Source organism: Streptococcus mitis, from assembly GCF_000722695.1.
Taxonomy (GTDB): Bacteria; Bacillota; Bacilli; order Lactobacillales; family Streptococcaceae; genus Streptococcus; species Streptococcus mitis_O.
The window spans coordinates 1-57,671 of sequence record NZ_JPFU01000016.1 but is presented as its reverse complement, the minus strand read 5'-3'; the positions used below and the strand labels follow the sequence as shown (position 1 = coordinate 57,671).

The 57,671-nt window shown below is 38.8% G+C and carries 54 protein-coding genes, 2 pseudogenes and 1 riboswitch (1 of these 57 running past the window's edge); of the genes and pseudogenes, 43 read left to right on the top strand and 13 right to left on the bottom strand.

The annotated features are described in order from the left end of the window. Positions 1-680, bottom strand: the 5' end (the start) of a protein-coding gene (locus SK629_RS10790; RefSeq protein ID WP_042901875.1) for a YfhO family protein. Its footprint begins 1,864 nt before the window's first position; the window shows 680 of its 2,544 coding nt (coding positions 1-680); the start codon lies at positions 678-680; its stop codon lies beyond the left edge, outside the window. A 61-nt stretch (positions 681-741) separates the two neighbouring features. After that, a complete protein-coding gene (locus SK629_RS10785; RefSeq protein WP_042901874.1) occupies positions 742-2,364 on the bottom strand; it encodes an ATP-binding cassette domain-containing protein in 1,623 nt (540 codons plus the stop codon). Between the two features lie 205 nt (positions 2,365-2,569). Between SK629_RS10785 and trpS the strand changes: the two genes are divergently transcribed. Both trpS and guaB read left to right on the top strand, forming a co-directional pair. Continuing rightward, on the top strand, positions 2,570-3,595 hold the full coding sequence (gene trpS, locus SK629_RS10780; RefSeq protein WP_042901873.1) for a tryptophan--tRNA ligase: 1,026 nt from the start codon (positions 2,570-2,572) through the stop codon (positions 3,593-3,595). Between the two features lie 151 nt (positions 3,596-3,746). After that, a complete protein-coding gene (guaB, locus tag SK629_RS10775; RefSeq protein WP_042901872.1) occupies positions 3,747-5,225 on the top strand; it encodes an IMP dehydrogenase in 1,479 nt (492 codons plus the stop codon). Positions 5,226-5,274: 49 nt separating this feature from the next. Here the strand turns inward: guaB and recF are convergent, their stop codons facing one another. Together recF and yaaA are read right to left on the bottom strand one after the other, a co-directional pair. Continuing rightward, positions 5,275-6,372 (bottom strand): DNA replication/repair protein RecF, encoded by a 1,098-nt coding sequence (recF, locus tag SK629_RS10770; protein ID WP_042901871.1) that lies wholly within the window; start codon positions 6,370-6,372, stop codon positions 5,275-5,277. A 2-nt stretch (positions 6,373-6,374) separates the two neighbouring features. Continuing rightward, positions 6,375-6,743 carry a S4 domain-containing protein YaaA gene (gene yaaA, locus SK629_RS10765; protein ID WP_042901870.1) on the bottom strand — a complete coding sequence of 123 codons (369 nt, stop codon included), beginning with the start codon at positions 6,741-6,743 and terminating at the stop codon, positions 6,375-6,377. 158 nt (positions 6,744-6,901) lie between these two features. On the opposite strand from yaaA, the gene yfmF reads away from it, so the two are divergent. The 10 genes from yfmF to pcsB all read left to right on the top strand — a co-directional run bounded on the left by yfmF (position 6,902) and on the right by pcsB (position 15,941). After that, on the top strand, positions 6,902-8,152 hold the full coding sequence (gene yfmF / locus SK629_RS10760; RefSeq protein WP_042901869.1) for an EF-P 5-aminopentanol modification-associated protein YfmF: 1,251 nt from the start codon (positions 6,902-6,904) through the stop codon (positions 8,150-8,152). After that, entirely contained in the window at positions 8,149-9,432 is a 1,284-nt protein-coding gene (gene yfmH / locus SK629_RS10755) for an EF-P 5-aminopentanol modification-associated protein YfmH (RefSeq protein ID WP_042901868.1), read from the top strand. The genes yfmF and yfmH overlap by 4 nt, the downstream gene beginning before the upstream one ends. 41 nt (positions 9,433-9,473) lie before the next feature. Then, the gene (gene rodZ, locus SK629_RS10750) at positions 9,474-10,301 is read left to right on the top strand and encodes a cytoskeleton protein RodZ (RefSeq protein WP_042901867.1); all 828 of its coding nucleotides are present in this window, start codon (positions 9,474-9,476) and stop codon (positions 10,299-10,301) included. 10 nt (positions 10,302-10,311) lie between these two features. Beyond that, the gene (gene pgsA, locus SK629_RS10745; RefSeq protein ID WP_042901866.1) at positions 10,312-10,857 is read left to right on the top strand and encodes a CDP-diacylglycerol--glycerol-3-phosphate 3-phosphatidyltransferase; all 546 of its coding nucleotides are present in this window, start codon (positions 10,312-10,314) and stop codon (positions 10,855-10,857) included. Continuing rightward, the gene (locus SK629_RS10740) at positions 10,854-11,681 is read left to right on the top strand and encodes an energy-coupling factor ABC transporter ATP-binding protein (RefSeq protein WP_042901865.1); all 828 of its coding nucleotides are present in this window, start codon (positions 10,854-10,856) and stop codon (positions 11,679-11,681) included. Before pgsA ends, SK629_RS10740 begins: the two co-directional genes overlap by 4 nt. After that, positions 11,666-12,505, top strand: a complete 840-nt coding sequence (locus SK629_RS10735) for an energy-coupling factor transporter ATPase (RefSeq protein WP_042901864.1) — start codon at positions 11,666-11,668, stop codon at positions 12,503-12,505. Before SK629_RS10740 ends, SK629_RS10735 begins: the two co-directional genes overlap by 16 nt. After that, on the top strand, positions 12,498-13,292 hold the full coding sequence (locus tag SK629_RS10730; protein ID WP_042901863.1) for an energy-coupling factor transporter transmembrane component T family protein: 795 nt from the start codon (positions 12,498-12,500) through the stop codon (positions 13,290-13,292). Before SK629_RS10735 ends, SK629_RS10730 begins: the two co-directional genes overlap by 8 nt. A gap of 58 nt (positions 13,293-13,350) precedes the next feature. Then, positions 13,351-14,169 carry a rod shape-determining protein MreC gene (gene mreC, locus SK629_RS10725; protein ID WP_042901862.1) on the top strand — a complete coding sequence of 273 codons (819 nt, stop codon included), beginning with the start codon at positions 13,351-13,353 and terminating at the stop codon, positions 14,167-14,169. Beyond that, entirely contained in the window at positions 14,169-14,663 is a 495-nt protein-coding gene (mreD, locus tag SK629_RS10720) for a rod shape-determining protein MreD (RefSeq protein WP_042901861.1), read from the top strand. The genes mreC and mreD overlap by 1 nt, the downstream gene beginning before the upstream one ends. A 93-nt stretch (positions 14,664-14,756) precedes the next feature. Next, positions 14,757-15,941, top strand: a complete 1,185-nt coding sequence (gene pcsB, locus SK629_RS10715; RefSeq protein ID WP_042901860.1) for a peptidoglycan hydrolase PcsB — start codon at positions 14,757-14,759, stop codon at positions 15,939-15,941. Positions 15,942-16,260: 319 nt separating this feature from the next. Here the strand turns inward: pcsB and SK629_RS10710 are convergent, their stop codons facing one another. Beyond that, the gene (locus SK629_RS10710; protein ID WP_042901859.1) at positions 16,261-17,427 is read right to left on the bottom strand and encodes an IS30 family transposase; all 1,167 of its coding nucleotides are present in this window, start codon (positions 17,425-17,427) and stop codon (positions 16,261-16,263) included. A gap of 282 nt (positions 17,428-17,709) precedes the next feature. Between SK629_RS10710 and rpsB the strand changes: the two genes are divergently transcribed. Then, positions 17,710-18,489: a 30S ribosomal protein S2 gene (gene rpsB, locus SK629_RS10705; RefSeq protein WP_000268459.1), complete on the top strand. Its 780-nt coding sequence runs from the start codon at positions 17,710-17,712 to the stop codon at positions 18,487-18,489. Positions 18,490-18,567: 78 nt separating this feature from the next. Then, positions 18,568-19,608, top strand: coding sequence for a translation elongation factor Ts (tsf, locus tag SK629_RS10700; RefSeq protein WP_033682512.1), 1,041 nt, complete (start codon positions 18,568-18,570; stop codon positions 19,606-19,608). A 285-nt stretch (positions 19,609-19,893) separates the two neighbouring features. Here the strand turns inward: tsf and cysK are convergent, their stop codons facing one another. Then, complete coding sequence (gene cysK, locus SK629_RS10695; protein ID WP_042901858.1) at positions 19,894-20,820, bottom strand: cysteine synthase A; 927 nt, start codon at positions 20,818-20,820, stop codon at positions 19,894-19,896. A gap of 281 nt (positions 20,821-21,101) precedes the next feature. After that, positions 21,102-21,737 carry a YigZ family protein gene (locus SK629_RS10690; protein WP_042901857.1) on the bottom strand — a complete coding sequence of 212 codons (636 nt, stop codon included), beginning with the start codon at positions 21,735-21,737 and terminating at the stop codon, positions 21,102-21,104. A gap of 56 nt (positions 21,738-21,793) precedes the next feature. Between SK629_RS10690 and SK629_RS10685 the strand changes: the two genes are divergently transcribed. The 17 genes from SK629_RS10685 to SK629_RS10605 all read left to right on the top strand — a co-directional run bounded on the left by SK629_RS10685 (position 21,794) and on the right by SK629_RS10605 (position 38,733). Beyond that, positions 21,794-23,092, top strand: coding sequence for a DEAD/DEAH box helicase (locus SK629_RS10685; protein WP_042901856.1), 1,299 nt, complete (start codon positions 21,794-21,796; stop codon positions 23,090-23,092). After that, entirely contained in the window at positions 23,089-23,751 is a 663-nt protein-coding gene (locus SK629_RS10680; protein WP_042901855.1) for a ComF family protein, read from the top strand. The genes SK629_RS10685 and SK629_RS10680 overlap by 4 nt, the downstream gene beginning before the upstream one ends. 79 nt (positions 23,752-23,830) lie before the next feature. Continuing rightward, the gene (gene hpf / locus SK629_RS10675; protein WP_004255322.1) at positions 23,831-24,379 is read left to right on the top strand and encodes a ribosome hibernation-promoting factor, HPF/YfiA family; all 549 of its coding nucleotides are present in this window, start codon (positions 23,831-23,833) and stop codon (positions 24,377-24,379) included. Positions 24,380-24,514: 135 nt separating this feature from the next. Then, positions 24,515-26,488 (top strand): DHH family phosphoesterase, encoded by a 1,974-nt coding sequence (locus SK629_RS10670; protein ID WP_042901854.1) that lies wholly within the window; start codon positions 24,515-24,517, stop codon positions 26,486-26,488. After that, positions 26,485-26,937 carry a 50S ribosomal protein L9 gene (rplI, locus tag SK629_RS10665; protein WP_000864214.1) on the top strand — a complete coding sequence of 151 codons (453 nt, stop codon included), beginning with the start codon at positions 26,485-26,487 and terminating at the stop codon, positions 26,935-26,937. The genes SK629_RS10670 and rplI overlap by 4 nt, the downstream gene beginning before the upstream one ends. A gap of 43 nt (positions 26,938-26,980) precedes the next feature. Continuing rightward, entirely contained in the window at positions 26,981-28,339 is a 1,359-nt protein-coding gene (gene dnaB / locus SK629_RS10660; protein WP_042901853.1) for a replicative DNA helicase, read from the top strand. Further along, positions 28,336-28,602: a Veg family protein gene (locus tag SK629_RS10655; protein ID WP_000128619.1), complete on the top strand. Its 267-nt coding sequence runs from the start codon at positions 28,336-28,338 to the stop codon at positions 28,600-28,602. Before dnaB ends, SK629_RS10655 begins: the two co-directional genes overlap by 4 nt. 193 nt (positions 28,603-28,795) lie before the next feature. After that, positions 28,796-29,914, top strand: coding sequence for a choline binding-anchored murein hydrolase CbpD (gene cbpD / locus SK629_RS10650; protein WP_042901852.1), 1,119 nt, complete (start codon positions 28,796-28,798; stop codon positions 29,912-29,914). Positions 29,915-29,995: 81 nt separating this feature from the next. Beyond that, a riboswitch (TPP riboswitch) is annotated at positions 29,996-30,098 on the top strand. A 69-nt stretch (positions 30,099-30,167) separates the two neighbouring features. After that, a complete protein-coding gene (locus tag SK629_RS10645; protein ID WP_042901884.1) occupies positions 30,168-30,458 on the top strand; it encodes a thiamine-binding protein in 291 nt (96 codons plus the stop codon). Then, positions 30,421-31,179 (top strand): ABC transporter permease, encoded by a 759-nt coding sequence (locus SK629_RS10640; RefSeq protein ID WP_200872350.1) that lies wholly within the window; start codon positions 30,421-30,423, stop codon positions 31,177-31,179. Before SK629_RS10645 ends, SK629_RS10640 begins: the two co-directional genes overlap by 38 nt. 37 nt (positions 31,180-31,216) lie before the next feature. Then, positions 31,217-32,224 carry an ABC transporter substrate-binding protein gene (locus tag SK629_RS10635; protein ID WP_042901882.1) on the top strand — a complete coding sequence of 336 codons (1,008 nt, stop codon included), beginning with the start codon at positions 31,217-31,219 and terminating at the stop codon, positions 32,222-32,224. Further along, positions 32,224-32,952, top strand: coding sequence for an ABC transporter ATP-binding protein (locus SK629_RS10630; protein ID WP_042901851.1), 729 nt, complete (start codon positions 32,224-32,226; stop codon positions 32,950-32,952). Before SK629_RS10635 ends, SK629_RS10630 begins: the two co-directional genes overlap by 1 nt. Before the next feature lie 118 nt (positions 32,953-33,070). Continuing rightward, positions 33,071-33,529, top strand: a complete 459-nt coding sequence (locus tag SK629_RS10625; protein WP_042901850.1) for a CtsR family transcriptional regulator — start codon at positions 33,071-33,073, stop codon at positions 33,527-33,529. Position 33,530: 1 nt separating this feature from the next. Next, complete coding sequence (locus SK629_RS10620) at positions 33,531-35,963, top strand: ATP-dependent Clp protease ATP-binding subunit (protein ID WP_042901849.1); 2,433 nt, start codon at positions 33,531-33,533, stop codon at positions 35,961-35,963. Between the two features lie 147 nt (positions 35,964-36,110). Next, positions 36,111-37,169 carry an AAA family ATPase gene (locus tag SK629_RS10615; RefSeq protein WP_042901848.1) on the top strand — a complete coding sequence of 353 codons (1,059 nt, stop codon included), beginning with the start codon at positions 36,111-36,113 and terminating at the stop codon, positions 37,167-37,169. Between the two features lie 9 nt (positions 37,170-37,178). Then, on the top strand, positions 37,179-37,958 hold the full coding sequence (gene pnuC, locus SK629_RS10610) for a nicotinamide riboside transporter PnuC (RefSeq protein ID WP_042901847.1): 780 nt from the start codon (positions 37,179-37,181) through the stop codon (positions 37,956-37,958). 1 nt (position 37,959) lies between these two features. Further along, positions 37,960-38,733 (top strand): NUDIX domain-containing protein, encoded by a 774-nt coding sequence (locus tag SK629_RS10605; RefSeq protein WP_080710314.1) that lies wholly within the window; start codon positions 37,960-37,962, stop codon positions 38,731-38,733. A 73-nt stretch (positions 38,734-38,806) separates the two neighbouring features. Here the strand turns inward: SK629_RS10605 and SK629_RS10600 are convergent, their stop codons facing one another. Continuing rightward, positions 38,807-39,037, bottom strand: a complete 231-nt coding sequence (locus SK629_RS10600) for a hypothetical protein (protein WP_042901846.1) — start codon at positions 39,035-39,037, stop codon at positions 38,807-38,809. 304 nt (positions 39,038-39,341) lie between these two features. Between SK629_RS10600 and SK629_RS10595 the strand changes: the two genes are divergently transcribed. Next, complete coding sequence (locus tag SK629_RS10595; RefSeq protein ID WP_042901845.1) at positions 39,342-40,013, top strand: hypothetical protein; 672 nt, start codon at positions 39,342-39,344, stop codon at positions 40,011-40,013. Positions 40,014-40,083: 70 nt separating this feature from the next. On the opposite strand, the pseudogene SK629_RS10590 reads toward SK629_RS10595, so the two are convergent. Beyond that, positions 40,084-40,365, bottom strand: a pseudogene (locus SK629_RS10590) (tRNA-dihydrouridine synthase); the annotation flags it as partial. A gap of 574 nt (positions 40,366-40,939) precedes the next feature. On the opposite strand from SK629_RS10590, the gene SK629_RS10585 reads away from it, so the two are divergent. The 6 genes from SK629_RS10585 (at position 40,940) to SK629_RS10555 (ending at position 47,695) form a co-directional block, all read left to right on the top strand. Then, complete coding sequence (locus SK629_RS10585) at positions 40,940-42,247, top strand: sensor histidine kinase (RefSeq protein ID WP_235219635.1); 1,308 nt, start codon at positions 40,940-40,942, stop codon at positions 42,245-42,247. After that, a complete protein-coding gene (locus tag SK629_RS10580; protein WP_033689555.1) occupies positions 42,225-42,830 on the top strand; it encodes a response regulator transcription factor in 606 nt (201 codons plus the stop codon). Before SK629_RS10585 ends, SK629_RS10580 begins: the two co-directional genes overlap by 23 nt. A 167-nt stretch (positions 42,831-42,997) precedes the next feature. Next, positions 42,998-43,969, top strand: coding sequence for an AvrD family protein (locus tag SK629_RS10570; protein WP_152639391.1), 972 nt, complete (start codon positions 42,998-43,000; stop codon positions 43,967-43,969). Beyond that, positions 43,969-44,745 carry an AAA family ATPase gene (locus tag SK629_RS10565; RefSeq protein ID WP_042901842.1) on the top strand — a complete coding sequence of 259 codons (777 nt, stop codon included), beginning with the start codon at positions 43,969-43,971 and terminating at the stop codon, positions 44,743-44,745. Before SK629_RS10570 ends, SK629_RS10565 begins: the two co-directional genes overlap by 1 nt. A gap of 8 nt (positions 44,746-44,753) precedes the next feature. Next, the gene (locus SK629_RS10560) at positions 44,754-45,431 is read left to right on the top strand and encodes an ABC transporter ATP-binding protein (protein ID WP_000614114.1); all 678 of its coding nucleotides are present in this window, start codon (positions 44,754-44,756) and stop codon (positions 45,429-45,431) included. Continuing rightward, positions 45,428-47,695 carry an ABC transporter permease gene (locus tag SK629_RS10555; protein ID WP_042901841.1) on the top strand — a complete coding sequence of 756 codons (2,268 nt, stop codon included), beginning with the start codon at positions 45,428-45,430 and terminating at the stop codon, positions 47,693-47,695. Before SK629_RS10560 ends, SK629_RS10555 begins: the two co-directional genes overlap by 4 nt. Positions 47,696-47,951: 256 nt before the next feature. Here SK629_RS10555 and SK629_RS10550 read toward each other — a convergent pair whose 3' ends face one another. Genes SK629_RS10550 through hslO form a run of 3 tightly spaced genes read right to left on the bottom strand, consistent with a single transcriptional unit; the run spans position 47,952 to position 50,338 of the window. Beyond that, positions 47,952-48,497 (bottom strand): cysteine hydrolase family protein, encoded by a 546-nt coding sequence (locus SK629_RS10550; RefSeq protein WP_042901840.1) that lies wholly within the window; start codon positions 48,495-48,497, stop codon positions 47,952-47,954. A gap of 1 nt (position 48,498) precedes the next feature. Then, positions 48,499-49,479, bottom strand: coding sequence for a tRNA dihydrouridine synthase DusB (dusB, locus tag SK629_RS10545; protein ID WP_000183317.1), 981 nt, complete (start codon positions 49,477-49,479; stop codon positions 48,499-48,501). Beyond that, complete coding sequence (hslO, locus tag SK629_RS10540) at positions 49,466-50,338, bottom strand: Hsp33 family molecular chaperone HslO (protein WP_042901839.1); 873 nt, start codon at positions 50,336-50,338, stop codon at positions 49,466-49,468. The genes dusB and hslO overlap by 14 nt, the downstream gene beginning before the upstream one ends. A 164-nt stretch (positions 50,339-50,502) precedes the next feature. Between hslO and SK629_RS10535 the strand changes: the two genes are divergently transcribed. From SK629_RS10535 to SK629_RS10510, 5 genes and pseudogenes are all read left to right on the top strand, one after another. After that, entirely contained in the window at positions 50,503-51,930 is a 1,428-nt protein-coding gene (locus SK629_RS10535) for a helix-turn-helix domain-containing protein (protein WP_042901838.1), read from the top strand. Between the two features lie 159 nt (positions 51,931-52,089). Continuing rightward, positions 52,090-53,597, top strand: a pseudogene (gene glpK, locus SK629_RS10530) (glycerol kinase GlpK). Between the two features lie 194 nt (positions 53,598-53,791). Beyond that, positions 53,792-55,618, top strand: a complete 1,827-nt coding sequence (gene glpO, locus SK629_RS10520; RefSeq protein ID WP_042901837.1) for a type 1 glycerol-3-phosphate oxidase — start codon at positions 53,792-53,794, stop codon at positions 55,616-55,618. A 69-nt stretch (positions 55,619-55,687) separates the two neighbouring features. After that, positions 55,688-56,392, top strand: a complete 705-nt coding sequence (locus SK629_RS10515; protein ID WP_042901836.1) for an MIP/aquaporin family protein — start codon at positions 55,688-55,690, stop codon at positions 56,390-56,392. A 189-nt stretch (positions 56,393-56,581) separates the two neighbouring features. Continuing rightward, positions 56,582-56,785 carry a hypothetical protein gene (locus tag SK629_RS10510; RefSeq protein ID WP_042901835.1) on the top strand — a complete coding sequence of 68 codons (204 nt, stop codon included), beginning with the start codon at positions 56,582-56,584 and terminating at the stop codon, positions 56,783-56,785. Positions 56,786-56,871: 86 nt separating this feature from the next. On the opposite strand, the gene SK629_RS10505 is transcribed toward SK629_RS10510, so the two are convergent. Then, positions 56,872-57,480, bottom strand: coding sequence for a hypothetical protein (locus SK629_RS10505; protein ID WP_050492387.1), 609 nt, complete (start codon positions 57,478-57,480; stop codon positions 56,872-56,874). Positions 57,481-57,671 lie beyond the last annotated feature (191 nt).

The window sequence follows — 57,671 nt, the reverse complement described above, 5'->3', positions numbered from 1 at the left end:
TCAAGAAAAGATGATTTTCGAGTTTTAAAGTTCCAAGAAATTTGACAGAGATACCAGAAAATAAGAAACAATGCTGTCATATAGCCAAAATAATAGTTTTGAATAAATAAGATTGACAAACTTGTAAAGTATAATAGGAATTTCTTTTCAGTTATAAGTAGGTGTAAACCAGTTATAATTAAAGGAATCAAGATAAAAACATCTAGCCAGGTTTTTATCTCTAACTGACTAACGGTAAAGCTCATCAGAGAATAGGAAGTAGATAAAGCTAGTTTTAAAGATTTCGGAATATTTTTAAATAATTTATTTAAACTAAAGAAGGTTGACAGATCAATCAATCCAAATTTTAAGAGAGTTGTCAGATAGACAGCATCGGGCATATTCGTTAGATCAAAAAAGTAAACTAGAGGTGAAAGGAAACTTCCCAAGTAATAACTAGATAGGGCATAGAAGTTTAGTCCTAGGCCACTTGTAAAGGTGTAAAACAGACTCCCATTTCCATGTAGGATGTTCCTTAGAGCTATATCAAAAATAACGTATTGATGAAAGCCATCTCCTAATAGTGGCGACTTGTCACTATTCCAGTAGATACCTTGAGATAGATATACTCCTATCATAATGATTATGGGAATGATGAAAGAAACAAAATAGGTCCAATATGTTTTAAAAAATAATTTCATGTTACCTCATAAAATGTTAGAAAACTCAGCTGGTTAACCCAACTGAGTTTTGAAGTTTTATTTAGTCTTTCCAAAGTTCTTTAACTTTTGCTTGTACTTCTGCATTTTCTAGGAATTCATCATAGGTTTCATCGATACGATCGATGACGCCATTTTTAGACAAGACAATGATATGGTTAGCTAGAGTTTGAATAAACTCGTGGTCATGGCTGGCAAAGATGATTGATTCTTTAAAGTTTTTCAATCCATCGTTCAAACTTGAGATAGATTCCAAATCCAAGTGATTGGTTGGATCATCGAGGACAAGCACATTTGATTTCAAGAGCATGAGTTTTGAAAGCATGACACGAACTTTTTCTCCCCCTGACAAGACGTTTACAGGTTTGTTAACCTCATCTCCAGAGAAGAGCATACGGCCTAGGAAGCCACGTAGGAAAGTATTGTCATCTTCTTCTTTACTTGCGAATTGACGCAACCAATCAAGGATTGACTCTCCCCCTGCAAAATCGGCCGAGTTATCTTTTGGCAAGTAAGAACGGCTAGTAGTAACTCCCCACTTGACAGTTCCTTCATAGTCAATGTCTCCCATGATTGCATGAATTAATGCAGTTGTTTGGATATCATTTTGTCCAATAAGAGCTGTCTTATCACCTGGACGCAAGATGAAACTGATATTATCTAAAATAGTCTCACCATCAATCTTTACAGTTAGATTTTCTACTGTCAAGAGATCATTACCAATTTCACGCTCTGCTTTAAAGTTGATAAATGGATATTTACGACTAGATGGCACAATTTCTTCTAGTTCAATCTTATCAAGCATTTTCTTACGTGATGTTGCTTGTCTTGATTTGGAAGCATTGGCAGAGAAACGAGCAACGAACTCTTGCAATTGCTTAATTTTTTCCTCTGCTTTGGCATTACGGTCTGCTAGCAATTTAGCAGCAAGCTCAGAAGATTCCTTCCAGAAGTCGTAGTTTCCGACATAGAGTTTGATTTTTCCAAAGTCAAGGTCGGCCATGTGAGTACATACTTTGTTTAAGAAGTGACGGTCGTGGGATACTACGATAACTGTGTTATCAAAGTCAATCAAGAAGTCTTCTAACCAAGTAATAGATTGGATATCCAAACCGTTAGTTGGCTCATCCAATAGAAGAACATCTGGTTTACCAAAAAGTGCTTTGGCGAGGAGAACTTTTACTTTCTCACCATTAGCCAATTCGCTCATATTTTGGTAGTGCAATTCTTCTGGAATGTTTAGGTTTTGAAGTAGTTGAGAGGCTTCACTTTCTGCTTCCCAGCCCCCAAGCTCGGCAAACTCTCCTTCGAGTTCGGCAGCACGCACTCCATCCTCGTCTGAGAAATCTTCCTTCATGTAGATGGCATCTTTCTCTTTCATGATGCTATAAAGTTTTTCATTTCCCATGATAACGACATCAATGGCACGTTCATCTTCATAGTCAAAGTGATTTTGACGAAGAACAGAGAGACGTTCATCTGGACCAAGAGAGATGTGACCAGTAGTAGGTTCGATATCTCCAGCTAAAATTTTTAAAAAGGTTGATTTTCCGGCACCATTAGCACCGATTAATCCATAAGTATTTCCTTCTGTAAATTTGATATTGACATCATCAAAAAGTTTGCGATCACTAAAACGTAGTGAAACATCAGATACTGTAAGCAATGTTTTTCTCCTATATGTGTAATATATTTATTCTACTAGAAAATATAGAAATATTCAAATTTTTATCTGTCAATTTTGTGTAAATTATATTTACAATTCCCTTTACACAAAAACATAAATAGCAAGGTCGATTTATTTTGATAAATTGCGGTTATTTCATTAAAAAAATGCTATAATTGAAGGGACTATATCGAAGGAGAACAAAATGACTAAACCCATTATTTTAACAGGAGACCGTCCAACAGGGAAGTTGCATATTGGACATTATGTTGGAAGTCTCAAAAATCGAGTATTATTACAGAAAGAGGATAAGTATGATATGTTTGTGTTCTTGGCTGACCAACAAGCCTTGACAGATCACGCCAAAGATCCTCAAACCATTGTAGAGTCTATCGGAAATGTGGCTTTGGATTACCTTGCAGTTGGATTGGATCCGAATAAATCAACTATCTTTATTCAAAGCCAGATTCCAGAGCTGGCTGAACTATCTATGTACTATATGAATCTGGTTTCATTAGCACGTCTGGAGCGAAATCCAACTGTCAAGACAGAGATTGCTCAAAAAGGATTTGGAGAAAGCATTCCAACAGGATTTTTGGTTTATCCAATTGCACAAGCAGCTGACATCACAGCCTTTAAGGCCAATTATGTTCCTGTTGGGACAGATCAGAAACCAATGATTGAGCAGACTCGTGAAATTGTTCGTTCTTTTAACAATGCATATAACTGTGATGTTTTGGTGGAACCAGAAGGTATTTATCCAGAAAATGAGAGAGCAGGGCGTTTGCCTGGTTTAGATGGAAATGCTAAAATGTCTAAATCACTTAATAACGGTATTTATTTAGCTGATGATGCGGATACTATGCGTAAAAAAGTAATGAGTATGTATACAGATCCAGATCATATCCGTGTTGAGGATCCAGGTAAAATTGAAGGAAATATGGTTTTCCATTATCTAGATGTTTTTGGTCGTCCAGAAGATGCTCAAGAAATTGCTGACATGAAAGAACATTATCAACGAGGTGGTCTTGGTGATGTGAAGACCAAACGTTATCTACTTGAAATATTAGAACGTGAACTTGGTCCTATTCGTGAGCGCCGTATCGAATTTGCTAAAGATATGGGAGAAGTTTATAATATGCTTCAAAAAGGTAGTGAAAGAGCGCGAGACGTTGCAGGTCAAACTCTATCTGAGGTTAAAGGAGCAATGGGACTTCATTACTTTAACTAAGTTTATTTTACAAGAAACTATCATTTCTATCAGAAAGAAAAGATAGTTTTTTATTTACCCCTGTAACATTTGACAAATTTTTATAGAATGGTATGATAGATACAATATAAAAAGAGTCAAGCTCAAAAAGAAAGAAAAGAGGAAACTTCGAATGTCTAATTGGGACACTAAATTTTTGAAAAAAGGTTTTACCTTTGATGATGTATTGCTTATTCCAGCTGAAAGTCATGTGTTGCCTAACGATGCAGATTTAACAACTAAATTGGCAGATAATTTGACTTTAAATATCCCAATTATTACCGCTGCCATGGACACAGTTACAGAGAGTCAAATGGCCATTGCTATTGCTCGTGCAGGCGGTCTCGGAGTTATCCATAAAAACATGTCAATTGCTCAACAAGCAGAAGAGGTTCGTAAGGTAAAACGTTCTGAAAATGGAGTTATTATTGATCCCTTCTTCTTGACGCCTGAACATACAATTGCTGAAGCAGATGAGCTTATGGGACGTTACCGTATCAGTGGTGTTCCAGTTGTTGAAACACTTGAAAATCGTAAATTAGTTGGTATTTTGACAAACCGAGATCTTCGTTTTATTTCAGACTATAACCAACCAATCTCAAATCATATGACTAGTGAAAATCTTGTTACTGCTCCTGTGGGTACAGATCTTGCAACAGCTGAGAGTATTCTTCAAGAACACCGTATTGAAAAACTTCCTTTGGTAGATGAAGAAGGTCGTCTTTCTGGTTTGATTACTATCAAAGATATTGAAAAAGTTATTGAGTTTCCAAATGCTGCTAAAGATGAGTTTGGTCGTCTTCTAGTTGCAGGTGCAGTAGGTGTTACTTCAGATACCTTTGAACGTGCAGAGGCACTTTTTGAGGCAGGGGCGGATGCGATTGTTATTGATACTGCACATGGTCATTCTGCAGGTGTCTTGCGTAAAATTGCTGAGATTCGTGCTCACTTTCCAGATCGTACTTTGATTGCTGGAAATATTGCTACTGCTGAGGGAGCGCGTGCCCTTTACGAAGCAGGTGTAGATGTTGTAAAGGTTGGTATTGGCCCAGGTTCTATCTGTACTACTCGTGTGATTGCTGGTGTTGGTGTTCCACAAGTAACAGCTATCTATGATGCTGCAACTGTTGCGCGTGAATATGGAAAAACGATCATTGCTGACGGTGGAATCAAGTATTCTGGAGATATTGTAAAAGCCCTTGCTGCAGGTGGAAATGCAGTTATGCTTGGATCAATGTTTGCTGGAACTGATGAAGCTCCAGGCGAAACTGAAATTTTCCAAGGACGTAAGTTTAAGACTTACCGTGGTATGGGATCAATCGCTGCTATGAAGAAAGGTTCAAGCGATCGTTACTTCCAAGGTTCTGTCAATGAAGCAAACAAACTTGTTCCAGAAGGAATTGAAGGTCGTGTTGCTTATAAAGGTGCGGCAGCTGATATTGTCTTCCAAATGATTGGAGGTATTCGCTCTGGTATGGGTTATTGTGGTGCAGCTAACCTTAAAGAGTTGCATGATAATGCTCAATTTATTGAAATGTCTGGTGCTGGTTTGAAAGAAAGTCATCCTCATGATGTACAAATTACTAATGAGGCACCAAATTATTCTATGTAAAAGAAATAAAAAGAACTCCCGTGAAAATAGGAGTTCTTTTACAATATTGTCAAGTTTTATTTACAATAACTTTACCATCTTGAATAGTGAAAATACTTAGATTTTCTGGTAGATTTTGAAGATGATCTATGCTTGTTGTTGTGATAAAGGTTTGGATTGAATGAGAAATCGTTTCTAATAATTTTAGTTGTCTAGTGTTGTCAAGTTCGCTCATAACATCGTCAAGCAGTAATATCGGGGATTCTGTAGTAATACTTTCCATTAGCTCGATTTCTGCTAATTTTATAGAGAGGACGAGACTACGATGTTGGCCTTGACTTCCGAAACTAGCATCCATTCTATTTATACAAAAAGAAATGTCATCCCGATGAGGACCAACACCAGTGTTCTTTTTAAATAAATCTCTGGACCTACTTTTTTCTAAAGCAAATTTGAAAGATTCGGATAAGTCTTCTTTGTCAGTTATATTGACAGAAGGTTGATAGGATATTGACAACTCTTCAATCTGATTAGAGAGTTCAAAATGTTTCTTACGCCCACATGATTCTAATTTTTTTATGAAATCTAAGCGGTGATTCATTACACGACATCCATAATCAACTAGTTGATCATCCAACACAGAAAGGAATGTTTCATCTATTTTTTGAGCTGATTTTAGATAAGTGTTTCTTTGTTTTAGGATGTGGTTATAATTGGTTAAGTCAGATAAATAGATTGGCTTAATTTGTCCAAGTTCCATATCAATAAATTTTCGTCGAACTGAAGGTGCTCCTTTAATTAGTTGTAAATCTTCAGGAGCAAATAAGACAACATTCATGTGTCCTACGTAATCTGAAAGTCGTGCCTGTTTTAAGTGATTAACTTTTGTTACACGTCCTTTTTGTGTTAGTTCAATTTCGAGAGGAATGGATCCTGTTTTTTTCTGAATAAGACCTGAAAGATGAAGTTGTTCCTCATCAAAATGAATGAGATTTTTATCTGTTCGAGTTCGATGACTACGCGTTAAGGCTAAAAAATAGATAGCCTCTAGCATATTTGTTTTTCCTTGTGCATTGCGTCCTAAAAAGACATTCAATTTAGGATTAAATTCTATTTTCGTCTCTTTGTAGTTACGAAAAGTCTTGAGAGATAGGTTTTGTAGCCACATGATTATCTACCAGGGAATCGCGGAGCTTGTTTGTTTTTAGGTGCTGAAGTAGGTTTCGATTTGTCTTTTTTAACTCCCTTATTCATCTCCTTTACAAGTTTAGCGATCCGTTCTTTTTCAACTTTATCAGCTTGGTATTCCTCTTGCTCCTCAGAAGTAGGTTGTGTCAACAAGATGTCAATATTCATGTCAGGGATGTCAACTTTATCACCAATACGAAGTTTTTTACCACGACGACTTTCTAACTCCCCATTAAAGTAAACAGAATGTTCAGAGAGAAAGGATTTGATAGCTCCTCCGCTATGTGTAATTCCAAGTTCTTTGAGCAGTGCTTGTAGGGTAATAAATTCTTCAAATAATTTGTATTCCATAATTCACCTCAATCTTTGGTATTATACCATATTTTCCTAAAAATGGTGATAGAAACAGGGAGAAATGTAAGCGATTTTTATTTCAAAACTGTTACAGGGAACAAGAAAATTTCAGGTTTTCGTGATATAATAGAAGTCTGTATATAAGGAGGTAAATCATGGAGTTAGTGCATGGAATTTCAACACATTTTATCCAATCAAAGAAGTTTAAAACGAACAAAATTACCGTGCGTTTTACAGCTCCATTATCTCTTGATACGATTGCAGGTCGCATGTTGAGTGCGAGTATGCTAGAAACAGCTAACCAGATGTATCCCACTTCTCAAGATTTGAGAAGATACTTGGCCAGTCTATACGGTACAGATATGTCAACCAATTGTTTCAGAAGAGGGCGAAGTCATATTGTAGAATTGACATTCACTTATGTTCGTGATGAGTTTTTAAGTAGGAAAAATGTGTTAACTTCACAGGTTTTGGAACTAGTAAAAGAAACTCTTTTTTCACCCGTAGTAGTTGATAATGGCTTTGATTCGGCCTTATTTGAAATTGAGAAAAAACAATTGCTAGCAAGTTTAGCAGCTGATATGGATGATTCTTTTTATTTTGCACATAAAGAATTAGATAAATTATTTTTTCATGACGAATGTCTCCAATTGGAATATAGTGATTTACGAAATCGTATTTTAGCTGAAACTCCACAAAGTTCTTATTCTTGTTTCCAAGAATTTTTGGACAAAGATCGAATAGATTTCTTTTTCCTAGGTGATTTTAATGAGGTTGAAATTCAAAATGTATTAGAATCATTTGGCTTTAAAGCTCGAAAAGGAGATGTGAAGGTTCAGTATTGTCAACCTTATTCCAATATCCTTCAGGAAGGTATGGTTCGGAAAAGTGTGGGACAATCCATTTTGGAATTAGGTTATCATTGCCCTTCTGAATATGGTGATGAGCAACATTTACCCATGATTGTAATGAATGGTTTACTTGGTGGATTTGCTCACTCTAAACTATTTACAAATGTCCGTGAAAATGCTGGATTGGCTTATACTATTTCAAGTCAGCTCGATTTGTTTAGTGGATTCTTGAGGATGTATGCTGGTATCGATCGAGAAAATCGGAACCAGGCTCGTAAAATGATGAATAATCAACTGCTTGATTTAAAAAAAGGTTATTTTACAGAGCTTGAGCTAGAGCAGACCAAGGAAATGATTCGTCGATCTTTGTTACTTTCTCAAGATAATCAAGGTTCATTGATTGAACGTGCTTATCAAAATGCCTTACTTGGAAAATCTTCAGCAGACTTTAAAGGTTGGATTGCAAAACTCGAGCAAGTTGACAAAGATGCTATTTGTAGAGCAGCTAATAATGTGAAACTACAAGCGATTTACTTTATGGAAGGAATAGAATGACAAAGGTTGTTTTTGAAGAAAAATACTATCCAGCTGTAAAAGAAATGATTTATCAAACTCGTTTGTCAAATGGATTGACAGTTGCTCTTTTGCCTAAAAAGGAATTTAAAGAGGTTTACGGTAGTGTAACTGTACAGTTTGGTTCGGTAGATATGCTTGTCACAGAAGTTGACGGAGATGTAAAACAATATCCTGCGGGAATTGCTCATTTTCTTGAACATAAATTATTTGAGAGAGAAGATTCTAGCGATTTGATGTCGGCTTTTACGAGTCTAGGTGCAGATAGCAATGCCTTTACAAGCTTTACAAAAACAAACTATCTTTTTTCATCGACGGATTATCTCTTAGAGAATTTAGATTTACTTGATGAATTGGTAACATCGGCACATTTTACTGAAGATTCCATTCTGAGAGAGCAGGATATTATTCAGCAAGAACGAGAAATGTATCAAGATGATCCAGATTCGTGTTTGTTCTTTTCGACTTTAGCGAATTTGTATCCTGGCACACCTTTAGCAACTGATATAGTTGGAAGTGAGAAATCGATTTCCCAAATAAATCTAACTAATTTGCAAGAAAACTTTACAAGGTTTTACAAACCTGTAAATATGTCTCTGTTTTTAGTTGGTAATTTTGATGTGGAGCAAGTACAGGACTATTGTGAAAGAAAAGAACGGAAAGATTCAGATGTTCAGGAAGTAGCAAGAGAAAAGTTGCTTTTACAAGATGTGAAGCCAACAGACAGTATGAGAATGGAAGTATCTTCTCCCAAACTAGCGATTGGGATTAGAGGTAAGCGAGAAGTTGCTGAGGCGGATTGCTATCGACATCATATTTTATTAAAATTATTGTTTGCAATGATGTTTGGTTGGACTTCGGATCGTTTTCAAAAGTTATATGAATCAGGTAAAATAGATGCTTCCTTATCTCTTGAAATTGAAGTAACAAGTCGCTTTCATTTTGTTATATTGACAATGGACACAAAAGAGCCAGTTGCTTTATCTCATCAGTTTAGGAAGGCTATTCGTAATTTCACAAAGGATTTAGATATTACAGAGGATCATTTAGATATTATAAAAAGAGAGATGTTTGGAGAATTTTTCAGTAGCATGAACTCTCTTGAATTTATTGCAACACAATATGATGCTTTTGAACGTAGTGAGACAATTTTTGATTTGCCAAAGATTTTACAGGAAATTACTTTAGAGGATGTCCTTGATGCTGGACATCATTTAATAGATGATGGTGACATAGTTGATTTTACAATATTCCCATCGTAGCAACCTATCATAATAGACACTAGAAAGAAGGGATGACAAGTATGAGGAAAAAAACAATTGGTGAGGTTTTACGTTTAGCTAGAACCAACCAAGGGTTGACTTTAGAAGAATTACATAAAAAAACAGAAATTCAGTTGGATATGTTGGAGGCAATGGAAGCTGATGATTTTGATCAACTTCCTAGTCCATTTTATACTCGTTCTTTTTTGCGAAAGTATGCTTGGGCAGTTGAGCTAGATGAGAGAATTATCTTGGATGCTTACGATTCTAGGAGCATGATTACTTATGAGGAAGTAGATGTTGATGAAGACGAGTTGACAGGTAGGAGACGTTCAAGTAAGAAAAATAAGACATCATTTTTACCTTTATTTTATTTTGTACTCTTTGCACTATCGATTGTCATTTTTGTGACCTATTATGTTTGGAATTATCTCCAGACTCAACCGGAGCGTTTATCTGCCTCTAGTTATAGTGTAGTCCAAGCAACAAGTACGACTAGTTCTGTGACTCCATCTTCAAGCAGCAGCTCATCTAGTAGTTCTTCTAGTATAGAATCGGCTATAAGTGTGTCAGGTGAAGGAAATTATGTAGAAATCGCTTATAAAACAAGTAAGGAAACTGCAAAATTGCAATTATCAGTGTCAGATGCTAGAAGTTGGGTTAGTGTTTCAGAAAGTGATCTTGAGGGTGGTGTGACTTTATCACCGGATAATAAAAGTGCGGAAACAACCGTTTCAATTAAAAATCCTGTAATGATTACGTTAGGTGTTGTCAAAGGTGTCGCTTTAACAGTAGATAATCAGACTGTTGATTTATCGAAATTAACAGCTCAGACTGGACAAATCACTGTAACCTTTACTAAAAATTAAGGAAAAACGAATGAAAAAAGAACAAATTCCAAATCTTTTAACAATAGGTCGAATTCTCTTTATACCTATTTTTATCTCTATTTTAACGATAGGAAATTCGATAGAGAGTCATATAGTGGCAGCTATTATCTTTGCTATTGCCAGTATTACAGACTATTTAGATGGATATTTAGCTCGTAAATGGAATGTGGTTAGTAATTTTGGTAAATTTGCAGATCCAATGGCGGATAAGCTACTAGTTATGTCGGCTTTTATTATGTTGATTGAGCTAGGGATGGCTCCAGCTTGGATTGTTGCAGTAATCATCTGTCGTGAGTTGGCTGTGACAGGTTTAAGGCTTTTATTGGTTGAAACTGGTGGGAAAGTTTTAGCAGCAGCAATGCCTGGAAAAATTAAAACTTTCAGTCAGATGTTTGCCATTATTTTCTTGCTATTACATTGGACTTTGCTTGGTCAAGTTCTACTTTATGTAGCTTTGTTTTTCACTATCTACTCTGGCTATGATTATTTCAAGGGTAGTGCCTATGTATTTAAAGGGACATTTGGTTCGAAATGAAATCAATAATTGATGTAAAAAATCTTTCTTTTCGTTATAAAGAAAATCAGAAATACTACGATGTGAAGGATATTACGTTTCACGTAAAACGTGGAGAATGGCTTTCGATTGTAGGGCATAATGGTAGTGGTAAATCAACGACTGTCCGGTTAATTGATGGCTTATTGGAAGCGGAATCTGGAGAGATTGTAATAGATAGCCAACGTTTGACTGAGGAAAATATTTGGAATATACGTCGTCAAATTGGTATGGTTTTTCAAAATCCAGACAATCAATTTGTTGGAGCGACTGTTGAAGATGATGTTGCCTTTGGTTTGGAAAATCAGGGTCTTTCTCGTCAAGAAATGAAAAAGAGAGTGGAAGAAGCTCTGGATTTAGTTGGCATGTTGGACTTTAAAAAGAGAGAGCCAGCGCGTCTATCAGGTGGCCAAAAGCAACGTGTTGCTATTGCAGGTGTTGTAGCCCTAAGACCAGCTATTTTAATCTTAGATGAAGCAACGAGTATGTTAGATCCTGAGGGTCGTAGAGAACTTATTGAGACAGTAAGAGGAATTCGAAAAGACTATGATATGACGGTCATTTCCATTACACATGATTTGGAAGAAGTTGCCATGAGTGATCGCGTATTGGTCATGAAAAGAGGGGAAATTGAATCAACTAGTAGTCCAAGGGAACTTTTCTCTCGAAATGATTTAGATCAAATTGGATTAGACGCTCCTTTTTCCAATCAATTAAAAAATTCTTTAAGCAAGAATGGCTATGATTTGCCTGAAAATTATTTGACAGAAAGTGAGCTAGAGGATAAGCTATGGGAATTGCTCTAGAAAATGTGAGTTTTACATATCAAGAAGGTACTCCCTTAGCTTCAACGGCTTTGTTGGATGTTTCTTTGACGATTGAAGATGGTTCTTATACGGCTTTAATTGGCCACACAGGTAGCGGTAAATCAACTATTTTACAACTCTTAAATGGTTTATTGGTACCAAGTCAAGGGAGTGTGCGAGTTTTTGATACTTTAATCACCTCGACTTCTAAAAATAAAGATATTCGTCAAATTAGAAAACAGGTTGGCTTGGTATTTCAGTTTGCCGAAAATCAGATTTTTGAAGAAACGGTTTTGAAAGACGTTGCTTTTGGACCGCAAAATTTTGGAGTTTCTGAAGAAGATGCGGAGAAGATTGCGCGTGAGAAACTGGCTTTGGTTGGAATTGAGGAATCACTTTTTGATCGCAGTCCGTTTGAGCTGTCAGGTGGACAAATGAGACGTGTCGCCATTGCAGGCATACTTGCCATGGAGCCAGCAATATTAGTCTTAGATGAGCCCACAGCAGGCCTAGATCCTCTAGGGAGAAAAGAGTTGATGACCTTGTTCAAAAAACTCCACCAGTCAGGGATGACGATTGTTTTGGTAACGCATTTGATGGATGATGTGGCTGAATATGCAAATCAAGTCTATGTGATGGAAAAGGGACGTTTAGTGAAGGGTGGTAAACCGAGTGATGTCTTTCAAGATGTTGTCTTTATGGAAGAAGTGCAGTTGGGAGTACCTAAAATTACAGCCTTTTGTAAACGATTGGCTGATAGAGGCGTGTCATTTAAACGATTACCGATTAAGATAGAGGAATTCAAGGAGTCGCTAAATGGATAGTATGATTTTGGGGCGTTATATCCCAGGAGATTCGATTGTTCACCGATTGGATCCACGTAGCAAATTGCTTGCTATGATGCTACTGATTTTAATCGTTTTTTGGGCTAATAATCTCTTGACGAATCTGATTCTTTTTATAGCGACAGGGATATTTATTGCCTTGTCAGGAGTATCTCTTTCATTTTTTATTCAGGGCTTGAAGTCTATGTTTTTCTTGATTGCCTTCACAACCATTTTTCAACTGTTTTTCATTTCTAATGGGAATGTTTTATTTGAGTTTTCGTTTGTGAGAATTACAGATTATGCTTTGCAACAAGCTGGAATTATTTTTTGTCGCTTTGTATTGATTATTTTCTTTTCAACTTTGTTAACCTTAACGACCATGCCCTTAAGTTTGGCATCAGCTGTCGAAGCTTTGTTAGCGCCTTTAAAGCGTGTGAAAGTTCCAGTTCATGAAATTGGTTTAATGCTATCTATGAGTTTGCGTTTTGTTCCGACCTTAATGGATGATACGACGCGGATTATGAATGCACAGAAAGCGCGTGGGGTGGATTTTGGTGAAGGAAGTATTGTCCAAAAGGTGAAGGCTATGATTCCCATTTTGATTCCTCTTTTTGCGACAAGTTTAAAACGTGCAGATTCCTTGGCTATCGCCATGGAAGCGCGTGGTTATCAGGGTGGAAAAGGCAGAAGTCAATACCGACAATTGGAATGGACTCGAAAGGATACGCTGACTATTCTTGTTGTTCTCGTACTTGGTTGTTGCTTATTTTTCTTAAAATCTTAGTAGCTTTCAGGAATTGATAAAAAATTACTGTAACAGTTTTTGATATAAAGGTAGGGATATGAACCGTTTTAAAAAATCAAAATATGTCATTATTATTTTTGTCACCGTTCTGCTTGTGTCAGCTCTCTTAGCGACGACTTATTCAAGCACAATTGTAACAAAGTTAGGAGATGGAATCTCATTGGTTGATAGGGTTGTACAAAAACCTTTTCAGTGGTTTGATTCTGTCAAATCAGATTTGGCTCATTTGACACGAACATATAATGAAAATGAAAGTTTGAAGAAACAGATTTACCAATTAGAAGTTAAATCAAATGAGGCGGAAAGTTTAAAGACAGAAAATGAACAATTGCGCCAATTGCTTGATATGAAGTCCAAGTTGCAAGCCACAAAAACTTTAGCAGCAGATGTTATTATGCGTTCTCCGGTATCTTGGAAGCAGGAGTTGATCCTGGATGCAGGCAAATCAAAAGGGGTTTCTGAGAACATGTTAGCCATTGCAAATGGTGGCTTGATTGGGAGTGTTTCAAAAGTAGAGGAGAACTCTACTATGGTTAACCTTCTGACAAATACGGAAAATGCTGATAAGATTTCTGTTAAAATTCAACATGGTTCTACAACAATTTATGGGATTATTGTTGGCTATGACAAGGAAAATGAGGTTCTTAAAATTAGCCAATTAAATAGTAATAGCGATATTAGTGCAGGCGATAAGGTGACAACGGGTGGATTAGGAAACTTTAATGTTGCTGATATTCCAGTTGGTGAAGTGGTTGCTACAACGCATAGTACGGACTATTTGACACGAGAAGTGACTGTTAAATTGAGTGCAGATACTCATAATGTGGATGTGATAGAATTAGTGGGGAATTCATAATGAGACAGTTGAAGCGGGTTGGAGTGTTTTTATTGCTTCCTTTCTTTGTTCTAATTGATGCCCATATTAGTCAACTTCTGGGCTCATTTTTCCCCCATGTACAGTTGGCTAGTCATTTTCTTTTTCTATTTCTCTTATTTGAGACGATAGAAGTATCAGAGTATCTCTATTTAGCCTATTGTTTTCTAGTGGGTTTGGTCTATGACATTTACTTTTTCCACTTGATAGGGATTGCGACTTTGTTATTCGTCTTGTTGGGGGTATTTCTCCATAAATTTAATAGTGTTATTTTATTGAATCGTTGGACGAGAATGTTGGCAATTATTGTCATGACTTTTCTATTTGAGATGGGGGTATATATACTTGCAATAGTGGTAGGTCTAACTGTGGATAGTATGTCTTTGTTCATAGTCTATAGTTTAGTACCATCAATGACTTTAAATCTTATATGGATGATTGTTTTTCAGTTTATTTTTGAAAAATACTATCTATGAGAAAGAAATACAAATGTAATAAAGGCGTAATATTTATTATGTCTTTTTTTGGTATACTAGTATTGTCTCAAATAGAAGGAGTATCTACGTAATATGAAGAAAAAAATCTTAGCGTCACTTTTACTAAGTACAGTAATGGTTTCTCAAGTTGCTGTTTTAACAACTGCGCATGCAGAAACTACTGATGACAAAATTGCTGCTCAAGATAATAAAATTAGTAATTTAACAGCACAACAACAAGAAGCTCAAAAACAAGTTGATCAAATTCAGGAGCAAGTATCTGCTATTCAAACAGAGCAATCAAACTTGCAATCTGAAAATGATAGACTACAAGCTGAATCTAAAAAGCTTGAGGGTGAAATTACAGAACTTTCTAAGAATATTGTATCTCGTAATGATTCGTTGCAAAAACAAGCTCGTAGTGCTCAAACAAATGGAGCTGCAACAAGTTACATAAATACGATTGTAAACTCGAAATCAATTACAGAAGCTATTTCACGTGTTGCTGCAATGAGCGAAATCGTATCTGCAAACAATAAGATGTTGGAACAACAGAAAGCAGATAAAAAAGCTATTTCTGAAAAACAAGTAGCAAATAATGATGCAATCAATACAGTTATTGCAAATCAACAAAAATTAGCTGATGATGCTCAAACATTAACTACAAAACAAGCAGAATTGAAAGCTGCAGAATTGAATCTTGCTGCTGAAAAGGCTACAGCAGAGGATGAAAAAGCAAGTTTACTTGAGAAAAAAGCTGCAGCGGAAGCAGAAGCTAAAGCAGCTGCAGAAGCAGAAGCTGCTTATAAAGCTAAACAAGCAAGTCAAGAACAAACAGTTGTTGCTTCTGGAAATACAACCTTTACAGCAGAAGTTCAAGCAGTCTCTGAATCATCTTCAAGCTACACTCCTGCACTAGTGAAACATCATCCAACATATAGCACAAATGCGTCAAGTTATCCAACTGGTGAGTGTACATGGGGAGCTAAGACATTGGCACCTTGGGCTGGAGACTACTGGGGTAATGGAGCACAGTGGGCTACAAGTGCAGCTGCAGCAGGATTCCGTACAGGATCTACACCTCAAGTTGGTGCTATTGCATGTTGGAATGATGGTGGATATGGACACGTAGCCGTGGTTACAGCGGTTTCATCATCAACAAGTATCCAGGTCTCTGAATCAAACTATGGTGGAAACCGTACAATCGGAAATAAACGTGGATGGTTCAATCCTACTACGACTTCAGAAGGTTTTGTAACATATATCTATCCAAACTAATGAATGAAACGAAGAGGCTCGATGTGAGTCTCTTTTGTGTTGTGTATAGTGAAGCTACTTTAAAAATCGGTAAATTCCCAAACTAACTTCCACCGCTAGTAGAAGTGGAAGTTAGTCTGATAAAAATCCTAAAAACCAGTGGAAATCCGTGTCAGGGTAAGTTCCACTGGTTTTAATCATGCTTGATTTTATTGCTTTTTTAACCAAACTGAATCGAAAAAAGAGCGCACAAAATCCTCTCATCTGAAAGCGTTTCAGATTAAGTTCCGCTATGGTGGAAGTTAGTGTGAGACGTTTGAATGGGGTTGAAGGTTAGTTTTTAGATTTTATGTTGGAGTAATTTAGAAGACTGACAGACGTCTTCTGCAGGTATTTTAGAAATACCTAGAAGCTTAGGAATCTCTTCTCCATAGGTAAAGGCAAAGAGCTCATAGGCTGACTTTCCATTCAAAGCAGCACGTTTGACACTGTTGACATGAGAGCAGACGAGATTGATGTCCTCTTGAGTTAAGTTGTCAAAAGAAGTTCCCTTAGGTAGAATGTCACGAATCAGCGTGTGATTTTTCTCAATTCTCCCTTTCTGGTCAGAGCGATTAGGGTCACAAAAGAAGAGTTTACTCTCTCCTCGCACATCCATTTCGATATCATCAACTCTGGCAAACTCTCCACCATTATCGGTAAGAATGACAGGGAAGAGTTGGAAGAAATCTTTGTCCGCTTGGTGAAGAGTGTTTTTGATGTCATAGAGGTGTTTGGTAACCTCAAGGGCAGTTTTATTATCCAGAAGTCTAGCGAAGATAAAGTTACAGAAAGACAGGTTGAAGGTAAGTAGGATTTTACCTCCCATCCTGCCCATAACTGTGTCCATTTCCAGCCAAGAGTCTAGTTGATTAAGGACTAAATAGTTTTGGAAATCCTCATAGGAACGGCCTTTTTTAGCTTCTTTAGGGATGGAAGGTAGCTTACTTTTCCGTCTTTCTTTGAATTTAACGGCTCTGGCTAGATCAATAGGAGCGATAGATAGGTATCCTTTTCGGATGTGTCGATAGACAGTTGAGGAGCTGACATCAAGGTTATGAGTTTTGAGGATATGATAGATGTGTTGTCCCTTTTTAACCCCATCAGAAATGACTTTGTCCATGTCCCAGAAGGTCTTGGAATTGAGGGGAGTTCCTTCACGAGACTCGCCAAGAGTTTGTTCGTATTGTTTTTGAGCTTGTTTAGCAAGGTAGAAAATCTTCTTATAGCCACAATTTTGTCTTCTTTTAGGGCATCCATTACAGACAAAGGGAGCCTTATCGAGTAAAGGGCAGGGAAGGTTATCACACGTAGACTCTCGGACTTGTCTGTTTCGTTTGACTTCTTTGGAGACAGTGGTCGGGTCTTTTAGAATGGACTGTCCAATAGCTTTGAAGGTTTCACCGTGCTCTAAGCCTAATTGGATATCATTACGGTCTGAAAGGGTAAGGTGTTTATGTTTTGTCATAGTGAGCCTCATTTCTAACTCAAACGTCTCACACTTAATTCCACCATAAAAATCCGTTTTAGACTAATTTCCACTTTGGTCAGGCAAGTGGAAGTTACTTTGAGAAGTTATCTACTTTAAAAATCTACTAAAATAGCTTGAAAATATTGGAAAAGTATGGTAGAATGAAAAATGTCGTGTGAACGATAATACTCATTCTTGATGAATTGTGAAGCAGTTGCCCTTGGGTCGTTTTGCGAGTTGAAGTCAAGAAGAGGAAAAAAACAAAAAGGAGAAATACTCATGGCAGTAATTTCAATGAAACAACTTCTTGAGGCTGGTGTACACTTTGGTCACCAAACTCGTCGCTGGAACCCTAAGATGGCTAAGTACATCTTTACAGAGCGTAACGGAATCCACGTTATCGACTTGCAACAAACTGTAAAATACGCTGACCAAGCATACGACTTCATGCGTGATGCAGCAGCTAACGATGCAGTTGTATTGTTCGTTGGTACTAAGAAACAAGCAGCTGATGCAGTTGCTGAAGAAGCAGTACGTTCAGGTCAATACTTCATCAACCACCGTTGGTTGGGTGGAACTCTTACAAACTGGGGAACAATCCAAAAACGTATTGCTCGTTTGAAAGAAATCAAACGTATGGAAGAAGATGGAACTTTCGAAGTTCTTCCTAAGAAAGAAGTTGCACTTCTTAACAAACAACGTGCACGTCTTGAAAAATTCTTGGGTGGTATCGAAGATATGCCTCGTATCCCAGATGTTATGTACGTAGTTGACCCACATAAAGAGCAAATCGCTGTTAAAGAAGCTAAAAAATTGGGAATCCCAGTTGTAGCGATGGTTGATACAAATACTGATCCAGATGATATCGATGTAATCATCCCAGCTAACGATGACGCTATCCGCGCTGTTAAATTGATTACAGCTAAATTGGCTGACGCTATCATCGAAGGACGTCAAGGTGAAGATGCAGCAGCAGTTGAAGCAGAATTTGCAGCTTCAGAAGCTCAAGCAGATTCAATCGAAGAAATCGTTGAAGTTGTAGAAGGCGACAACGCTTAATTCATATAAATAGTAATTACCTAGGAGGGCGGGGCTTAGCCCGGCTCTCCTATTTTTAAAAAATATAGGAGAATCAAAATGGCAGAAATTACAGCTAAACTTGTAAAAGAGTTGCGTGAAAAATCTGGTGCCGGTGTTATGGACGCTAAAAAAGCGCTTGTAGAAACAGACGGTGACATCGAAAAAGCGATTGAATTGCTTCGTGAAAAAGGTATGGCTAAGGCAGCTAAGAAAGCTGATCGTGTTGCTGCAGAAGGTTTGACTGGTGTTTATGTTAACGGTAATGTTGCAGCAGTTATTGAAGTAAACGCTGAAACTGACTTCGTTGCGAAAAACGCTCAATTCGTTGAATTGGTAAATACTACAGCTAAAGTTATTGCTGAAGGAAAACCTGCTAACAATGAAGAAGCGCTTGCTTTGACAATGCCTTCAGGTGAAACTCTTGAAGCTGCATACGTATCTGCAACAGCAACTATCGGAGAAAAAATCTCATTCCGTCGCTTTGCATTGATTGAAAAAACAGATGCACAACACTTTGGAGCTTACCAACATAACGGTGGACGTATCGGTGTTATTTCAGTTGTTGAAGGTGGAGACGAAGCTCTTGCTAAACAATTGTCAATGCACATCGCAGCGATGAAACCAACAGTTCTTTCTTACAAAGAATTGGATGAGCAATTCGTTAAAGATGAGTTGGCACAATTGAACCACGTAATCGACCAAGATAACGAAAGCCGTGCAATGGTTAACAAACCAGCTCTTCCACACTTGAAGTATGGATCAAAAGCACAATTGACTGATGAAGTGATCGCCCAAGCTGAAGCTGACATCAAAGCTGAATTGGCTGCAGAAGGCAAACCAGAAAAAATCTGGGACAAAATTATCCCAGGTAAAATGGATCGCTTCATGCTTGACAACACTAAAGTTGACCAAGCTTACACACTTCTTGCACAAGTTTACATCATGGATGACAGCAAGACAGTTGAAGCATACCTTGAATCAGTTAACGCTTCAGTAGTTGAGTTCGCTCGCTTTGAAGTTGGTGAAGGTATTGAGAAAGCTGCAAACGACTTTGAAGCTGAAGTTGCAGCTACAATGGCAGCAGCCTTGAATAACTAATCATAGAAGAGCCTGGGACAAAATAGTTCTCAGCCACAAAAAAGCTAGAGATTTCCAATTGCGGAACTCTAGCTTTTTAATTTTGAGTCGTTCTCTTATTGTATTTTAGGAGGTTGTTGGCCATAAGTACCAATCCTATGTCAATTCTCACTTGACGCTTCCCTCTCAGATTACATCTCTTGTACCCCAAACAAGCCTTTATCTGCCTAAAGACTTTTCTATGCAGTCGATTTTTCAAGGTATAAATAAAAAGCCCTATAATAAGGGCTAAATGTATTTAGGAGACTACACTTCAAATTCATAGAGTGCTGTAGACAGATAACGTTCGCCGTTATCTGGTGCTAGAGCAAGGACTTTCTTACCTGTACCTAATTTTTTGGCAACCTCGATGGCTCCATAGATAGCTGCAGCTGAAGAAATCCCTACAAGGAAACCTTCCTTTCCACCAATTTCACGGCCGAGTGCTAGAGCATCGTCTGACGTTACACGAACGATACCATCATAAGCCTTTGTATCCAGTGTATCAGGAATAAATCCAGCTGAGATACCTTGAATTTTGTGTGGTCCAGGTTTTTCACCAGATAGAATAGCAGATTCATCTGCCTCTACTGCAAAAACTTGAATGTTAGAATTTGCTGATTTGAGTGCATGAGAAACACCAGAAATTGTTCCACCAGTACCAACTCCAGCAACAAAGGCGTCTAATCCATTTTTACCGAAAGCAGCTAGTATTTCAGCTCCTGTTGTTCTTTCGTGTACTTCTGGATTAGCTGGATTGTCAAATTGAAGAGGAAGGAAACCATCGCGTTCAGCAGCGATTTCTTGGGCTTTTGCGATAGCACCTTTCATTCCTTCGCTACCAGGAGTGAGGACGAGTTCAGCACCATAGGCTTGGATAATCTTACGTCGTTCCACACTCATAGTTTCAGGCATAACGATGACAACTTTATACCCTTTAGCAGCACCTACCCATGAAAGTCCAATACCAGTGTTTCCACTTGTTGCTTCAACAATAGTAGCACCCGGTTTTAGAATACCGTCTTGTTCAGCTTTTTCAATCATGCTAAGAGCAATACGGTCTTTTACAGATGAACCAGGGTTAAATGCTTCAAGCTTTACATAGACATCCGCGGCACCTTCTGGCACGATGTTGTTGAGTTTAACAATCGGAGTTTGACCGATTAATTCAGTAATGTTGTTATAAATAGACATATGAATACCTCTTTGTATAAGATATCTCTAGTATAACGCTATCTATACCATTTGTAAAATATAGAAATCCTATCGAAGCGATAGGATTTTTTTATATCATAGGTCTAAGCCATTAATTTTCAAGCGATTCTGATAATCTAATTTTAGTAAATAGATGTAAGGGAGAACGCTATTATTTTTCTTTTTGAATTGCTTCATTTTATAGTAGATCTTGGCAAATATCTTTTTATTTTGCTAAAGTATAGGTGATAAAGTCAATAAAATGCTGTATTATCCATTATTTACACTAAGTTTACAGGAACTTCAACTTCTCGTAAACCTTGATCAGTTAAAGTGACTTTTCCATTAAAAAACTCCACAAGTGCAGCTTTAATATTTTCTTTTTCTTCCTTGTCAACATAAATCACCGTATCGACTTGATCTGTAAAGTTTGTATCCAGCTCCATGAGATTATGTTCTTTAAGGAAGTTACTGTATTCTTGATATTGAGCGTAAGACATTTGAATAGCAATGCCAGCCTGTTCCTTTATTTCAATGATGCCAATTTCTTTGACAGCTAAGGCCACACTGCCGGCGTATGCACGAATCAATCCGCCAGCGCCTAGCTTAATGCCACCAAAGTAGCGTGTCACGACTACACAGACATTAGTGAGATTGTGATTTTCTAGTACCCCAAGCATGGGAACGCCAGCAGTACCACTAGGCTCACCATCATCACTTGTACGTTTAATCTCACTACGTTCTCCAATAATAAATGCAGAGCAGTTATGCGTAGCTTTGTAGTGTTCTTTTTTGATGGCAGTAATGAAGTCACGAGCCTCTTCTTCGCTATAAACACGCTTGGCATGACAGATAAAGCGGGATTTTTTGATTTCTTCTTGGACTTGTCCGTCCTCTTTAATTGTTCTAAATTCCATGATTTAATTGTACTAAAAAATTATCTAAAGCGCTAGGTTTTTACGAATAAAGAAGTATGAAAGTAAATTCAAATTATCTCGGTCGTTTGTTTACGGAGAATGAATTAACAGAAGAGGAGCGTCAGTTGGCGGAGAAACTTCCAGCGATGAGAAAGGAGAAGGGGAAACTTTTCTGTCAACGTTGTGATAGTACTATTCTAGAAGAATGGTATTTGCCCATCGGTGCTTACTATTGTCGAGAGTGCTTGCTGATGAAGCGAGTCAGGAGTGACCAAGCTTTATACTATTTTCCGCAGGAAGATTTTCCTAAACAGGATGTTCTTAAATGGCGTGGTCAATTAACTCCTTTTCAAGAGAAGGTGTCAGAGGGATTGATTCAAGCAGTAGATAAGCAAGAGCCAACCTTGGTACATGCGGTGACGGGTGCTGGAAAGACAGAAATGATTTATCAAGTTGTGGCTAAGGTGATTAATAGGGGTGGTGCAGTATGTTTGGCCAGTCCTCGCATAGATGTTTGTTTGGAGCTGTACAAGCGCCTGCAAGATGATTTTGCTTGTGAGATAGCCCTCCTACACGGAGAATCAGAACCGTATTTCCGAACACCATTAGTTGTTGCGACGACCCATCAGTTATTGAAATTTTATCAAGCTTTTGATTTACTGATAGTGGATGAAGTAGATGCCTTTCCTTATGTTGATAATCCTACACTTTACTATGCTGTCAAGAATAGTGTAAAGGAGAATGGGATGAGAATCTTTTTAACAGCGACTTCGACCGATGAGTTAGATAGGAAGGTTCGCTTAGGAGAACTAAAAAGATTGAGCTTACCTAGACGATTCCATGGGAATCCATTGATTATTCCTAAACCAGTTTGGTTATCGGATTTTAATCGCTATTTGGATAAGAATTGTTTGTCACCCAAGTTAAAGTCTTATATTGAGAAACAGAGAAAGACAGCTTATCCTTTACTCATTTTTGCATCAGAAATTAAGAAAGGGGAGCAGCTAAAAGAAATCTTACAGGAGCAATTTCCAAATGAGAAAATTGGTTTTGTATCTTCTGTAACAGAAGATCGATTAGAGCAGGTGCAAGCTTTTCGAGATGGAGAACTGACAATACTTATCAGTACGACAATCTTGGAGCGTGGAGTTACCTTCCCTTGTGTGGATGTTTTCGTAGTAGAGGCCAACCATCGTTTGTTTACTAAGTCTAGCTTGATTCAGATTGGTGGACGAGTTGGACGAAGCATGGATAGACCGACAGGAGATTTGATTTTCTTTCATGACGGGTTAAATGCTTCAATCAAGAAGGCAATTAAGGAAATTCAGCAGATGAACAAGGAGGCAGGCTTATGAAGTGTTTGTTATGTGGGCAGACTATGAAGACTGTTTTAACTTTTAGTAGTCTCTTGCTTTTGAGGAATGATGACTCTTGTCTTTGTTCAGACTGTGATTCTATTTTTGAGAGAATTGGAGAAGAGCACTGTCCAAACTGTATGAAAATAGGACTGTCAATAAAGTGTAAAGATTGTCAATTTTGGTGTAAAGAAGGAGTTAAGGTCTACCATAGAGCGATTTTCACTTACAATCAAGCTATGAAAGATTTTTTCAGTCGATATAAGTTTGATGGGGACTTCCTTTTAAGAAAAGTTTTTTCTTCATTTTTAAGTGAGGAGTTGAAAAAGTACAAAGAGTATCAATTTGTAGTCATTCCATTAAGTAAGGAGAGATATGCTGACAGAGGATTTAATCAGGTTGAAGGTTTAGTTGAAGCAGCAGGTTTCAAGTATCTGGATTTATTAGATAAAAGAGAAGAGAGAGCTAGTTCTTCTAAAAGTCGTTCAGAACGCTTGGCAACAGAACTTCCTTTCTTTATTAAAAGTGGAGTTACTATTCCTAAGAAAATCCTACTTATAGATGATATTTATACGACTGGAACAACTATAAATCGTGTGAAGAAACTGCTGGAAGATGCTGGTGCTGAGGATGTAAAAACATTTTCCCTTGTAAGATGAGGAAAAAATTTGCAAAAATAAAATGAAAGCGTTATAATGAAATCAGAAAAACAAAAATGTTTAGAAAGAAGGTACTCATATGATTAAATATAGTATCCGTGGTGAAAACCTAGAAGTAACAGAAGCAATTCGTGATTATGTAGTTTCTAAACTCGAAAAGATCGAAAAGTATTTTCAAGCTGAACAAGAGTTGGATGCTCGAGTTAACTTGAAGGTGTATCGTGAAAAAACTGCTAAAGTGGAGGTGACGATTCCACTTGGTTCAATTACTCTTCGTGCAGAAGATGTGTCTCAAGATATGTATGGTTCAATTGACCTTGTAACCGATAAAATTGAACGTCAGATTCGTAAAAATAAAACAAAAATCGAGCGTAAAAATAAAAATAAGGTAGCAACTAGTCAATTATTTACAGATGCTTTGGTGGAAGATACAAATGTTGTCCAGTCTAGAGTTGTTCGTTCAAAACAAATTGATTTAAAACCAATGGATTTGGAAGAAGCTATTCTACAAATGGATTTATTGGGACATGATTTCTTTATCTATGTGGATGTTGAAGATCAGACAACTAATGTGATTTATCGTCGTGAAGATGGAGAAATTGGTTTGTTAGAAGTTAAAGAATCTTAATTTCAATATGTGTAAAGGTAGGTTTACTGATTTGTAAACCTCCTTTTTCTTATAATTGATAGAATTACTGATTACACTTTTAAAAAGTCGCTTTTTGGTGGTTATTATGGTATAATGGGTGCCAAGAGGTTTGGAATGAAAAAATTTTATGTAAGTCCTATTTTCCCCTTAATATTAGGAATAGTGGCGTTCGGAGTGCTATCTGTGCAACTTGTTTTTGTAACGAATACACTGGTAACGCTATTTCTTTTGATACTTATTTTGGGTTCATATATTTTATTATTCATTCATCAAAGAGAGTACTACTCAAGGAGTGAAGTAGAACAAATTCAGTATGTAAACCACCAAGCTGAAGATAGTTTGACAACCTTGTTAGAACAGATGCCTGTTGGGGTTATTAAATTAGACTTATCATCTGGTGAAGTTGAGTGGTTTAATCCTTATGCTGAATTGATCTTGACTAATGAAGTGGGCGAAATTGATGTGGCATTAATTCAAACAATTATCAAGGCATCGGTAGGAAATCCAGGATCCTATGCTACCTTGGGGGAGACCCGTTATTCGGTTCATATGGACAAGGTATCTGGGATTCTTTACTTCTTTGATGTGTCTGGAGAATACGAAGCGACTGTTGAGTTAGCAACGAGTCGACCTGTGATTGGGATCGTTTCCGTTGACAACTACGATGATTTAGAAGATGAAACATCAGAGTCTGATATCAGTCATATTAACAGTTTTGTAGCTAATTTTGTTTCAGAATTTGCTGGGAAATATGCCATGTTCTCCCGTCGAGTGAGTATGGATCGTTTTTATCTGTTTACGGACTATACAGTACTTGAGGGACTAATGAATGATAAATTTTCTGTTATCGATGCTTTCAGAGAAGAGGCGAAACAGAGACAGTTGCCATTGACCTTAAGTATGGGTTTTTCTTATGGTGATGGAAATCATGATGAGATAGGGAAAGTTGCATTACTCAACTTGAACTTGGCTGAAGTACGTGGTGGCGACCAGGTGGTTGTCAAGGAGAATGACGAAACGAAAAATCCAGTTTATTTTGGTGGTGGGTCTGCTGCCTCAATCAAGCGTACACGGACTCGTACGCGTGCTATGATGACAGCTATTTCAGATAAGATTCGGAGTGTAGATCAGGTTTTTGTAGTTGGTCACAAAAATCTAGATATGGATGCTTTGGGATCTGCTGTAGGTATGCAGTTGTTTGCTAGTAATATAACTGAAAATAGCTATGCTCTTTATGATGAAGATCAAATGTCTCCGGATATTGAACGAGCTGTTTCATTCTTAGAAAAAGAAGGAGTTACGAAGTTGTTGTCTGTCAAGGAGGCAATGGGGATGGTGACCAATCGTTCTTTGCTGATTCTTGTAGACCATTCAAAGACAGCTTTAACTTTATCAAAAGATTTTTATGATTTATTTACTCAAACCATCGTCATTGACCACCACAGAAGGGATCAGGATTTCCCAGACAACGCAGTTATCACTTATATTGAAAGTGGTGCAAGTAGTGCCAGTGAGCTGGTAACGGAATTGATTCAGTTCCAGAATTCTAAGAAAAATCGTCTGAGTCGTATGCAAGCCAGTGTCTTGATGGCTGGTATGATGCTGGATACTAAAAATTTCACCTCACGAGTGACTAGTCGGACATTTGATGTTGCTAGCTATCTCAGAACGAGAGGAAGTGATAGTATTGCTATCCAGGAAATTGCTGCGACAGATTTTGAAGAATATCGTGAGGTCAATGAACTGATTTTACAAGGGCGTAAATTAGGTTCAGATGTATTGATAGCAGAGGCTCAGGAATCGAAATGTTATGATACAGTTGTTATTAGTAAGGCAGCAGATGCCATGTTAGCTATGTCAGGTATTGAAGCGAGTTTTGTTCTTGCGAAGAATACACAAGGATTTATCTCTATCTCAGCTCGAAGTCGTAGTAAACTAAATGTACAACGGATTATGGAAGAGTTAGGCGGTGGGGGCCACTTTAATTTAGCTGCAGCTCAAATTAAGGATTTAACCTTGTCAGAAGCAGGTGAAAAACTGACAGAAATTGTATTAAATGAAATAAAGGAAAAGGAGAAAGAAGAATGAAAGTAATCTTTTTAGCAGATGTTAAAGGAAAAGGTAAAAAAGGCGAAATTAAGGAAGTACCAACAGGGTATGCGCAAAACTTTCTTATCAAAAAGAATCTAGCCAAAGAAGCGACTGCTCAAGCGGTAGGTGAGCTTCGTGGTAAACAGAAATCTGAAGAAAAAGCTCACGCTGAGATGATTGCAGAAGCAAAAGCAATTAAAGCCCAACTTGAAGCAGAAGAAACTGTTGTAGAATTTGTTGAAAAAGTTGGTCCAGATGGCCGTACTTTTGGTTCTATTACCAATAAGAAAATCGCAGAAGAATTGCAAAAGCAATTTGGAATTAAGATTGATAAACGTCATATCCAAGTACAAGCTCCGATTCGAGCAGTTGGTTTGATTGATGTACCAGTGAAAATCTATCAAGATATCACAAGTGTCATCAATCTTCGTGTGAAAGAAGGATAAATTTACACCTTCTTGACAAGATTGTAAAAGGAAGGGAAGTCTGATGGCAGAAGTAGAAGAGTTACGAATACAACCTCAAGATATCTTAGCTGAGCAATCTGTTTTAGGAGCTATCTTTATTGATGAGAGTAAGCTTGTTTTTGTGCGAGAATATATTGAGTCTCGAGACTTTTTTAAGTATGCCCATCGTTTGATTTTCCAGGCCATGGTCGATTTATCGGATCGTGGAGATGCTATAGATGCAACAACGGTTCGCACCATTCTTGATAATCAAGGTGACTTACAGAATATTGGTGGCTTGTCTTACTTGGTTGAGATTGTCAATTCTGTGCCAACTTCTGCTAATGCGGAGTATTATGCTAAGATTGTTGCTGAAAAATCCATGCTACGGCGATTAATCGGCAAGTTGACAGAGTCTGTCAATCAAGCTTACGAGGCTTCACAACCAGTTGATGAAATTATTGCTCAGGCCGAAAAAGGGCTGATTGATGTCAGTGAAAATGCCAATCGAAGCGGGTTTAAGAATATTCGAGATGTGTTGAACGTCAACTTTGGAAATCTGGAAGCTCGCTCGCAACAAACGACCGATATTACAGGGATTGCGACAGGTTATCGTGATTTGGATCATATGACAACTGGTCTGCACGAGGAGGAGTTGATTATTCTAGCAGCTCGTCCAGCGGTTGGTAAGACAGCCTTTGCCTTGAACATTGCTCAGAATATTGGGACCAAGTTGGATAAAACGGTTGCTATCTTTTCACTCGAAATGGGTGCGGAAAGTCTAGTGGATCGTATGTTAGCTGCAGAGGGTTTGGTGGAATCGCATTCTATCCGTACGGGTCAACTGACCGATGAGGAATGGCAAAAATATACCATTGCCCAAGGGAATCTAGCGAATGCAAGTATCTATATCGATGATACACCAGGGATTCGAATCACGGAAATTCGTTCGCGTTCACGCAAACTGGCTCAAGAAACGGGTAATCTAGGTTTGATTTTGATAGACTACTTGCAGCTTATCACGGGAACTGGTCGAGAAAATCGTCAACAAGAGGTTTCAGAAATTTCACGTCAGTTGAAAATTTTAGCTAAGGAACTGAAAGTTCCAGTAATCGCTCTAAGTCAGCTTTCTCGTGGTGTAGAACAACGTCAGGACAAGAGGCCAGTCTTGTCTGATATTCGTGAATCTGGGTCTATTGAGCAGGACGCTGATATCGTAGCCTTTCTTTATCGCGACGACTACTATGAGCGTGGTGGTGAAGAAGAGGAAGGCATACCAAATAATAAGGTAGAAGTTATTATCGAGAAAAACCGTAGTGGAGCTCGCGGAACGGTGGAATTAATTTTCCAAAAAGAATACAATAAATTTTCAAGTATATCAAAAAGGGAGGAAATAAGATGACAGATGCATTTACAGATGTAGCTAAGATGAAAAAAATTAAAGAGGAAATCAAGGCGCATGAGGGTCATGTAATCGAAATGACCTTGGAAAATGGGCGTAAGCGCCAAAAAAATAGATTGGGTAAGCTAATTGAAGTTTATCCATCCCTATTTATCGTGGAATTTGGGAACGTTGAAGGAGATAAACAAGCTAATGTTTACGTTGAATCCTTTACTTACTCAGATATCCTTACAGAAAAGAATTTGATTCATTATCTTGACTAAAGTGAGAAATTTTCTCACTTTTTCTTTTTTCTCCGAATAATTTAAGTGAAGGCAATCTTCGATTTATACTCTTCGAAAATCAAATTCAAACCACGTCAGCTTCGCCTTGCCATACTCAAGTATAGCCTGCGTCTAGCTTCCTAGTTTGATCTTTAATTTTCATTGAGTACTATATTATTTTCAAGGAGGAAGAATGAAAGTTTTACCATTCAAAGTAACAGAGACAGGGTTTTCTTTTAGAAAATCAGTTAAAAAGGTTGTTCCTTTTTTAGTAGTAGGATTGATGCTAGCAGCGGGTGATAGTGTCTATGCCTATTCTGGAGGGAATGGATCAATTGCGCGTGGGGATGATTATCCTGCTCATTATAAAAATGGGAGTCAGGAGATTGACAAGTGGCGCATGTATTCTCGTCAGTGTACTTCTTTTGCAGCCTTTCGTTTGAGTAATGTCAATGGTTTTGAGATTCCGGCTGCTTATGGAAATGCGAATGAATGGGGCTATCGTGCTCGTCGTGAAGGCTATCGTGTAGATAATAGACCAGCTATTGGCTCTATTGCTTGGTCTACTGCAGGAACTTATGGTCATGTTGCCTGGGTATCAAATGTAATAGGAGATGAGATTGAGATTGAAGAATATAACTATGGAATAAGAGAATCTTACAACAAGCGCGTCGTGAAGGCCAATACTATGACTGGTTTTATTCATTTTAAAGATTTATCTGGTGGCAGTGTTGGGAATAGTCAATCCTCAGCTTCAACAGGGGGAACACATTATTTTAAGGCTAAGGCTGCTATCAAAAATCAGCCACTAGCTAGCGCAACTGCGATTGATTACTATTATCCTGGGGAGAATGTTCATTATGATCAAATTCTCGAAAAAGATGGATACAAGTGGTTGAGTTATACGGCTTATAACGGAAGTCGTCGCTATATCCAGCTAGAGGGGGTGACTTCTTCACAGAATTATCAGAATCAATCAGGAAATAGCTCTAGCTATGGATCCAATAGTAGTTTAACTGTTGGTTGGAAGAAAATAAATGGTAGTTGGTATCACTTCAAATCAAATGGTTCTAAATCAACAGGCTGGTTGAAGGATGGTTCTAGCTGGTATTATTTGAAATCATCTGGTGAAATGCAGACAGGATGGTTAAAGGAAAATGGTCTGTGGTATTATCTGGATAGTTCAGGAGCAATGAAAACAGGATGGTATCAAGTCTCTGGTAAGTGGTATTATTCTTACTCTTCAGGCGCCTTAGCTGTTAATACGACGGTGGATGGTTACAGAGTAAATAGTAATGGAGAACGAGTATAGAAAATGGGAGTAGGAAATTTTTCCTGCTCTTTTCTGTAAGCAGTTTCCTTGACTTTTTTTTGTTTTGCGCTATCATATGTCCATATAATATATGGGAGTCTGTGTACAGTCTGAGAGGAAGTGTTAAGCTTCGACCGCACCTGATCTGGGTAATGCCAGCGTAGGGAACGATACTTAGTCTAATTCTGCACCTTTTCCATATATGGTAAAGGTTTTTCTTTTTGTCAAAGGAAAACGAGAAGAGGAGGTTGTTATGAAAGCAAGCATTGCCTTGCAAGTTTTACCCCTATCACAGGGGATTGATCGGATAGCTGTTATCGATCAGGTTATTGCTTATCTGCAAGCTCAAGAAGTGACCATGGTAGTGACACCATTTGAAACGGTCTTGGAAGGGGAGTTTGCTGAGCTCATGCGCATTCTTAAAGAATCGCTAGAAGTGGCTGGGCAGGAGGCAGATAATGTCTTTGCCAATGTCAAAATAAATGTAGGAGAGATTTTAAGTATTGATGAGAAACTTGAAAAGTATACTGAGACGACACATTAGTCTATTGGGCTTTCTCGGAGTCTTGTCAATCTGGCAGTTAGCAGGTTTTCTTAAACTGCTCCCCAAGTTTATCCTGCCGACACCTCTTGAAATTCTCCAGGCCTTTGTTCGTGACAGAGAATTTCTCTGGCACCATAGCTGGGCGACCTTGAGAGTGGCTTTACTGGGGCTGGTTTTGGGAGTCTTGACTGCCTGTTTCATGGCTGTGCTTATGGACAGTTTGACTTGGCTCAATGACCTGATTTACCCTATGATGGTGGTCGTTCAGACTATTCCGACCATTGCAATAGCTCCTATTCTGGTCTTGTGGCTCGGTTATGGGATTTTGCCCAAGATTGTCTTGATTATCCTGACGACAACCTTTCCTATCATCGTCAGCATTTTGGACGGTTTTAGGCATTGTGACAAGGATATGCTGACCTTGTTTAGTCTGATGCGGGCCAAGCATTGGCAAATCCTTTGGCATTTTAAAATTCCAGTCAGCCTGCCTTACTTTTATGCAGGTCTGAGGGTCAGTGTTTCCTACGCTTTCATCACAACAGTGGTATCTGAGTGGCTAGGAGGCTTTGAGGGTCTTGGTGTTTATATGATTCAGTCCAAGAAACTGTTTCAGTATGATACCATGTTTGCTATTATTATTCTGGTATCGATTATCAGTCTTTTGGGTATGAAATTGGTCGATATTAGTGAAAAATATGTTATTAAATGGAAACGTTCGTAGAAGTAGAATGTTTCAAAAAAGAAAAGAGGAAATCAAAATGAAAAAAACATGGAAAGTGTTTTTAACGCTTGTAACAGCTTTTGTAGCTGTTGTGCTTGTGGCTTGTGGTCAAGGGACTGCTTCTAAGGACAATAAGGAAGCAGAACTCAAGAAGATTGATTTTATCCTAGACTGGACGCCAAATACCAACCACACTGGACTTTATGTTGCCAAGGAAAAAGGTTATTTCAAAGAAGCTGGAGTGGATGTTGATTTGAAACTGCCACCAGAAGAAAGCTCTTCTGACTTGGTGATCAATGGTAAGGCGCCATTTGCAGTGTATTTCCAAGACTACATGGCTAAGAAGTTAGAAAAAGGTGCAGGAATTACTGCCGTTGCAGCTATTGTTGAACACAATACATCAGGAATTATTTCTCGTAAATCTGACAATGTAAGCAGTCCAAAGGACTTGGTTGGTAAGAAATACGGAACTTGGAATGACCCAACTGAACTTGCTATGTTGAAAACCTTGGTAGAATCACAAGGTGGGGACTTTGAGAAGGTTGAAAAAGTACCAAATAACGACTCAAACTCTATCACACCGATTGCCAATGGGGTCTTTGACACTGCTTGGATTTACTACGGTTGGGATGGTATCCTTGCTAAATCTCAAGGCGTAGAGGCTAACTTTATGTACTTGAAAGACTACGTCAAGGAGTTTGACTACTATTCACCAGTTATCATCGCAAACAACGACTATCTGAAAGACAATAAAGAAGAAGCTCGTAAAGTCATCCAAGCTATCAAAAAAGGCTACCAATATGCCATGGAGCATCCAGAGGAAGCAGCAGATATCCTCATCAAGAATGCACCTGAACTTCAGGAAAAACGTGACTTTGTCATCGAATCTCAAAAATACTTGTCAAAAGAATACGCAAGCGACAAGGAAAAGTGGGGTCAATTTGATGCAGCTCGCTGGAATGCCTTCTACAAATGGGATAAAGAAAATGGTATCCTTAAAGAAGATTTGACAGACAAAGGCTTCACTAACGATTTTGTGAAATAATGACAGAAATTAGACTAGAACACGTTAGTTATGCCTACGGACAAGATAGGATTTTAGAGGGTATCAACCTGCAGGTGACTTCAGGTGAAGTGGTTTCTATCTTAGGTCCAAGTGGTGTTGGAAAAACCACCCTCTTTAACCTAATCGCTGGGATTTTAGAAGTTCAGTCAGGGCGAATTGTTCTGGATGGTGAAGAAAATCCTAAGGGGCGCGTGAGTTATATGTTGCAAAAGGATCTGCTCTTGGAGCACAAGACTGTGCTAGGCAATATTATTCTGCCCCTCTTGATTCAAAAAGTGGATAAGGCGGAAGCTATTGCCCAAGCGGATGAAATCCTTGCGACCTTCCAGTTGACAGCTGTACGGGACAAGTATCCTCATGAACTTAGTGGTGGGATGCGCCAGCGTGTAGCCTTGCTTCGAACCTACCTTTTCGGGCACAAACTCTTTCTCTTAGACGAGGCCTTCAGCGCCTTGGATGAGATGACCAAGATGGAACTCCACGCTTGGTACCTTGAGATTCACAGGCAGTTGCATCTAACAACCTTAATCATCACGCATAGTATCGAGGAGGCCCTCAATCTCAGCGACCGCATCTATATCTTGAAAAACCGCCCCGGGCAGATTGTTTCAGAAATTAAACTAGATTGGTCGGGAGATGAGGACAAGGAAGTCCAAAAGATTGCCTACAAACGTCAAATATTGGCAGAATTAGGCTTAGATAAGTAAAAAAATAGGGAGTTGGTGAAGATTATCCTTTACCAGCGCCCTTTTTCTTTTAAAAATGAGAAAATTTCGGTATAATAGTCAAAGATAGTCAAGGTTCAAAGAGAGAGGTGGGTTTGTAATGAGATTTAAAAATACATCGGATCATATTGAGGCCTACATCAAGGCAATTTTAGATCAATCTGGTATTGTGGAGTTGCAACGGAGTCAGTTGGCAGATACCTTCCAAGTTGTTCCTAGTCAGATTAACTACGTGATCAAGACACGCTTTACGGAAAGTAGAGGCTACTTGGTTGAAAGTAAGCGTGGTGGCGGAGGCTACATTCGCATAGGACGGATTGAGTTTTCTAGTCATCATGAAATGCTCAGGGAGCTGCTTTACTCGATTGGTGAGCGAGTCAGTCAAGAAATTTATGAGGATATTCTGCAACTTTTGGTTGAGCAGGAATTGATGACCAAGCAGGAGATGAATTTGCTGATGGCAGTAGCTTTGGATCGCGTTCTAGGAGAAGAAGCTCCAGTCCTTCGAGCTAATATGCTACGACAGGTTATACAAGAGGTAGATAGAAAAGGGAAGTAAGATGAACTATTCAAAAGCATTGAATGAATGTATCGAAAGTGCCTACATGGTTGCTGGCCATTTTGGAGCTCGTTACCTAGAGTCTTGGCACTTGTTGATTGCCATGTCCAATCACAGTTATAGTGTGGCAGGGGCGACTTTAAATGATTATCCATATGAGATGGATCGTTTAGAAGAGGTGGCTTTGGAACTGACTGAAACGGACTATAGCCAGGATGAAACCTTTACGGAATTGCCGTTCTCCCATCGTTTGCAGGTTCTTTTTGACGAAGCAGAGTATGTAGCGTCAGTGGTCCATGCTAAGGTGCTAGGGACAGAGCATGTCCTTTACGCGATTTTGCATGATGGCAATGCCTTGGCGACTCGTATCTTGGAGAGAGCTGGTTTTTCTTATGAAGATAAGAAAGATCAGGTCAAGATTGCTGCCCTTCGTCGAAATCTGGAAGAACGTGCAGGCTGGACTCGTGAAGATCTCAAGGCTTTACGCCAACGCCATCGTACAGTAGCTGATAAGCAAAATTCTATGGCTAACATGATGGGCATGCCCCAGACTCCGAGTGGTGGTCTCGAGGACTATACGCATGATTTGACAGAGCAAGCGCGTTCTGGCAAGTTGGAACCAGTCATCGGTCGGGATAAGGAAATCTCGCGTATGATTCAAATCTTGAGCCGTAAAACCAAGAATAATCCTGTCTTGGTTGGTGATGCTGGTGTCGGGAAAACAGCCTTGGCGCTTGGGCTCGCCCAGCGTATTGCTAGTGGTGATGTACCTGCGGAAATGGCTAAGATGCGCGTGTTAGAGCTTGATTTGATGAATGTTGTCGCTGGGACACGTTTCCGTGGTGATTTTGAAGAGCGCATGAACAATATCATCAAGGATATTGAAGAAGATGGCCAAGTCATCCTCTTTATCGATGAACTTCATACTATCATGGGTTCTGGTAGTGGGATTGATTCAACTCTGGATGCAGCCAATATCTTGAAACCAGCCTTGGCGCGTGGAACTTTGAGAACGGTTGGTGCGACCACTCAGGAAGAATACCAAAAACATATCGAAAAAGATGCAGCCCTTTCTCGTCGTTTCGCCAAAGTGACGATTGAAGAACCAAGTGTGGCAGACAGCATGACCATTTTACAAGGCTTGAAGGCGACTTATGAGAAGCATCACCGTGTGCAAATCACAGATGAAGCGGTTGAAACAGCGGTTAAGATGGCCCATCGTTACTTGACTAGTCGTCACTTGCCAGACTCTGCTATCGACCTCTTAGATGAAGCGGCAGCAACAGTGCAAAATAAGGCTAAGCATGTGAAAGCAGACGATTCTGGCTTGAGTTCAGCTGACAAGGCCTTGATGGATGGTAAGTGGAAACAGGCAGCCCAGCTAATCGTAAAAGAAGAGGAAGTGCCTGTCTATAAAGACTTGGTGACAGAGTCTGATATTTTGACCACCTTGAGTCGCTTGTCAGGTATTCCAGTTCAAAAACTGACGCAAACAGATGCTAAGAAATACTTGAACTTGGAAGCTGAACTGCACAAACGTGTCATCGGTCAAAATCAAGCTGTTTCAAGTATTAGCCGTGCCATTCGTCGCAACCAGTCAGGGATTCGCAGTCACAAGCGTCCGATTGGTTCCTTTATGTTCCTAGGGCCTACAGGTGTCGGGAAGACCGAATTGGCTAAGGCTCTAGCAGAAGTTCTTTTTGATGACGAATCAGCCCTTATCCGCTTTGATATGAGTGAGTATATGGAGAAATTCGCAGCCAGTCGTCTCAACGGAGCTCCTCCGGGTTATGTGGGCTACGAAGAAGGTGGGGAGTTGACCGAGAAGGTTCGCAACAAACCTTATTCCGTTCTCCTCTTTGACGAAGTAGAAAAGGCCCACCCAGACATCTTTAATGTCCTCTTGCAGGTTCTGGACGATGGTGTTTTGACAGATAGTAAGGGACGCAAGGTTGACTTTTCAAATACCATTATCATCATGACGTCAAACCTTGGTGCGACAGCCCTTCGTGATGATAAGACTGTTGGTTTTGGGGCCAAGGATATTCGTTTTGACCAAGAGAATATGGAAAAACGCATGTTTGAAGAGTTGAAAAAGGCTTATAGACCTGAGTTTATCAACCGTATTGATGAAAAGGTGGTCTTCCATAGCCTGTCTAGCGACCATATGCAGGAAGTAGTGAAGATTATGGTTAAACCTTTAGTGGCAAGTTTGGCTGAAAAAGGCATTGACTTGAAATTACAAGCTTCAGCACTGAAATTGTTGGCAAATCAAGGATATGATCCAGAGATGGGAGCTCGTCCACTTCGCAGAACCCTGCAAACAGAAGTGGAAGACAAGTTGGCAGAACTTCTTCTTAAGGGAGAATTAGTGGCAGGTAGTACACTTAAGATTGGTGTCAAAGCAGGCCAGTTAAAATTTGATATTGCATAAAAATGGAGAATCAGGAGCAATCTTGGTTCTCTTTTTTGCTAGTTTTTTATAAAAAATAATAAAAAACTATTGACAAAACAAAAATATAGTTTATAATAAAAATATATATCATGAAAATATCAAAAAATATAAAAAGGTTATACGTTTATGAAAAAGAAAACAGCAGTGGTATTTGGAACCTTTGCTCCGCTTCATCAAGGTCATATCGATCTGATTCAGCGAGCCAAGCGACAGTGTGACCAGGTCTGGATAGTCGTTTCAGGCTACGAGGGAGACCGAGGGGAGCAGGTAGGTTTAACATTGCAAAAAAGGTTTCGCTATATTCGAGAGGCTTTTCGGGATGATGAGTTAACCTCTGTCTGCAAGTTAGATGAAACCAATCTTCCCCGTTACCCTATGGGCTGGCAGGAGTGGTTGAATCAGATGTTAGCAGAGATTTCCTATGATGAAAACCAGCAAGAACTAATCTTCTTTGTGGGAGAGGCAGACTACCAGCAAGAATTATCTAATCGTGGCTTTGAGACTGTCTTGCAAGAAAGAAAGTTTGGTATTTCAGCGACTATGATTCGAGACAATCCAAGCAAATATTGGAAATACATCGCTCAACCTTTCCGACGTCAGTTTACCAAGAAAGTGTTGATTATGGGAAGTGCCAGTAATGGGAAGACCACTCTAGCCAAAGATTTGGCCAGATATTATGATGCGCCCGTCAGTCTGGAATACGCGCGTGAGTACCAGATTAAAAATAACATCCGTGATGATGAATTGACTCCAAAGGATTACTATTATCTGCTCTTGGGGCAGTACGACCAGACCTCAAAGTTAATCGATAGCAATGCCAATAGGGGACTGGTGATAGCAGACACCAACTCCTTAGTAACCAAGGGCTACTATGATTATTACATGGAGACTGAGGATCGAGGGGACTTATCGGGAGAGACTTTTGATAATCTCTTTGCCTCGATCTTGGCTAAGGAGAAATGGGACTTGATTCTCTTTGTGCAGCCTGTCGGCTCCTATGTCAATGACGGATTTAGAGATATGACTATGGCAGAAGACCATATTCGTCATAGTTTTTCCCAGCATTTGGACCAGATGAGAGAGCGATATTTAACCACCATTCCTCTAGTTTATCTAGCGGAGGATTATCTAGGTAATTATGAAGCAGCAAAAGTGGCTATTGACGCCATTTACCAAGCAGATTAGGAGAAAAATATGAAAAAACTAACTGAAAAAATCACACAATTTATCGAAAACTTTAAAAATGTCCATGCAGAAGCCCGCAAGATCGGTTTTGCAGGAATTATGCACCTGCTCTGGAAAGATCTCTTTGTAGGCCGTAGTCTCTTCCAGTGGTTGTATCTCATCGCCTTGTCAAGTGTTCCCTTGATCTTGGAATTCACGCAAAATACAGAAAGTCATGACTGGATGAGCTTGTTTGCATCTTGGACTGGTATTGTCTGTGTCATCTTGGTAGCAGAAGGGCGTGCAAGCAATTATCTCTTTGGGGCCATTAACTCAGCAATCTACTTGATCTTGGCCATGAATGCAACTTTTTATGGCGAAGTTTTGACGACCGTTTACTTCTTTGTCATGCAACCGATTGGTCTCTATGCTTGGTTATCAAATCGTATCAATGAACAAGAAAAAGCAGAAGAATCTCACTTTGAAGCTAAGAAATTATCTGTTTTTGACTGGCTCAAGTACTTAGCCTTGACTGCTATCATCTGGATTGGTATGGGCTTGGCTTACCAAAGTATCCATAGTGCTCGCCCTTTCCGTGATAGTGTTACCGATGCGACCAATGGTGTTGGCCAGCTCTTGATGACTCGTCTCTACCGTGAGCAATGGATTTTCTGGATTGCAACCAATCTCTTTAGTATTTACCTCTGGTGGGGTGAAAATATCCACATCCAAGGGATGTACTGGGTTTACACACTCAATAGTCTAGTAGGTTGGTACCAATGGACCAAGGCAGTTCGTAAGGAGGCATAAAATGATGGACACAATGATTACAGCAGGGATGACGGAAAGAGAATATTTTGAAATTCATGCAAGTCAGGAGGAATTTTTGGATTGGTACTACAAGCAGGAACTTCCTCAATACGAAAAACCAAGTGTGACGGTGGATATGGTAGCCTACTGCTTTATCGAAGGAAAAATCAAGCTTTTATTAATTCGTCGCAAGGCTCATCCTTATCAAAACTGTTTGGCCTTGGTTGGAGGTTTTATGGACAAGGGAGAAGATGCAGCACATGCTTGTCAGCGTGAGGTAAGAGAAGAAATCAATCTTGATCTTCCTTTAGAAAAAATTGAACAATTGATGACAGTATCTACCCCCGGTCGTGACCCACGGGGCTGGACAGTGACCATTGCCCACTTGGTTTATTTGCCTAGTCGTGCATTAGAACTTGTTCAAGCAGGAGACGATGCCAAGGATATCGTTTTCGTAGATGTCGATTTTCAGACGGGAAAATGTTTCCTAGAGGGGGGCGAGCTGGAGGAGCAAGCCTTCGCTTTTGACCATTATGCCATTATCCAAGAATCCATCAAACGAATCCAAGGGCGTCTCGACTGGAACCCGACCTTCCTCTATCTGCTAGAGGAGGAGTTCACTGTCTACGAGGGAACCGAACTGGTCAATCTCATCAATCCAGGTCGACCAATCGTCAGCAATAACTTTCTCGTAAAATACGGCGAATATGTAGAAGAAGTCGGACTCAAACGAGTGCCTAAAAAGAAACCAAGAAAAACCTATCGATTGAAATAAAAAACGAGGTCGAGACAAAGTTCCCGACCTCTTTATGTACCATCATGAGATGGCTTTTCTGTTGCGACTATTTTTATGAATGGCTATTTCTCTTAGGATTACTCAACATGTGAGTAAAAAAGTCTTTGTATCGATACTTGAGATAGTTCTCATGTAAAAATAACAAAGCGATATAGACAATCAAAAAGATTGTAGTCAGATAGAAGACATCAAATGCAGTTCGCGCATAGTAAGTGGCTGATTGATAAGAGCCAATAGCTCCCAAAATTAACCAAGGAAGATACTTGAAATACTTATTTAGCATAAGAATGCACCTCCTATATTCTATTTCAATGTTATTATATCCATTTGTACTTAAAAAATGCAAGCGATTACACAAAATAAATTTAAATTTTTAACAGGAAAATCTCCTGTTTTTCTATTAGATTACGAATAGAAGAGTAGGAGGAGTAAATGAATCTAAATGATGTGAGATTTTTAAAATAGTTTAGATAAATTGTTGACATATTTAAATCCTAATGTTACAATTATATTACAAAAAGATTTCTTTATATTTCTAAAATATTACAAAGGAGTAGAAAAATGAAAAAAAAACCTATATCAAATTGATGGCAGCAACTGTATTGGCTTCTACCTTGCTATTAGGAGCTTGTGGAAATAAAAAGGAAACAACTCAAGCAAGCAGTTCTGCTAAGACAAGCCAATCATCAAATTCTAAAGTAGCTTCTTCTAGCAAAGAAAGCAAGACTCAGAAGTCCTCAAGTTCAGCTTCATCTGAAAAAACTAAGGCGTCTACTGACCAGTCTTCAGCAACTGCGACACCATCACAAGCGGCACCTGCACCAGAGCAAAGACAAGGTCAAGAGGTGTCTAATCAACAAGCAGCTAGTCAACAAACTCCTGTTCAGGCTTCTTCAACTCAACAGGCTCCTCAAGCTCAGTCTAATCAATCAAGCTATGATTCTACAACTGACCGCAAACTTCAAGACAAGCAAGCAGAGCAAAATAAACGCTACAAGGGTGTTTTAACCATGGTAGATGGTGATTTCTCAGCTGCAGCGGGCAATTGGAAGGGAGCCAATGGTGAAACCATTACAGTTTCATCAGGAGGTCAATTCACAGTAGAATCTGCTGATGGAAAGAAAGAAAACTACTCTATCAGAGGTTATTCTTATACTCTTGATGATGGCAAGTATAATGCCAAAATCGGTGGAGGAAAAATCATCCAAATTACAACAGGAGCGGATGGCAAGGTTTCCAGTGTTGCTTTGAATCAATAATAACGTTCAGTATTTGAATTTTTACAATCAAAAACCCGTCAACTTTAAGAGAGTTACGGGTTTTAAACTTTTAATCCTTATCCAACTGCAAGAGAGATTCAATCTCTGCCAGAGTGCTAGCTTGTGAAATGGCTCCACGGAGTTTGGCAGCGCCAGATGTTCCACGGAGGTAGTGAGGAGCGAGGCCACGGAACTCACGAACTGCGACATTTTCCCCTTTGAGGTTAATCAAGCGTTTCAAGTGCTCGTAGGCGATTTTCATCTTATCTTCAAAGGTCAAATCATGGAGGATTTCTCCTATTTCAAAGTAATGGTTGATTTGGTTGAAGAGGTAAGGATTTCCCATGGTAGAAGATTGTATCAGTTATATATCGAAAGAAAAAAGAATAAATTTAACTATAAAACCTGTCTTATTGAATGAAAAAATGGTAGAATAAACATCAATATCAAGTGAAATATGGAGTGCTACAAACAATGAAGTCAAAAATGTTTCGATTTTCTTTGATTTTGTTATTTATTTTCTTTTTTATTTTTCATTTTCAATATTTAACCGAACGTATAGTGGAATCACCGTAGATAAACATGAGAATGAGTGGATAGTTAGACAAGTCCATAATCTGGGAAGCTTTGCAAATCATCAAGAGATAATAGGGTCATCTATTATACAAATAGACGGTCAGAATCCAGATAGTAATTTCTTATTATCTCGATTTTTAATTGTTGAACCGCTTCATTCTGTGACAGTGTTAGATAGAGGAATTTCAAAGACTTTAATAATAGAATCTGGGAGATCAAGCCAAATTATCTTTCTTGTTTTATCAATCATTGCTTTTCTGATTCTACTGTTATTTCGCTTATACATAAAAGGCAGAAGTAGAGGAAAAACTGGGAAACGATATTTTTATTTTATTATTTATACTAGTCTGATGTTATTATCGATTATTCCATCAAGTATAGGAGATGTATTTGGTCGTAGTCTATTAATTTCATACTTGACTTTATTTCCATTATTCATGGATATCTTCATTAGAGTGTTAGTCTTGAAGATAAAAGGTTCAACCATTTCTAACTTTTCTCGTATTATACTGGGCTATTCACTCATAACTCAACTTTTGTATGTTTATAATCTTATACAGCCCATTGATTTTTTAACCATCTTTTTTTCTAGGGGAGTATTTTATTTAGTATTTTTCTTTTTAGTTATCCTACTGTTAAAGATGCTTATAAATTACTCTCAGATAAGAGAAATGTTGCCAATTCATACCTTATTTTTAGCAGTTCTGGCCTTATTTCCTCTATTTTTTGGATATATTTTTCCGATTGGTAAGGAAGTTTCGTTTATTTATAGTATTCCTCTATTGTTGCTTATTTTGTTCTCTATTGTGAATAACTTGATACTAGAACGACTGATATATGTTGCTTGGAAGTGGAATCCATTCATATATAACTTGATATTTGCCGTTTTTTTCACTAGTCTAATTATTCTTTTTAGTCTGCTATTAAGAGAATTTTCTCCAATTTTTTTCGTTCTTTACACTTTTCTTTTTTCGCTAGCTTTGTTACCTGAAATAAGGAAAATGATGTTGATTAGCCATAAAATGGAGGGAATCTTTAGTAGTTTTCATACTTTTGTAGCTACTGAATTGGAGAGAGAAGAAATTGCAACGTTTATACATGATACTACAATTCAGAAGGTTATTTATTATAAAAAGCAGTTAGAAATTAGTGAACAAATTAATAGGGGAGCTTTATTAGAGATGTTGGATGATATTGTCTTTGAATTAAGAGATTTATGTTCTAATATCTATCCTTTAATGGTGCATGAATTAGGGTTGAAAGAATCTATTACTAGCATATTAAATCAATTCATGAAGATGGAAACTGTTTCGATTATGACAACTTTTTCAATAGATGAAGAAAAAGTTAATGATAAAGTGGGCACGTTTGTATTAAGGACAGTTAAAGAACTAGTAAATAATAGTATTCTTCATGGGAATGCTAGAGAAATTACTGTAGATTTATCTACAAAAGAAAAGATTTTATCAATTGAAGTTATAGATGATGGTATTTTTAAGGGAAACTATCAGTCTAATGAACATCATTTTGGTTTAAATAGAATTGTAGAGAAGGTTCATTTATTGGGGGGAACTGTTCAGATAAATATAGAACCTACAAGTGTGAAGATACGAATACCTATAGAAGGGAAGAAAAATGATTCGTTTGGTTTTGATTGATGATCACAGTTTAGTATTACAAGGATTGGAGAACTATTTTTTAAAGGAAGATGATTTTAAAATTGTTGGTTCCTATACAGAAGTAGCAGATTTACTTCTTTGTCTCAAGCATGAAAAGGTAGATGTGCTAGTTATGGATTTTATGCTGAAAGGAGTAACGGCATTTGATGTTATTAGTCAGATAAATAGATTTCTGAATACAGTTCCCAAGATAGTTCTTTTATCAGGATTTTATGACACTTTGTTACATAAGAGAGCGATGGATTTTGGGATTCAAGCTTTTTTACCCAAAGAAAGTTCTTATTTGGATGTTAAAAGTGCAATTTATGCTGTTTATAAGGGAAATCACGTTATCCCAGATGGTTTGTTAGAAAAGCAAGAAAATAATCTATTGACTGACACGGAGTTAAGTGTATTGGAACTGATTGTAAAAGAATATTCTAATGAAAAGATAGCAAATAGTTTATTTGTCAGCAGGAGAACAGTAGATACCCATGTTTCAAATATTTGTTCAAAGTTGGGAGTGACGAGTAGAGTTGGAGCTGTACGTGAGGCTATTCGATTAAATCTCGTATCTTTATAATTTTATCCTAAAAAGGCAAGAAGGTTTTCGTAAATTACGGATTCTTTCTTGTCTTTTTTTGTTTAAGATAGAGTCAGTTTAAAAGATTGGAGAAGGATATGCTAACAGTAGACTACTTGGAGACAATAAAAATCGTTATTTTGGTCGAGGGTATAAGAGGACGACTTATGAAGTTAATACTCTTCGAAAATCTCTTCAAACTACGTCAGCGTCGCCTTGCCGTATATAGGTTACTGACTTCGTCAGTTCTATCTACAACCTCAAAGCAGTGCTTTGAGCAGCCTGCGGCTAGCTTCCTAGTTTGCTCTTTGATTTTCATTGAGTATAAGTTGAAAAATATTTTAGAAGGGGTTGGGTCTCTTCATCAAGAAGGTTTGTGGTCTAGTAAACAATCTGAAATTATACAGCAACACCTGAGTACATTAGATGGAATAGTATTAGATCATTTATTTGGAAGTGAAATACTGAAAAGAATGGGAGTGAGCTTAAATCAGTATAGGTTAAGCCATTTTGAGATAAAGTCAGGGATAAAAGCTATAGAAGAATTGGTAAATTTAAAATTAGAATTACAAAATTTCAAAATGACGAACCAAGTGATTGAATTTGATTGCTTGGTAATGGATATGAAAGTTTGTTTAGGCTATCAATTATTAGAATGTATGGAAAATGTAGTTGCTATAGGAGAACAAGGTAGAGATTTTTTATCAACGCATTTAAGAGATAGACAACATGATATATACGATGTTGAGTTTTCAGATAGTAGTATATCTTGTAAAGCAGAGCAAGTATTGATCAAAGATATTGAATATAGTGGTGTAGGTAGTCTAGAAAAGAATGATTATAGTTTGTTAGAGCTTCTGATTATTTTTTCTCAAATGGCAGAGATGTTAGCCTACCATATCGAAGAGATATCTCGAGAGGAGAGCAATACCATGTGGATGAAGCAAGTAAGTGCAGACTTGGATTCACCAATTTTGAACGGAGTAGTGGAGCTTAGTGGTAGTGTTTCAAAAAATAGATTGTTAAAAATTAGAGAAGAACATTGGAAAGTCTACGAAATGTCTGGGTATGATGTAGATCATAAGGTAGTCTTTAAAAGTAAAATAGCTCAAAAATTACCTGATGGAGGGCGACAGTGATGGGAAATAGAGAATTGAGGCTAGTCATATCAGGCACTTATTCTACAGGTAAGACAACAACTGCTACAGCTCTTTCGATTGCAACGGGACTTCCCTTAATTGATGCTTTATCTGCGAGGGAAATTTTGACAGATTTATATCCTGGAAGAAGATTTCAGGATATGTCATCAACTGAGTTAATGGCACTGGGGTTAAAGCGTTTTGAGGAGAGAATTCGTACAGAAGGAATTTTATACAAGGAGCATGGAAGTTTTCTATCAGATGGGTCAGTATTGAATGAATGGATTTACGGGACTGTTCGAATGAGGGTAGGAATTAATCCAGGCTCAGCATTCATTCATCGACTGATGAAATCTATTTTAGGTATTCCTGGTCGAACATTTTTCAAAAAATATTTGACTGCTTATGGAGTTGTCTCTAAGAATCATGCGAAATTGTGGTATACAGATGTTGTCCATCTACCAGTAGAGTTTGCAATGGATCCAGATGGGCATAGACCAGTATCTGAAGAGTATCGGAATTTATCAGATGAGGAATTATATGAAGCTTATAGGAATTTGGGTCTGACACCTTATTGTGTCAAAGGTAGTCAGGAAGAACGGTTAAATCAAATCATTCAACATTATGAGTTGCCAATAGTTGTTCCAGTAGATGAGGCTATTTCCTTAGCTGAAAAGGTTATACGAGAAAACAGGGAAGCAGTATCTAAACGTATCATAGAACAGTATGAAGAGCCTACATTAAAGGAAAAAATAAAATTTATGACAAGATATTAGGAGTATGTATGATTCAGTTTCAAAATATTAGTAAGATTTATAAGGTAGGAGAGCAAGAAGTTCGTGCTTTGGATCAAGTTAGTTTTTCTATTGAGAAAGGGAAATTTACAGTTATTTTAGGTCCATCAGGTTCAGGGAAAAGTACGTTACTAAATTTACTTGGTGGGATGGATCGTGCGACATCAGGAACCTTTATATTTGATGAGGAACTAGTAACAAAGTTTACGGATAAGGAATTATCTGCTTATCGAAAAGATAAAATTGGTTTTGTTTTTCAATTTTATAACTTAGTTCCAAGTTTAACAGCCAAGGAGAATATAGGTATTGCAGCAAATTTAGTGAAAAACAATAAAGAAATTGATATGTATTTAGATCAAGTTGGTTTACTTCATAGAAAAAATAATTTTCCTAATCAACTTTCTGGAGGTGAAATGCAACGTGTATCAATTGCAAGGGCATTGGCTAAAGAGCCTAGTCTATTATTGTGTGATGAACCTACAGGAGCGTTAGATTCAAAGACAGGTGATAGTATTTTAACTTTATTGAAGGAAGTTTCTAGAAATGGGAATGCTGCAGTTGTAATGGTTACACATAATAGAGAGTTTGCTAAATTTGCAGATCGAGTTATATATTTGAAAGATGGAAGTATTGAAAAAATAGAGAATAATGAAGAGGTGCTGGGATGAGGTATCTTCATATAAAATTATTAAGAGACCTTCGGCAAAATTGGCAACAATTTTTCTCTGTTTTTCTGATGTCTCTATTAAGTGTATTAATCTTTGTAGGGCTACAAGGAGCTTGGCATGGACTTGAAAAGAGTCTAGAGAGTTATTTGAAACAATCTGAACTTCCTGTTGTTTGGGTTCAAGCGAGACAAATTGATGAATCAAAAATCAAGCAGGTTGAACAATTATTTTCTGTTGAAAAAGTTATCAGTAAAAAGAAAGGCTTTGCTAATATTGTTCGTTTAGACAAGACTGACGGACGAATCAATCTTGAAACGATTACAGATAATCAGCTGGTTACAGTGACAGAAGGAAGTCCTTTTTTTGAAGGAAAACAAGATTCGATTTGGATTGATGGGAATTATGCGAAGAAAAATCATTTACAGATTGGAGATTCAATTTCTATTTCATCAAGAGGGAAACAGATAGATTTAGAAATTGTAGGATTTGTTCAGGCGACAGATAAGATTTATTTTACAGGTAGCATGGAATATATAGCTCCAAATCCTGACAATGATGCCTATGGTTATATTGCAGATAATGAAATTGCAAAAGGAATTCTGGGTTTATCGTCAGATAATGCCTTAGAAATTTACGGTTCTAAGGTGGATTTGCGAGGAGATTTAGAGTCTATTTTTGGGGGCGATTTAGTTTCTTATCAAAATCAAAAAAGTTTAACTGAAATATCAGAAGCTACCGATCGAGTTGGGCAAATTAGAAACTTATCTTACTTATTTTCTTTTATCTTTATTTTGTTAGCTATTTTGGCTATGTTTACAACCATTCAGCGTTTGATTGATGGCCAAACAAAAGAGATTGCTGTATTAAAGGCTTTAGGCTTTTCAAATCAGGCTATCAGTTTACATTATATTTTATTTGGCTTAGTAGTCAGTTTATTAGGGAGTTTCGCAGGCTTTGCTATTTCTCCCTTGATGTCATGGTTTGTACTAGAAACTCAAAAATCAATGTTTACACTTCCAAATTGGCAAATCTCTTATTCATCTTCATCAATAGTCGTTGGTATTGTAGTCATTATTATTTGTGTTTTAGCTGCCTATTTAGCTTCTAGAGAGTCAGCTAGAGGCTTACCAGCAATATTTTTAAGAGGTAAAGAAAAACTTGCTAAATCTGTCTTTGTGGAAAGATTTTCCTCTATCTGGCAACGAATTTCTTATCCTTCTAGATGGGCAATTCGTGATGCCTCGTTTAATCGTATTCGAGTTTTGATGGGAATCGTGGGAGTTGCAGGAAGTATGATGTTACTGATTGCTGGAATTGGTATGCCTGTGTCCATGAATCATCTTGTTGATAAGGCATACAATGAAGATTTTTCTTATTCAAAACGACTGACCGTAGCGGATTATACCACTTCTAAGTCTAGATATGGTGGGCAAGGTGTACAAATTTCACAGGCACATTTTAATCCAGATGATGGCTACAACCGTTTATTGATTATATTTGATGATGGAGATATGATCCAAGCAAAAACAGAGAGTGCTGATTCTTTGAAAGATGATGGTTTGTATGTAACTAGATCATTTGCCCGTTTAGCAGGTATTAAAGTCGGAGATTTTTTAAATGTGACTCCCTATCAAGATGGTCATACTTACAAGTTTGAAGTAAAAGGGATTGTCACAAGTGAAACCAATCAAGGGGCCTATCTTCATGCTAGAGTCTTTGAAAAAGCAGGGGGAGATTTTACTCCACATACTTTATTAGTTGGGTCAGAGGTAGACCAAGATACTATTAAGCAAGACAAAGGTGTTCTATCTGTCATTGAAAAAGGGAGTCAAGAAAAAAATGCCTATGATTTTGTAGCTAGTTTGATGAGTGTATTTCTAATGATTATTGGCTTTGCTTTATTACTTGTTATTATTGTTCTCTATAATCTGGGCTCTTTAAACTTTGTAGAGAGAATGAGAGACTATGCTACATTGCAAGTATTAGGATTTTCTAATCAATATCTACAGATGCTAACTCTTTTTGAGACTATACTAACTACCTTTATTGGGTGGCTAGTAGGAATTCCTTTAGGAATATGGTTTTTGAAAGAATATGTAGCAACATTTTCGACGATTCGAATTGAGTATACCGCTTATGTCAGTATGTATGTCCTTGCTTTTGCTACGTTATTGGTTTGGTTTACATCTTTAGGGACTGCTTATTTTATTAGTCTTCGTATGAGAAAGATTGACATGATTAGTGCTCTAAAGGGGGTAGACTAGTATGGTCAGTTCTGAGTGAATCTATAGACATTTATGAATAATTGTTAATCATCAGTTCTAATACTCAATGAAAATCAAAAAGCAAACTAGGAAGCTAGTCGTAAGCTATGCTTGAGTACGGTAGGGCGACGCTGACGTGGTTTGAAGAGATTTTCGAAGAGTATAAGGTCCAAATTTACCTATTTGTGTTTCGGTTCACTGCATTACTGCATTCAAAATCCGCCAGCTCAATAAGAGTTGACGGATTATTTTATACTTATACTTGGGTTAAAAATTCTTCTGTAGTAAGAATTTGAGCAAACTCATCTTGTAGAGAAAGGAGATTAATCTCATGGATAGTCTCAGGAGAGATGGCCTGACCGTTTTTGTTAGATAGGGTAAAACTGGCAGTAGCATCTGCTAGTAAAGTGACTTCGAAACCAAGATTTGCTGCCATTCGTGTCGTAGTAGATACACAATGAGGCAACGTTAAACCAACAAGGACTAAATGACCAATCTGATTTTTTCGTAAATAGGTTTCAAGATTTGTTCCAATAAAGGCGCTATTAACTGTTTTTTGAAAGATAGGTTCTGAAGCAACTGGTTCAAATCCACTTTTAAACTCCTGATTTTGTTTGTTATGAAATTGCGACTGGGGATTGTCAGATATGTGTTGAACATGTAAGACTGGAAGATCGTGTTTACGGAAGTATTCCAGTACCCTCAATGCTTGGTGTTCAGCTTGAGGGTTATTTCGTTCTCCCCAGATAGGTCTATCAAATGCTTTTTGCATATCGATAATCAGTAGAGCAGTATGAACCATGTTAAGCCTTATCCAACTGCAAGAGAGCCTCAATCTCTGCTAGGGTGCTAGCTTGTGAAATAGCTCCACGGAGTTTGGCTGCGCCAGATGTCCCACGGAGGTAGTGAGGAGCGAGTCCACGGAATTCACGAACTGCGACGTTTTCTCCTTTGAGGTTAATCAATCGTTTCAAGTGTTCGTAGGCGATTTTCATCTTGTCTTCAAAGGTCAAATCAGGTAGGATTTCTCCTGTTTCAAAGTAATGGTTGATTTGGTTGAAGAGGTAAGGATTTCCCATGGCAGCGCGGCCAATCATAACTGCGTCAGCACCAACTTCTTCGATGCGTTGTTTGGCTTCTTGGACAGTACGGATATCACCGTTGGCGATAAATGGAATCTTGGTCAAAGCTTGAGCGACCTTGTGAAGGGTCTCAAGGTCTGCGTGACCTGTATACATTTGCTCACGGGTACGGCCATGCATGGCGAGGGCAGAAACGCCTGCAGCTTCAGCAGCGAGGGCATTTTCTACTGCAAGAGATGGGTCAGACCAGCCAGTGCGCATTTTGACAGTAAGGGGGATATCAAGGACAGATTGGACCTTGTTGATGATAGAGTAAATCTTATCTGGATCCTTGAGCCACATAGCGCCAGCTTCGTTCTTCACGATTTTGTTAACTGGGCAGCCCATATTGATATCCACGATATCGGTCTTTGTGTTTTCTTGGATGAATTCGGCTGCGCGTGCTAGGCTGTCTTCATCACTACCAAAAAGTTGGATAGAAACAGGGTTTTCGCCTTCATCGATATGAAGCATGTGCAGGGTTTTTTCGTTGTTGTATTGGATTCCCTTGTCAGAGACCATTTCCATGACAACGAGTCCGGCTCCGAGCTCTTTTGCAATGGTACGAAAGGCTGAGTTGGTCACGCCAGCCATGGGCGCTAAAACGGTACGATTGGGAATCTCAACATTGCCAATCATAAAGGGTGTATTAAGATTTGTCACGAATGAGTTCCTCCAGGTCGTTTTCATCAAAGTTGTAAGTAGTTTGGCAGAATTGACAAGTGATTTCTGCCCCATGGTCTTCCTCTTTCATTTCCTGTAAGTCTGAGCTTGGAAGGCTGGCAAGAGCGTTCATAAAGCGTTCATGGCTACAGTCACATTGGAAACGGATCTCTTCTTCGGATAGGCGCTTGTAGGCCTCGTCACCGTAGATAGCCTTGAGGAGGGCTTCGATATGGTCTTCACTTTCCAGAAGCGTTGAGATAGCTGGCATTTCTTGGATGCGTTTCTCAAAGCGAGCAATTTCTTCTTCCTTGGCTCCTGGCAAGACTTGAACTAGGAAACCACCTGCAACCTTAACCTTGTCTTCTTCGTCCAAAAGGACATTGAGGCCGACTGCAGAAGGCGTTTGTTGGCTTTCAGTCAGGTAAAAGGCAAGGTCTTCACCGATTTCCCCAGAGATGAGGGGAGTCATAGAGTTGTAAGGATTTCCAGTACCGTAGTCTGTGATAACGAGGAATTGACCATTTCCAACAAAAGGTCCAACTAGGACTTCACCAGTTGCAGTCTTTTTGATGTCAACACCAGGATTTTGAACGTAGCCTTTGACGTTCCCCTTGGTATCAGCGACGGTGATAATAGCACCTAGAGAGCTAGATCCCAGTACCTTAACGGTTAGTTTGGTATTTCCTTTTTCATTGGCTGCGAGAATCTGGCTAGCGATAAGAGTTCGACCAAGCGCTACAGTTGAGCTAGCTTGGGTTTGGTGTTTTTCCTGAGCAGTGTGGACGGTTTCTGTGCTATCAAGGACAAAAGCACGAAAGGATCTGCTTTCTGATATTGTTTTAATAATTTTATCCATAGCTACTATTTTAGCATAAAAATGCCCAAAGGGGGAGCCGTGTGTTTGCTGATTTTCAGGATAATGGACCAGGAAATCAGCATGAAAATAAAAAGAGAAACAGATTATTTCAGCATTTGTAAGATTTATGCTATGCTTAAGGTAGAAAATGAAAGGGGTAACAAATGTATTTAGGAGATTTGATGGAAAAGGCTGAATCTGGCCAATTTTCAATCCTTTCCTTTCTATTACAAGAGTCTCAGACGACCGTCAAGGCTGTAATAGAGGAGACAGGATTTTCAAAAGCAACCCTAACCAAATATGTCACCCTGCTCAATGATAGGGCTATGGATAGTGGCTTAGAGCTGACTATTCACTTAGAAGATGAAAATCTGCGTCTGTCAATCGGTGCAGCTACCAAGGGGAGAGATATCCGGAGCTTATTTTTGGAGAATGCTGTTAAATACCAGATTTTGGTCTATCTTCTCTACCACCAACAGTTTTTAGCCCATCAGCTGGCTCAAGAATTGATGATTAGTGAGGCTACGCTTGGTCGCCACTTGGCTAGTTTAAATCAGATTTTGTCAGAATTTGATTTGTCTATTCAAAATGGACGTTGGCGAGGTCCAGAGCATCAGATTCGTTATTTTTATTTCTGTCTTTTTCGCAAGGTTTGGTCGAGTCAGGAATGGGAAGCCCACATGCAGAAGCCAGAGAGAAAGCAGGAGATTGCCAGTTTAGAGGAAATCTGCGGTGCAAGCTTGTCTTCAGGACAGAAATTGGACTTGGTTCTCTGGACTCACATCAGTCAGCAACGTCTCAGGGTTAAGGCCTGTCAGTTTCAAGTGATAGAAGAGAAAATGCGAGGGTATTTTGACAATATTTTCTACCTTCGTTTGCTGAGAAAGGCTCCGTCCTTTTTTGCTGGGCAACACCTTCCTCTGGGAACTGAGGATGGTGAGATGATGATATTCTTCTCTTTCCTCCTATCTCATCGTATTCTTCCCCTTCATACTATGGAGTATATTCTTGGTTTTGGAGGGCAGTTGGCAGATTTGCTGACGCAATTGATTCAAGAAATGAAGAAGGAGGAGTTGCTGGGTGATTATACAGAGGATCACGTTACCTATGAACTCAGTCAGCTTTGTGCTCAAGTCTATCTATATAAGGGCTATATCTTGCAAGATCAGTACAGATACCAGACAGAGAATCGTCATCCTTATTTGCTGATGGAACATGATTTTAAAGAGACAACAGAAGAGATTTTTCATGCTTTACCTGCCTTTCAGCAGGGGACGGATCTAGATAAGAAAATTCTCTGGGAATGGCTCCAGTTGATAGAATATATGGCAGAAAATGGTGGTCAGCATATGCGGATTGGTCTGGATTTGACATCTGGTTTTCTTGTCTTTTCAAGGATGGTAGCCATTTTGAAACGGTATTTGGAATACAATCGTTTTATTACCATTGAAGCCTATGACCGAACTCGACATTATGATTTACTGGTTACAAATAACCCTATTTATGAGAAGGAACAGACCCCAGTTTATTATTTAAAAAACGACTTGGATTTGGAAGATTTGGCAGGGATTCGTCAGTTATTATTCACTTAAAAGGCTTGGTGCTTCCAGGTCTTTTTTGTGAAATTTACACAATCTCCTCACATTTTTTTAAAAATTAAAAAAAGTTGATAAACAAGAAAGCGCTTTATTTTGTATACTAGTTAGTGTAAAGAGGAGACATCCTCAAGATCATTATCAGGAGGACAGCACATGTCACAAGAAAAATACATTATGGCCATTGACCAGGGAACTACAAGTTCTCGTGCCATCATTTTCAACAAAAAGGGGAAAAAGTTAGCTCGAGTCAAAAAGAGTTTACTCAGATTTTCCCTCAGGCAGGTTGGGTTGAGCACAATGCCAATGAAATTTGGAACTCTGTTCAGTCAGTTATTGCGGGTGCTTTCATCGAAAGTGGTGTCAAGCCAAATCAAATCGAAGCAATCGGGATTACCAACCAGCGTGAAACAACGGTTGTCTGGGATAAGAAAACAGGGCTCCCTATCTACAACGCTATCGTTTGGCAATCACGCCAAACTGCTCCTCTGGCTGAGCAACTAAAAAGTCAAGGTTATGTGGAAAAATTCCATGAAAAGACTGGTTTGATCATCGATGCTTATTTCTCTGCTACCAAGGTTCGTTGGATTTTGGACCATGTAGAAGGAGCTCAAGAGCGAGCAGAAAAAGGGGAATTGCTCTTTGGTACCATTGATACTTGGTTGGTTTGGAAATTGACTGACGGTGCGGCTCACGTGACGGACTACTCCAATGCAGCCCGTACCATGCTTTATAACATTAAAGAACTCAAATGGGATGATGAGATTTTGGAAATCCTCAATATTCCTAAGGTTATGCTACCAGAAGTTCGTTCTAACTCTGAAATCTACGGCAAGACAGCTCCATTCCATTTCTATGGTGGAGAAGTCCCAATCTCAGGTATGGCTGGGGACCAACAAGCAGCCCTCTTTGGACAGTTGGCCTTTGAGCCTGGTATGGTCAAGAATACTTATGGAACAGGTTCTTTCATCATCATGAATACTGGGGAAGAGATGCAGTTGTCTGAAAATAACCTCTTGACAACGATTGGTTACGGAATTAATGGCAAGGTCTACTATGCTTTAGAAGGTTCTATCTTCATAGCGGGAAGTGCCATTCAATGGCTTCGTGATGGACTGCGCATGGTCGAAAATTCACCAGAATCTGAAAAATACGCTCGTGATTCTCACAACAATGATGAAGTTTATGTCGTTCCAGCCTTTACAGGTCTAGGTGCTCCATACTGGAACCAAAACGCTCGTGGTTCTGTCTTTGGTTTGACTCGTGGAACAAGTAAAGAAGACTTTATCAAGGCGACTTTGCAATCTATCGCTTATCAAGTCCGTGACATCATCGACACCATGCAAGTGGATGCTCAGACAGCTATTCAGGTCTTGAAGGTGGATGGTGGTGCAGCTATGAACAATTTCCTCATGCAGTTCCAAGCTGACATCTTGGGAATCGACATCGCACGCGCTAAAAACTTGGAAACAACAGCTCTAGGGGCAGCCTTCCTAGCAGGTTTGTCAGTAGGTTACTGGAAAGACTTGGATGAGTTGAAACTCTTGAACGAGACAGGGGAACTCTTTGAGCCATCTATGAACGAATCGCGCAAGGAACAACTCTACAAGGGCTGGAAGAAGGCTGTGAAAGCAACGCAAGTCTTTGCGGAAATCGATGACTAATACTCAATGAAAATCAAAGAGCAAACTAGGAAGCTAGCCGCAGGTTGCTCAAAGCACTGCTTTGAGGTTGTGGATAGAACTGAACGAAGTCAGTAACCATACATACGGTAAGGCGACGCTGACGTGGTTTGAAGAGATTTTCGAAGAGTATAATACTGGAAGAATAAAGCGACTTAATTAGAAAGTGTGTAAATATGGAATTTTCAAAGAAAACACGTGAATTATCAATTAAAAAAATGCAGGAACGCACCCTGGACCTCTTGATTATCGGTGGAGGAATCACAGGGGCTGGTGTAGCCTTGCAGGCGGCAGCTAGTGGTCTTGAGACTGGTTTGATTGAAATGCAGGACTTTGCAGAAGGAACATCAAGCCGTTCCACAAAATTGGTTCACGGAGGTCTTCGTTACCTCAAACAATTCGACGTTGAAGTGGTGTCAGATACGGTTTCTGAACGCGCAGTGGTTCAACAAATTGCACCACACATTCCAAAACCAGACCCAATGCTCTTACCAGTTTATGAAGAAGATGGAGCGACCTTTAGCCTCTTCCGTCTCAAAGTAGCTATGGACTTGTACGACCTTTTGGCAGGGGTTAATAATACGCCAGCTGCTAACAAGGTTTTGAGCAAGGAAGAAGTTTTGGAACGCCAGCCAAACTTGAAGAAAGAAGGTTTGGTAGGAGGTGGGGTTTATCTTGACTTCCGTAACAACGATGCGCGTCTCGTGATTGAAAACATCAAACGTGCTAACCAAGACGGTGCCCTCATTGCCAACCACGTGAAGGCAGAAGGCTTCCTCTTTGACGAAAGTGGCAAGATTACTGGTGTCGTAGCTCGTGATTTGTTGACAGACCAAGTCTTTGAAATCACGGCGCGTCTGGTTATCAATACGACAGGTCCTTGGAGCGATAAGGTACGTAATTTGTCTAATAAGGGAACTCAATTCTCACAAATGCGTCCAACTAAGGGAGTTCACCTAGTTGTGGATTCAAGCAAAATCAAGGTTTCACAGCCAGTTTACTTTGACACAGGTTTGGGTGACGGTCGTATGGTCTTTGTTCTCCCACGTGAAAACAAGACTTACTTTGGTACAACGGATACAGACTACACAGGCGATTTGGAACATCCAAAAGTGACTCAGGAAGATGTAGATTACCTACTTGGCATTGTCAACAACCGCTTCCCAGAAGCGAATATTACAGTTGCTGACATTGAAAGTAGCTGGGCAGGTCTTCGTCCATTGATCGCAGGCAATAGCGCCTCTGACTACAATGGAGGAAATAACGGTACAATCAGTGATGAAAGCTTTAACAACTTGATTGCGACTGTTGAGTCTTACCTCTCTAAAGAAAAAACGCGTGAAGATGTTGAATCTGCTGTCAGCAAGCTTGAAAGTAGCACATCTGAGAAACATTTGGATCCATCTGCAGTTTCTCGTGGTTCTAGCTTGGATCGTGATGACAATGGCCTCTTGACCCTTGCAGGTGGTAAAATCACAGACTACCGTAAGATGGCTGAAGGAGCTATGGAGCGCGTGGTTGATATTCTTAAAGTAGAATTTGACCGAAGCTTTAAACTGATCAACTCTAAGACTTACCCTGTTTCAGGTGGAGAATTGAATCCAGCAAATGTGGACTCAGAAATAGAAGCCTTTGCGCAACTGGGAGTTTCTCGTGGTTTGGATAGTAAGGAAGCCCACTATCTAGCAAATCTTTACGGTTCAAATGCACCGAAGGTCTTTGCCCTTGCTCACAGCTTGGAACAAGCGCCAGGACTCAGCTTGGCAGACACCTTGTCTCTGCACTATGCAATGCGCAATGAGTTGGCTCTTAGCCCAGTTGACTTCCTCCTTCGTCGTACCAACCACATGCTCTTTATGCGTGATAGTTTGGATAGTATCGTTGAGCCAGTTTTGGATGAAATGGGACGCTTCTATGACTGGTCAGAAGATGAAAAAGCAGGCTACCGTGCGGATGTCGAAGCAGCTCTCGCTAACAACGATTTAGCAGAATTAAAAAATTAAGAAAAAGGAAAAGAGGTGGAGGGCAGCATTCCTTGTCGCCCACCCCTTCTTTTTAATGGAGACAGAAAGATGATGAATGAATTATTTGGAGAATTTTTGGGAACTTTAATCCTGATTCTTCTAGGAAATGGTGTTGTTGCAGGTGTGGTTCTTCCTAAAACCAAGAGCAACAGTTCAGGTTGGATTGTGATTACTATGGGTTGGGGGATTGCGGTTGCAGTTGCGGTCTTTGTATCTGGCAAGCTCAGTCCAGCTCATTTAAACCCAGCTGTGACCATTGGTGTGGCCTTAAAAGGTGGTTTGCCTTGGGCTTCCGTTTTTCCTTACATCCTAGCTCAGTTCGCAGGGGCTATGCTTGGTCAGATTTTGGTTTGGTTGCAATTCAAACCGCATTATGAGGCAGAAGAAAATGCAGGCAATATCCTGGCAACCTTCAGTACTGGGCCAGCCATCAAGGATACAGTTTCTAACTTGATTAGCGAAATTCTTGGAACCTTTGTTTTGGTGTTGACAATCTTTGCTTTGGGGCTTTATGATTTTCAGGCAGGTATCGGAACCTTGGCGGTGGGGACTTTGATTGTCGGTATCGGTCTATCACTAGGTGGGACAACAGGTTATGCCTTGAACCCTGCGCGTGACCTTGGACCTCGCATTATGCACAGTATCTTGCCAATTCCAAACAAGGGAGACGGAGATTGGTCTTACGCTTGGATTCCTGTTGTGGGACCTGTTATCGGAGCAGCCTTGGCTGTGCTTGTGTTCTCACTTTTCTAATCTAGAAAGCATTTATTTTGATAGTGATTGGGTAAAAACTCAATTTCAGGAAAAAATGAAGTAAATCTTCTCATAATAAAACGCATCATATCAAGCACGAAAATTCCACGAGGTCAACTATAGTCAGAAAGCTGAACAACAAGCCAAAACGCCAAAAAAGGCGGCAAAAAGCAAGCACCTGCAAGCAACGTGCCGAAATGGTCAAATCCTGATTATGTCAACGAATTAGACCCAAAAATCGTTGATATGCTAGTAGAATTTCACAAGTCACAAGGCACTTTGGAAACTCCCGAGGCGCAAGCAGAAATCGCCCAAAGATGTGCAGAAATCGAGCAAAGGAGAGCTGAGCTTGAGGATAAAAAACAAGAGCTTTTGAACCGCTTGAACAAATAGAGTTTCGCAAGTATTATGCTTACAAATTACTTGAGCAATTAACTAAAATATAAACCCTGCCTTTATATCTAGGCAGGGTTTATATTTTAGAAATTCACGTAGGTTGTTTCGGTTTTTTCATACCCAGTATAATCTGAGTTTCTATAGTATCCAGTGATAAACTTCCATTTTCTTTGAGCAACATGGATATAAGTATTTGTTATGTAGTATGGATATGGGCTTTGTGACTCCAAGTAAGACTGATAAGCTTGTATACCAACATATGCTCCACCAGTTATGCCACCCCATGGGCCACCCACCATAGAACCTATAAGACCAAAGAACGCGGATATTCCAGAACCAATCATGAGGTTAGCGAATGTGTTGGCTAGTTTATTCCCATGTATTGTGTTGACGTAATTCCAAACATTAGGATCGTATGATCTAAAAGATATATTTAGGTCGATTTCATTCTTTTGATAAGCCATATAAAATGCCCCATTGATATAGACACCATCAGCACGTTGTTCAATAGTGTCTACACTTCCATCTGGATTGACCACCTCAAGAACTTCATCACTTAAAATATTTACTTGCGTATCTCCGAACCGCACTGATGAGCCATTCTTAAACTGAGTCTCACCAGATACAACTTTAGAGTTTGCCGATAAGCTATCATCAGCAAAAACAACAAGCGACGGGGAAATGCTAGACATACAGAAAATAGACATAACTAGCAAACACATGCATTTAAACATCTTAGACATAACGGAAACTCCTTTTTATTTTTGATTTTTTTCAACTTTTATTATACAATAAAACCAAATAAAAAGAAAGCGGTAACAATATGCTTAATGTGAAAATTTTTTATATATTTTTATTTTTGATCTTTGTCGAAACTACAGGA

Bases quoted from the DNA above. Each gene is read 5' to 3' on its own strand.
- trpS (WP_042901873.1), top strand. From the start codon at position 2,570: ATGACTAAACCCATTATTTTAACAGGAGACCGTCCAACAGGGAAGTTG.
- guaB (WP_042901872.1), top strand. From the start codon at position 3,747: ATGTCTAATTGGGACACTAAATTTTTGAAAAAAGGTTTTACCTTTGAT.
- recF (WP_042901871.1), bottom strand. From the start codon at position 6,372: ATGTGGCTACAAAACCTATCTCTCAAGACTTTTCGTAACTACAAAGAG.
- yaaA (WP_042901870.1), bottom strand. From the start codon at position 6,743: ATGGAATACAAATTATTTGAAGAATTTATTACCCTACAAGCACTGCTC.
- yfmF (WP_042901869.1), top strand. From the start codon at position 6,902: ATGGAGTTAGTGCATGGAATTTCAACACATTTTATCCAATCAAAGAAG.
- yfmH (WP_042901868.1), top strand. From the start codon at position 8,149: ATGACAAAGGTTGTTTTTGAAGAAAAATACTATCCAGCTGTAAAAGAA.
- rodZ (WP_042901867.1), top strand. From the start codon at position 9,474: ATGAGGAAAAAAACAATTGGTGAGGTTTTACGTTTAGCTAGAACCAAC.
- pgsA (WP_042901866.1), top strand. From the start codon at position 10,312: ATGAAAAAAGAACAAATTCCAAATCTTTTAACAATAGGTCGAATTCTC.
- SK629_RS10740 (WP_042901865.1), top strand. From the start codon at position 10,854: ATGAAATCAATAATTGATGTAAAAAATCTTTCTTTTCGTTATAAAGAA.
- SK629_RS10735 (WP_042901864.1), top strand. From the start codon at position 11,666: ATGGGAATTGCTCTAGAAAATGTGAGTTTTACATATCAAGAAGGTACT.
- SK629_RS10730 (WP_042901863.1), top strand. From the start codon at position 12,498: ATGGATAGTATGATTTTGGGGCGTTATATCCCAGGAGATTCGATTGTT.
- mreC (WP_042901862.1), top strand. From the start codon at position 13,351: ATGAACCGTTTTAAAAAATCAAAATATGTCATTATTATTTTTGTCACC.
- mreD (WP_042901861.1), top strand. From the start codon at position 14,169: ATGAGACAGTTGAAGCGGGTTGGAGTGTTTTTATTGCTTCCTTTCTTT.
- pcsB (WP_042901860.1), top strand. From the start codon at position 14,757: ATGAAGAAAAAAATCTTAGCGTCACTTTTACTAAGTACAGTAATGGTT.
- SK629_RS10710 (WP_042901859.1), bottom strand. From the start codon at position 17,427: ATGACAAAACATAAACACCTTACCCTTTCAGACCGTAATGATATCCAA.
- rpsB (WP_000268459.1), top strand. From the start codon at position 17,710: ATGGCAGTAATTTCAATGAAACAACTTCTTGAGGCTGGTGTACACTTT.
- tsf (WP_033682512.1), top strand. From the start codon at position 18,568: ATGGCAGAAATTACAGCTAAACTTGTAAAAGAGTTGCGTGAAAAATCT.
- cysK (WP_042901858.1), bottom strand. From the start codon at position 20,820: ATGTCTATTTATAACAACATTACTGAATTAATCGGTCAAACTCCGATT.
- SK629_RS10690 (WP_042901857.1), bottom strand. From the start codon at position 21,737: ATGGAATTTAGAACAATTAAAGAGGACGGACAAGTCCAAGAAGAAATC.
- SK629_RS10685 (WP_042901856.1), top strand. From the start codon at position 21,794: ATGAAAGTAAATTCAAATTATCTCGGTCGTTTGTTTACGGAGAATGAA.
- SK629_RS10680 (WP_042901855.1), top strand. From the start codon at position 23,089: ATGAAGTGTTTGTTATGTGGGCAGACTATGAAGACTGTTTTAACTTTT.
- hpf (WP_004255322.1), top strand. From the start codon at position 23,831: ATGATTAAATATAGTATCCGTGGTGAAAACCTAGAAGTAACAGAAGCA.
- SK629_RS10670 (WP_042901854.1), top strand. From the start codon at position 24,515: ATGAAAAAATTTTATGTAAGTCCTATTTTCCCCTTAATATTAGGAATA.
- rplI (WP_000864214.1), top strand. From the start codon at position 26,485: ATGAAAGTAATCTTTTTAGCAGATGTTAAAGGAAAAGGTAAAAAAGGC.
- dnaB (WP_042901853.1), top strand. From the start codon at position 26,981: ATGGCAGAAGTAGAAGAGTTACGAATACAACCTCAAGATATCTTAGCT.
- SK629_RS10655 (WP_000128619.1), top strand. From the start codon at position 28,336: ATGACAGATGCATTTACAGATGTAGCTAAGATGAAAAAAATTAAAGAG.
- cbpD (WP_042901852.1), top strand. From the start codon at position 28,796: ATGAAAGTTTTACCATTCAAAGTAACAGAGACAGGGTTTTCTTTTAGA.
- SK629_RS10645 (WP_042901884.1), top strand. From the start codon at position 30,168: ATGAAAGCAAGCATTGCCTTGCAAGTTTTACCCCTATCACAGGGGATT.
- SK629_RS10640 (WP_200872350.1), top strand. From the start codon at position 30,421: ATGAGAAACTTGAAAAGTATACTGAGACGACACATTAGTCTATTGGGC.
- SK629_RS10635 (WP_042901882.1), top strand. From the start codon at position 31,217: ATGAAAAAAACATGGAAAGTGTTTTTAACGCTTGTAACAGCTTTTGTA.
- SK629_RS10630 (WP_042901851.1), top strand. From the start codon at position 32,224: ATGACAGAAATTAGACTAGAACACGTTAGTTATGCCTACGGACAAGAT.
- SK629_RS10625 (WP_042901850.1), top strand. From the start codon at position 33,071: ATGAGATTTAAAAATACATCGGATCATATTGAGGCCTACATCAAGGCA.
- SK629_RS10620 (WP_042901849.1), top strand. From the start codon at position 33,531: ATGAACTATTCAAAAGCATTGAATGAATGTATCGAAAGTGCCTACATG.
- SK629_RS10615 (WP_042901848.1), top strand. From the start codon at position 36,111: ATGAAAAAGAAAACAGCAGTGGTATTTGGAACCTTTGCTCCGCTTCAT.
- pnuC (WP_042901847.1), top strand. From the start codon at position 37,179: ATGAAAAAACTAACTGAAAAAATCACACAATTTATCGAAAACTTTAAA.
- SK629_RS10605 (WP_080710314.1), top strand. From the start codon at position 37,960: ATGATGGACACAATGATTACAGCAGGGATGACGGAAAGAGAATATTTT.
- SK629_RS10600 (WP_042901846.1), bottom strand. From the start codon at position 39,037: ATGCTAAATAAGTATTTCAAGTATCTTCCTTGGTTAATTTTGGGAGCT.
- SK629_RS10595 (WP_042901845.1), top strand. From the start codon at position 39,342: ATGGCAGCAACTGTATTGGCTTCTACCTTGCTATTAGGAGCTTGTGGA.
- SK629_RS10585 (WP_235219635.1), top strand. From the start codon at position 40,940: ATGTTATTATCGATTATTCCATCAAGTATAGGAGATGTATTTGGTCGT.
- SK629_RS10580 (WP_033689555.1), top strand. From the start codon at position 42,225: ATGATTCGTTTGGTTTTGATTGATGATCACAGTTTAGTATTACAAGGA.
- SK629_RS10570 (WP_152639391.1), top strand. From the start codon at position 42,998: ATGAAGTTAATACTCTTCGAAAATCTCTTCAAACTACGTCAGCGTCGC.
- SK629_RS10565 (WP_042901842.1), top strand. From the start codon at position 43,969: ATGGGAAATAGAGAATTGAGGCTAGTCATATCAGGCACTTATTCTACA.
- SK629_RS10560 (WP_000614114.1), top strand. From the start codon at position 44,754: ATGATTCAGTTTCAAAATATTAGTAAGATTTATAAGGTAGGAGAGCAA.
- SK629_RS10555 (WP_042901841.1), top strand. From the start codon at position 45,428: ATGAGGTATCTTCATATAAAATTATTAAGAGACCTTCGGCAAAATTGG.
- SK629_RS10550 (WP_042901840.1), bottom strand. From the start codon at position 48,497: ATGGTTCATACTGCTCTACTGATTATCGATATGCAAAAAGCATTTGAT.
- hslO (WP_042901839.1), bottom strand. From the start codon at position 50,338: ATGGATAAAATTATTAAAACAATATCAGAAAGCAGATCCTTTCGTGCT.
- SK629_RS10535 (WP_042901838.1), top strand. From the start codon at position 50,503: ATGTATTTAGGAGATTTGATGGAAAAGGCTGAATCTGGCCAATTTTCA.
- glpO (WP_042901837.1), top strand. From the start codon at position 53,792: ATGGAATTTTCAAAGAAAACACGTGAATTATCAATTAAAAAAATGCAG.
- SK629_RS10515 (WP_042901836.1), top strand. From the start codon at position 55,688: ATGATGAATGAATTATTTGGAGAATTTTTGGGAACTTTAATCCTGATT.
- SK629_RS10505 (WP_050492387.1), bottom strand. From the start codon at position 57,480: ATGTCTAGCATTTCCCCGTCGCTTGTTGTTTTTGCTGATGATAGCTTA.